Source organism: Embleya sp. NPDC005971 (assembly GCF_040629175.1).
Taxonomy (GTDB): domain Bacteria; phylum Actinomycetota; class Actinomycetes; order Streptomycetales; family Streptomycetaceae; genus Embleya.
On the sequence record NZ_JBEXUX010000054.1, the window covers coordinates 1 to 56,186 of the forward strand.

General features: G+C 71.4%; 52 protein-coding genes and 2 pseudogenes (1 of these 54 running past the window's edge). 24 read left to right on the plus strand and 30 right to left on the minus strand.

All coding sequences use genetic code 11. The features are described from left to right. The first annotated feature begins 810 nt into the window (after nt 1-810). On the plus strand, nt 811-2,010 hold the full coding sequence (locus ABZ374_RS35095; RefSeq protein WP_360319235.1) for a helix-turn-helix domain-containing protein: 1,200 nt from the start codon (nt 811-813) through the stop codon (nt 2,008-2,010). Nucleotides 2,011-2,258: 248 nt separating this feature from the next. After that, nucleotides 2,259-2,840, plus strand: a complete 582-nt coding sequence (locus tag ABZ374_RS35100) for a hypothetical protein (protein ID WP_360319111.1) — start codon at nt 2,259-2,261, stop codon at nt 2,838-2,840. A 38-nt stretch (nt 2,841-2,878) separates the two neighbouring features. On the opposite strand, the gene ABZ374_RS35105 is transcribed toward ABZ374_RS35100, so the two are convergent. From ABZ374_RS35105 to ABZ374_RS35140, 8 genes are all read right to left on the minus strand, one after another. Further along, nucleotides 2,879-3,577 carry a hypothetical protein gene (locus tag ABZ374_RS35105; RefSeq protein WP_360319113.1) on the minus strand — a complete coding sequence of 233 codons (699 nt, stop codon included), beginning with the start codon at nt 3,575-3,577 and terminating at the stop codon, nt 2,879-2,881. Nucleotides 3,578-3,651: 74 nt separating this feature from the next. Then, the gene (locus ABZ374_RS35110) at nt 3,652-5,211 is read right to left on the minus strand and encodes a class I adenylate-forming enzyme family protein (protein ID WP_360319115.1); all 1,560 of its coding nucleotides are present in this window, start codon (nt 5,209-5,211) and stop codon (nt 3,652-3,654) included. Between the two features lie 13 nt (nt 5,212-5,224). After that, entirely contained in the window at nt 5,225-5,581 is a 357-nt protein-coding gene (locus ABZ374_RS35115; RefSeq protein ID WP_360319117.1) for a hypothetical protein, read from the minus strand. A gap of 38 nt (nt 5,582-5,619) precedes the next feature. Then, on the minus strand, nt 5,620-6,729 hold the full coding sequence (locus ABZ374_RS35120) for a D-2-hydroxyacid dehydrogenase (protein ID WP_360319119.1): 1,110 nt from the start codon (nt 6,727-6,729) through the stop codon (nt 5,620-5,622). Then, complete coding sequence (locus ABZ374_RS35125; protein WP_360319121.1) at nt 6,726-7,577, minus strand: thiamine pyrophosphate-dependent enzyme; 852 nt, start codon at nt 7,575-7,577, stop codon at nt 6,726-6,728. Before ABZ374_RS35125 ends, ABZ374_RS35120 begins: the two co-directional genes overlap by 4 nt. Then, on the minus strand, nt 7,574-8,749 hold the full coding sequence (locus tag ABZ374_RS35130; protein ID WP_360319123.1) for a hypothetical protein: 1,176 nt from the start codon (nt 8,747-8,749) through the stop codon (nt 7,574-7,576). The genes ABZ374_RS35125 and ABZ374_RS35130 overlap by 4 nt, the downstream gene beginning before the upstream one ends. Next, nucleotides 8,746-9,033, minus strand: a complete 288-nt coding sequence (locus ABZ374_RS35135; RefSeq protein ID WP_360319125.1) for a 4Fe-4S dicluster domain-containing protein — start codon at nt 9,031-9,033, stop codon at nt 8,746-8,748. Before ABZ374_RS35135 ends, ABZ374_RS35130 begins: the two co-directional genes overlap by 4 nt. After that, the gene (locus ABZ374_RS35140; RefSeq protein ID WP_360319127.1) at nt 9,030-9,599 is read right to left on the minus strand and encodes a 2-oxoacid:acceptor oxidoreductase family protein; all 570 of its coding nucleotides are present in this window, start codon (nt 9,597-9,599) and stop codon (nt 9,030-9,032) included. Before ABZ374_RS35140 ends, ABZ374_RS35135 begins: the two co-directional genes overlap by 4 nt. A 131-nt stretch (nt 9,600-9,730) precedes the next feature. On the opposite strand from ABZ374_RS35140, the gene ABZ374_RS35145 reads away from it, so the two are divergent. The 4 genes from ABZ374_RS35145 to ABZ374_RS35160 all read left to right on the plus strand — a co-directional run bounded on the left by ABZ374_RS35145 (nt 9,731) and on the right by ABZ374_RS35160 (nt 15,138). Then, the gene (locus ABZ374_RS35145; protein ID WP_360319129.1) at nt 9,731-10,378 is read left to right on the plus strand and encodes a TetR/AcrR family transcriptional regulator; all 648 of its coding nucleotides are present in this window, start codon (nt 9,731-9,733) and stop codon (nt 10,376-10,378) included. A gap of 223 nt (nt 10,379-10,601) precedes the next feature. After that, nucleotides 10,602-12,089, plus strand: a complete 1,488-nt coding sequence (locus ABZ374_RS35150; protein WP_360319131.1) for a hypothetical protein — start codon at nt 10,602-10,604, stop codon at nt 12,087-12,089. A 166-nt stretch (nt 12,090-12,255) separates the two neighbouring features. Beyond that, on the plus strand, nt 12,256-12,717 hold the full coding sequence (locus tag ABZ374_RS35155; RefSeq protein ID WP_360319133.1) for a hypothetical protein: 462 nt from the start codon (nt 12,256-12,258) through the stop codon (nt 12,715-12,717). 330 nt (nt 12,718-13,047) lie between these two features. After that, nucleotides 13,048-15,138, plus strand: a complete 2,091-nt coding sequence (locus tag ABZ374_RS35160) for a phosphocholine-specific phospholipase C (protein ID WP_360319135.1) — start codon at nt 13,048-13,050, stop codon at nt 15,136-15,138. Between the two features lie 173 nt (nt 15,139-15,311). Here ABZ374_RS35160 and snpA read toward each other — a convergent pair whose 3' ends face one another. Both snpA and ABZ374_RS35170 read right to left on the minus strand, forming a co-directional pair. Further along, nucleotides 15,312-15,992, minus strand: a complete 681-nt coding sequence (gene snpA, locus ABZ374_RS35165; protein ID WP_360319137.1) for a snapalysin — start codon at nt 15,990-15,992, stop codon at nt 15,312-15,314. Between the two features lie 180 nt (nt 15,993-16,172). Further along, nucleotides 16,173-17,003: an SDR family NAD(P)-dependent oxidoreductase gene (locus ABZ374_RS35170; RefSeq protein WP_360319139.1), complete on the minus strand. Its 831-nt coding sequence runs from the start codon at nt 17,001-17,003 to the stop codon at nt 16,173-16,175. Nucleotides 17,004-17,226: 223 nt separating this feature from the next. On the opposite strand from ABZ374_RS35170, the gene ABZ374_RS35175 reads away from it, so the two are divergent. Next, a complete protein-coding gene (locus tag ABZ374_RS35175; protein WP_360319141.1) occupies nt 17,227-18,156 on the plus strand; it encodes a LysR family transcriptional regulator in 930 nt (309 codons plus the stop codon). Here ABZ374_RS35175 and ABZ374_RS35180 read toward each other — a convergent pair. After that, nucleotides 18,140-19,654 (minus strand): MFS transporter, encoded by a 1,515-nt coding sequence (locus ABZ374_RS35180; protein ID WP_360319143.1) that lies wholly within the window; start codon nt 19,652-19,654, stop codon nt 18,140-18,142. The genes ABZ374_RS35175 and ABZ374_RS35180 overlap by 17 nt on opposite strands. A 120-nt stretch (nt 19,655-19,774) precedes the next feature. Here ABZ374_RS35180 and ABZ374_RS35185 point away from each other — a divergent pair, with 120 nt between their 5' ends. Then, entirely contained in the window at nt 19,775-20,218 is a 444-nt protein-coding gene (locus ABZ374_RS35185) for a MerR family transcriptional regulator (protein ID WP_360319145.1), read from the plus strand. Nucleotides 20,219-20,319: 101 nt separating this feature from the next. Here ABZ374_RS35185 and ABZ374_RS35190 read toward each other — a convergent pair whose 3' ends face one another. Together ABZ374_RS35190 and ABZ374_RS35195 are read right to left on the minus strand one after the other, a co-directional pair. Continuing rightward, nucleotides 20,320-20,547, minus strand: coding sequence for a hypothetical protein (locus ABZ374_RS35190; protein WP_360319147.1), 228 nt, complete (start codon nt 20,545-20,547; stop codon nt 20,320-20,322). Nucleotides 20,548-20,649: 102 nt separating this feature from the next. Beyond that, nucleotides 20,650-20,940 (minus strand): chorismate mutase, encoded by a 291-nt coding sequence (locus ABZ374_RS35195; RefSeq protein ID WP_360319149.1) that lies wholly within the window; start codon nt 20,938-20,940, stop codon nt 20,650-20,652. A 222-nt stretch (nt 20,941-21,162) separates the two neighbouring features. Between ABZ374_RS35195 and ABZ374_RS35200 the strand changes: the two genes are divergently transcribed. Continuing rightward, nucleotides 21,163-21,915 carry a transcriptional regulator gene (locus ABZ374_RS35200; RefSeq protein WP_360319151.1) on the plus strand — a complete coding sequence of 251 codons (753 nt, stop codon included), beginning with the start codon at nt 21,163-21,165 and terminating at the stop codon, nt 21,913-21,915. Between the two features lie 125 nt (nt 21,916-22,040). Then, entirely contained in the window at nt 22,041-22,538 is a 498-nt protein-coding gene (locus ABZ374_RS35205) for a DUF3291 domain-containing protein (protein WP_360319153.1), read from the plus strand. Nucleotides 22,539-22,580: 42 nt separating this feature from the next. On the opposite strand, the gene ABZ374_RS35210 is transcribed toward ABZ374_RS35205, so the two are convergent. Continuing rightward, nucleotides 22,581-23,090: a nuclear transport factor 2 family protein gene (locus tag ABZ374_RS35210; protein ID WP_360319155.1), complete on the minus strand. Its 510-nt coding sequence runs from the start codon at nt 23,088-23,090 to the stop codon at nt 22,581-22,583. Between the two features lie 173 nt (nt 23,091-23,263). Between ABZ374_RS35210 and ABZ374_RS35215 the strand changes: the two genes are divergently transcribed. Genes ABZ374_RS35215 through ABZ374_RS35225 form a run of 3 tightly spaced genes read left to right on the plus strand, consistent with a single transcriptional unit; the run spans nt 23,264 to nt 24,965 of the window. Next, nucleotides 23,264-23,845, plus strand: coding sequence for a DUF3995 domain-containing protein (locus ABZ374_RS35215; protein ID WP_360319157.1), 582 nt, complete (start codon nt 23,264-23,266; stop codon nt 23,843-23,845). 8 nt (nt 23,846-23,853) lie between these two features. Next, nucleotides 23,854-24,432, plus strand: a complete 579-nt coding sequence (locus ABZ374_RS35220) for an RNA polymerase sigma factor (RefSeq protein WP_360319159.1) — start codon at nt 23,854-23,856, stop codon at nt 24,430-24,432. Further along, entirely contained in the window at nt 24,429-24,965 is a 537-nt protein-coding gene (locus tag ABZ374_RS35225) for a hypothetical protein (RefSeq protein WP_360319161.1), read from the plus strand. Before ABZ374_RS35220 ends, ABZ374_RS35225 begins: the two co-directional genes overlap by 4 nt. 54 nt (nt 24,966-25,019) lie before the next feature. On the opposite strand, the gene ABZ374_RS35230 is transcribed toward ABZ374_RS35225, so the two are convergent. Next, complete coding sequence (locus tag ABZ374_RS35230; protein ID WP_360319163.1) at nt 25,020-25,997, minus strand: Lrp/AsnC family transcriptional regulator; 978 nt, start codon at nt 25,995-25,997, stop codon at nt 25,020-25,022. Nucleotides 25,998-26,141: 144 nt separating this feature from the next. Between ABZ374_RS35230 and ABZ374_RS35235 the strand changes: the two genes are divergently transcribed. Beyond that, a complete protein-coding gene (locus tag ABZ374_RS35235; protein WP_360319165.1) occupies nt 26,142-27,647 on the plus strand; it encodes an MFS transporter in 1,506 nt (501 codons plus the stop codon). A 332-nt stretch (nt 27,648-27,979) separates the two neighbouring features. On the opposite strand, the gene ABZ374_RS35240 is transcribed toward ABZ374_RS35235, so the two are convergent. Continuing rightward, nucleotides 27,980-28,450 (minus strand): GNAT family N-acetyltransferase, encoded by a 471-nt coding sequence (locus ABZ374_RS35240; RefSeq protein ID WP_360319167.1) that lies wholly within the window; start codon nt 28,448-28,450, stop codon nt 27,980-27,982. Between the two features lie 401 nt (nt 28,451-28,851). On the opposite strand from ABZ374_RS35240, the pseudogene ABZ374_RS35245 reads away from it, so the two are divergent. Further along, nucleotides 28,852-29,267, plus strand: a pseudogene (locus ABZ374_RS35245) (RidA family protein). A gap of 83 nt (nt 29,268-29,350) precedes the next feature. Here ABZ374_RS35245 and ABZ374_RS35250 read toward each other — a convergent pair. Further along, entirely contained in the window at nt 29,351-30,418 is a 1,068-nt protein-coding gene (locus ABZ374_RS35250; protein ID WP_360319169.1) for an aldo/keto reductase, read from the minus strand. Between the two features lie 120 nt (nt 30,419-30,538). On the opposite strand from ABZ374_RS35250, the gene ABZ374_RS35255 reads away from it, so the two are divergent. Then, nucleotides 30,539-31,369 carry a helix-turn-helix transcriptional regulator gene (locus tag ABZ374_RS35255; RefSeq protein ID WP_360319171.1) on the plus strand — a complete coding sequence of 277 codons (831 nt, stop codon included), beginning with the start codon at nt 30,539-30,541 and terminating at the stop codon, nt 31,367-31,369. A gap of 618 nt (nt 31,370-31,987) precedes the next feature. Then, entirely contained in the window at nt 31,988-32,146 is a 159-nt protein-coding gene (locus tag ABZ374_RS35260) for a hypothetical protein (RefSeq protein WP_360319173.1), read from the plus strand. A 780-nt stretch (nt 32,147-32,926) separates the two neighbouring features. On the opposite strand, the gene ABZ374_RS35265 is transcribed toward ABZ374_RS35260, so the two are convergent. Then, nucleotides 32,927-34,408 (minus strand): amidase, encoded by a 1,482-nt coding sequence (locus ABZ374_RS35265; protein ID WP_360319175.1) that lies wholly within the window; start codon nt 34,406-34,408, stop codon nt 32,927-32,929. Nucleotides 34,409-34,988: 580 nt separating this feature from the next. Here ABZ374_RS35265 and ABZ374_RS35270 point away from each other — a divergent pair. Next, entirely contained in the window at nt 34,989-35,261 is a 273-nt protein-coding gene (locus ABZ374_RS35270) for a transposase (RefSeq protein ID WP_360319177.1), read from the plus strand. A 309-nt stretch (nt 35,262-35,570) separates the two neighbouring features. Here ABZ374_RS35270 and ABZ374_RS35275 read toward each other — a convergent pair whose 3' ends face one another. From ABZ374_RS35275 to ABZ374_RS35285, 3 genes and pseudogenes are all read right to left on the minus strand, one after another. Further along, the gene (locus ABZ374_RS35275; RefSeq protein WP_360319179.1) at nt 35,571-36,002 is read right to left on the minus strand and encodes a hypothetical protein; all 432 of its coding nucleotides are present in this window, start codon (nt 36,000-36,002) and stop codon (nt 35,571-35,573) included. 13 nt (nt 36,003-36,015) lie between these two features. Beyond that, nucleotides 36,016-36,420: pseudogene (locus tag ABZ374_RS35280) on the minus strand (transposase); the annotation flags it as partial. A 441-nt stretch (nt 36,421-36,861) separates the two neighbouring features. Next, nucleotides 36,862-37,299, minus strand: coding sequence for a VOC family protein (locus tag ABZ374_RS35285; protein ID WP_360319181.1), 438 nt, complete (start codon nt 37,297-37,299; stop codon nt 36,862-36,864). A gap of 4,172 nt (nt 37,300-41,471) precedes the next feature. Between ABZ374_RS35285 and ABZ374_RS35290 the strand changes: the two genes are divergently transcribed. After that, entirely contained in the window at nt 41,472-42,299 is an 828-nt protein-coding gene (locus ABZ374_RS35290; RefSeq protein ID WP_079026817.1) for a ParA family protein, read from the plus strand. Continuing rightward, complete coding sequence (locus ABZ374_RS35295; protein ID WP_360319183.1) at nt 42,299-43,549, plus strand: hypothetical protein; 1,251 nt, start codon at nt 42,299-42,301, stop codon at nt 43,547-43,549. The genes ABZ374_RS35290 and ABZ374_RS35295 overlap by 1 nt, the downstream gene beginning before the upstream one ends. 201 nt (nt 43,550-43,750) lie before the next feature. Here the strand turns inward: ABZ374_RS35295 and ABZ374_RS35300 are convergent, their stop codons facing one another. Then, a complete protein-coding gene (locus ABZ374_RS35300; protein ID WP_360319185.1) occupies nt 43,751-45,658 on the minus strand; it encodes a hypothetical protein in 1,908 nt (635 codons plus the stop codon). A gap of 387 nt (nt 45,659-46,045) precedes the next feature. Next, entirely contained in the window at nt 46,046-46,513 is a 468-nt protein-coding gene (locus tag ABZ374_RS35305) for a hypothetical protein (RefSeq protein WP_020554288.1), read from the minus strand. A gap of 1,003 nt (nt 46,514-47,516) precedes the next feature. On the opposite strand from ABZ374_RS35305, the gene ABZ374_RS35310 reads away from it, so the two are divergent. Continuing rightward, nucleotides 47,517-48,233 carry an HAD family hydrolase gene (locus tag ABZ374_RS35310; RefSeq protein WP_360319187.1) on the plus strand — a complete coding sequence of 239 codons (717 nt, stop codon included), beginning with the start codon at nt 47,517-47,519 and terminating at the stop codon, nt 48,231-48,233. Between the two features lie 76 nt (nt 48,234-48,309). On the opposite strand, the gene dnaN is transcribed toward ABZ374_RS35310, so the two are convergent. Then, nucleotides 48,310-49,479, minus strand: coding sequence for a DNA polymerase III subunit beta (gene dnaN / locus ABZ374_RS35315; RefSeq protein ID WP_360319189.1), 1,170 nt, complete (start codon nt 49,477-49,479; stop codon nt 48,310-48,312). Between the two features lie 259 nt (nt 49,480-49,738). On the opposite strand from dnaN, the gene ABZ374_RS35320 reads away from it, so the two are divergent. Continuing rightward, nucleotides 49,739-50,110 carry a hypothetical protein gene (locus ABZ374_RS35320; protein ID WP_360319191.1) on the plus strand — a complete coding sequence of 124 codons (372 nt, stop codon included), beginning with the start codon at nt 49,739-49,741 and terminating at the stop codon, nt 50,108-50,110. 25 nt (nt 50,111-50,135) lie between these two features. Here the strand turns inward: ABZ374_RS35320 and ABZ374_RS35325 are convergent, their stop codons facing one another. Continuing rightward, nucleotides 50,136-50,411: a hypothetical protein gene (locus ABZ374_RS35325; protein WP_360319193.1), complete on the minus strand. Its 276-nt coding sequence runs from the start codon at nt 50,409-50,411 to the stop codon at nt 50,136-50,138. A 193-nt stretch (nt 50,412-50,604) separates the two neighbouring features. Further along, a complete protein-coding gene (locus ABZ374_RS35330; RefSeq protein WP_360319195.1) occupies nt 50,605-51,954 on the minus strand; it encodes an amidohydrolase family protein in 1,350 nt (449 codons plus the stop codon). A gap of 48 nt (nt 51,955-52,002) precedes the next feature. Between ABZ374_RS35330 and ABZ374_RS35335 the strand changes: the two genes are divergently transcribed. Beyond that, nucleotides 52,003-52,539 (plus strand): MarR family transcriptional regulator, encoded by a 537-nt coding sequence (locus tag ABZ374_RS35335; protein ID WP_360319197.1) that lies wholly within the window; start codon nt 52,003-52,005, stop codon nt 52,537-52,539. Between the two features lie 73 nt (nt 52,540-52,612). On the opposite strand, the gene ABZ374_RS35340 is transcribed toward ABZ374_RS35335, so the two are convergent. The 4 genes from ABZ374_RS35340 to ABZ374_RS35355 all read right to left on the minus strand — a co-directional run bounded on the left by ABZ374_RS35340 (nt 52,613) and on the right by ABZ374_RS35355 (nt 56,000). After that, entirely contained in the window at nt 52,613-53,707 is a 1,095-nt protein-coding gene (locus tag ABZ374_RS35340; protein WP_360319199.1) for a DUF4328 domain-containing protein, read from the minus strand. Between the two features lie 220 nt (nt 53,708-53,927). Next, entirely contained in the window at nt 53,928-54,137 is a 210-nt protein-coding gene (locus ABZ374_RS35345) for a hypothetical protein (protein WP_360319201.1), read from the minus strand. Nucleotides 54,138-54,466: 329 nt separating this feature from the next. Further along, entirely contained in the window at nt 54,467-55,168 is a 702-nt protein-coding gene (locus ABZ374_RS35350; RefSeq protein WP_360319203.1) for an SUMF1/EgtB/PvdO family nonheme iron enzyme, read from the minus strand. 64 nt (nt 55,169-55,232) lie between these two features. Beyond that, nucleotides 55,233-56,000, minus strand: coding sequence for an MBL fold metallo-hydrolase (locus tag ABZ374_RS35355; RefSeq protein ID WP_360319205.1), 768 nt, complete (start codon nt 55,998-56,000; stop codon nt 55,233-55,235). A gap of 86 nt (nt 56,001-56,086) precedes the next feature. Here ABZ374_RS35355 and ABZ374_RS35360 point away from each other — a divergent pair, with 86 nt between their 5' ends. After that, nucleotides 56,087-56,186, plus strand: partial view of an ABATE domain-containing protein gene (locus ABZ374_RS35360; protein ID WP_360319207.1) — the beginning only. Its footprint extends 527 nt past the window's final position; the window shows 100 of its 627 coding nt (coding positions 1-100); the start codon lies at nt 56,087-56,089; its stop codon lies off the right edge, out of view.

Here is a 56,186-nt window from a genome sequence, read left to right on the forward strand (position 1 = left end):
TCGTGACTTCGTGTCCCTGCGCTTCGCTCCGGGCCACGAAGTCAACGTTTTGCGGCTCCGCCGCTCTCCGCGCTGCGCGCGTCGATCGCGCGGCTTGCCTGTCTCGGGGGCGCTGACGCGCCGGGGGTGGGTGTTCGGGGGCCTGTGTCGGGTGTTGGGGTGTGGGGGGCAGTCGGCTTCGGTCGGTTCAGGGGGGTGGGGAGCGGGTGGGGCACCGCTTCGGGGAGGTTTTGCGGGCCTCGGCGTTTGTCGCTTTGTGGGGAGTGCGTCGTGTAGGGCGCGGCACGGGTCGGTCGCGGCGCCCGGTTGGTGGGGCGGGGCCGCGACCTCGACGTTGTGCGAACCGGTGTCGCACGTTATGGCCGGCGGCGGTGTGATCGGGGATCTTTCTTTGTTCGTGGGGGAGTTGGCGTGTTGTTGGGGCAGGGGGGGTGGACGACGTGACGGGGTCGTCCGGGGCCGAAACGCCACGAGGGCCCGGATGACGTGTCGGCGCGTCGGCGGGCGAGGGCGGGCGCGGTCCGGAGGTGCTTCCGGTCGAGCATGTTCGAGGGCTCGAACTCGCTTTGGCAGCAGTCGTCCTGGGTTCGGCGGCGACGATTGACGCGAGCCGGGCGCGCCGACACCAACGCCGACTGATCCCGGTTCTGGTATGTCGGGCCCTCCTGACCATCACCCCCGCCCCGCACAGGCGGCTCGGGCGCCACAGTTCGCGCGGACGCCGGCTGATCGGTCGATATGAGGCGTACCGTGGCGGAAGAGACACACCACACCCCCGGGGGCGCCATGAACATGCCATCCGACCTGACCATGGGCGAGCGCATTCGTTGGCTTCGTGAACGTCGAGGGATGAGCCGACCGGTACTCGCCGGTCTCTGTGGACGCGGGCCCGATTGGCTCAAGAAGATCGAGAGCGGCGAACGCTCGTTGCGCGACCATCGTTTGCTGCTTCGGGTCGCGGCGAACCTTGGGCTGACCGATCTCGGTGTCCTCACCGGGACCGGCGACGTCCTGCAACCTGTTTCGGCCGCGCTGCATCACGAGTCGATCCCGAAGGTCTGGAGTGCCGTCAAGCGCCGTAATCACACGCCCACGGCCGAAGAGGCCCCGGACGTGCCGTCGCTCCGGGCTCGGGTGGAGGCGGCGTGGACACTGTGGCACGGCGTGCGATTCAACCGTACGCGGATCGGCGCACTCCTTCCGGACCTGATCACCGACGGCGAGACCGCCGTTCGTGTTCTGGACGGGCCCGCTCGTCGCGATGCGTATGCCGTGCTGGCCACCATCTACCACCTGGCCCAGCAGCACATCGCCTACATAGCGCCCGCCGAACTCGTGTGGGTGGTGGCCGATCGCGGTATGTCCGCCGCGCAATACGCGGACACGCCGGAAGCACTCGCAGGTGCGGCCTGGTGCTACGGCAATGCCCTGCGCGAGGCGGCCGATCCCGGCGAGGCACTGACCGTGGTGATCGAGGCCGCCGAGAGGTTGCGTCCGTATCTCGACGACGCCTCGGACGACGCCCGGGGACTGTACGGGGCGCTGCGTCTGCATGCGGCGGTCACCCATGCCCGACAGGGCAACGAGGGTGATGCCTGGGCGAGTTGGCGCCGGGCCGACGCCGTCGCGAAGAGCCTGCCAATGGGCTGTGTGCACCATTGGACGGTATTCGGACAGGCTAACGTCGACTTTCACGCGGTGAGTGTGTCGGCCGATCTGCGGGCTGCGGGTACCGCACTGGACTACGCGAACCGCGCGAACCCGGCCGCAATGCCCAGCGTGGAAAGGCAGTCGCGTCTGTGGACCGAGGCGGCCCGCGGCCACCTCCAGCGCGACGACCGGATCGCAGCGTTGCACCTGATGCGACGCTCCGTGGAGGTGGGCCCCGAGGCCGTGCGATACACACCCGCCTCGCGTGCCGTGATCGCCGAACTCTGGCGCACCACCCACGGTCCCCTGCACCGGGAGGTGGCGACCCTCGCCGAGGACGTGGGCGTCTTGGCCGTCTAACCGAGACACCCGACAGGGACGGTTCGTCCCCCATTGCGATGGGGGACGAACCGTCCCTGTCATTGCGTAATAGCTCCATTACGGTCTAGTTGCCTTCGTTCGGCAGGAGGGATCACGACGACTCGGTACCTGTGCACATACGCGCCGGCACCGGGACGACTGCCGACTCGCCCTCCCGACCGAGGCACGATTGCCGGCCCGTCCGGCAGCATGCGCCCGCCTTCTCCCCGCACATCCCTGGAGCCCCCATGACCGACATCGACGCCACCCCCGCCTCCGACACCGGCACCGGGCTTCCGGTCGTGGTTCTGCCCGCCTGGAGTGTTCGGCTCGGGCCGAGTGGGCTGGGGGTCTGGCGGGTCGACTTCTTCTCGCTCGGGGTGCATCCCGTCGGGGACGAGCCCGATCGGGCCACCGTTCACCTGACCGATGCCGAGGCCGGCGACTTTGCCGGGACGCTGATGGTGCCCGGACATCCCGACGAGCCCACGCCGGGGCGCGCCCGGCTGGTGCGGGACGGATTCGGGCTGCGGTTGCGGGTGTTGGTGGCGCCTGCCGACGGGGAGGCCGGCGTGATCGCGCATGTCCAGGAGCACCACCGGCTCGTGCTTCTGCACCACCTGGCCCGGCATCGACCCGACCTGATCCCCACCGTCACACCGCCCGATCCGCGCCTGTGCCTGGGCCCGATCCCGATCGCCGGCCTGACCATCGACCAGGCCGGCGAACTCCACACCCGCCTCGCCCGATGGCTCGCGAGCGAGGGCCTGCGTGCCGCCATCGCCGACCGCGACGTCATCCACCGCCTGACGCCCACCGGCACGGGTTGAACCACCGACCCACCTGCGCCCGACGGTTCGCCGGTGCTTCAGCCACCTGCCCGGTGCGTCGCCAATCTCGCCGCCGGGCGGCAGTAGCGGCCGTGCACGGCGGCGTGGTGTTCGAAGTGTGGTGGGAGCCAGGTGCCGGCGAGCAGTCGAGGGTGTGCCGGGAAGGAGTCGAGCGCGGCCAGGGCGAACATCAGCGAGGCCCACCCGGAGTGCAGCCGGATGCTCATGTAGCCGTTGCCGTAGGTGTCCTGGAACGACGCCTGGAAGACGCCGGGACCGGGCAGGTCCACCGCGTCCAGGCCGTTCCAGTACAACGACAGCGGCGCGATCGGATGTACCAGGCGCACGTGTTGCAGGGTCACCGTGGCCTCGCCGAAGCCGTCCGGCATCCAGCGCGGCTGCGCGTCCCGGGCGGCGTTGTTGCGCCGGACGTTGTTGCCGATCGCGTTGGCCGCCAGCGCGCCGACCACGAACGCCGGGCCACCCAACACGAACATGTTGCTGTGTCGGTAGCTGCCGTCGCCCGCCGCCCGCATGGTGAACCGCTCCGCCTGGCCCGTGGCCAGCGCCCGATCGCCCGGATCCAGCCGGATCGGGCTGGGCACCGGCGGCCGTTGCGCGACGCGGTCCTCGATCACGTCGGCGACCACATCGCAGGTGTAGAGCAAGAAGTCGTCCAGCGGAGTCCACGGCGGTACCTGCCCACCGGGCCCCTGCGGCTCGTTTCCGTTCGTCATCGCGCCCCCGAACCACCCGATGTGCGGCGGAGTTTCCCGTCGATCGACCGTTCCCCGCGAGCATAGCGAAACGCTCAGCGCGATCCGGGGGGATTGTCGGCGATCGACGCGACCGCAGCCGGCCCCGCCTCCACCGCCGCCGCCGTGATCCGCTCGGCCAGGCGCCGGCGCAGCACCTGGCCGGTCGCGGGCGTGCGCGGCAACTCGTCCACGTACACCACCCGGCGGGGGTGCTTGTGCGCGGCCAGACGCCCCACACAGCCGGCCCGCAACGCGGCGAGGTCGGGCGGATTCGCGGGATCGCTCGGCACCACCACCGCGCAGATCAGCTCGCCCCAGGTCGCGTCCGGCAGGCCGACCACGGCCGCCTCGCGAACACCGTCGGTCCGCGTCAGCACCGCCTCGACCTCCCCCGGTGCGACCGCCTCGCCGCCGGTGCGGATCAGTTCGCCGACCCGGCCGACGATGCTCAGATACCCCTCGGCGTCCATCGTCGCGAGATCGCCGGTGTGGTACCGGCCGTCCCGCAACACCGCACGCGTGGCCGCCTCGTCGTCGAAGTAGCCGTCGAAAAGCAGCGGTCCGCGCACCCACACCTCGCCGTCCGGGCCGAGTTCGATCTCCTGGAACGGGCCGGGCACACCGCAACTCCCGGGCTTGCGCGCTACGTCCACGCCGTCGAGCGCGGCCACGTTGCCCGCCTCGGTCGAGCCGTAGAAGACCCGCAGCACCGCGTTCGGCGCGGCCTCGGCGATGGCCGCGAGCAACTCCGGCGGCGTCCGGGACGTCCCGGTGTCGGCGAAGCGCAACGTCTCCAGCGTGCCGCCGGCGAGCCCCGGGCCGCCCTCGGCCGCGAGCGTGTCCAGCACTCGCTGCCACACCGCCGGCACGCAGTTGAGCCGAGTCGCGCGGTGTCGGCGCACGGCCGCGACGATCTCCGCGCCGTCCGCCCTGGCGACCAGGACCACCGTGTCGCGCGCCTGCCACTGTTGCAGCGCGATGGTCCAGGCGCCCATGTGGAACAGCGGATACGGACACACCATCGCGCCGCGCGGTTCGAGCTGCGAACCGGGATGCGTGCGCAGCACGTTGGTGCGGTGGGACAGGATCACGCCCTTGGGGCGGCCGGTGCTGCCTGAGGTGAAGAAGATTACGTGGGGGTCGGTCTCGCCCGGCCCCTCGGCGACATCGGGCGCAGTCGCGCCCTCGGGCGTCGGCGCGCCACCCGTCGGACCCGCCGACCCGCCGAGCCCGACCACCGCCACCCCGATCGCGGCCCCCACCGTCGCCCCCGGCACGGTGTCGTCGGCGATCAGCAACACGGGCCGGGCCACCCGGGCCGTCGCGGTCGCCTCGTCGGCGGACAGGGCCGGGCCGAGCGGGACATGGACCGCGCCGATCCGGGCCAGCGCCACGAACACCGGCAACACGTCGAGCGTGGTCCGGTTCCAACACACCACCCGGTCGCCCCGCCGGACGCCGACGCCGCGCAGCGCACCCACCATCCGGTCCGCCGCCGCGTCCAGTTCGCCGAAGGTGAGCACGTCCTCCCCCAGGACCGCCGCCGGCCGATCCGGGACGGCCCGGGCCGCGCCCGTGAACACGGCACCGATCACCAGACCGTCCCGCGCCATCGCCACGCCCCCTTCAGCGGTCCTTCAGCTCGACGATGATCTCGTGATAGCGCTGCTCGCCCACGTTGACCGCGGTCTCCACGCCACCGCGCCGCATCGGGACCACCACGCCGGGCACCACGTCCGCCGCGAAGTACTCGCGGTACTCCCCCAGACTGTCCGGCTCCGGCTCGACCGCGATCCGGTCGCCCGCGATCTGGACCAGGTAGTAGTCCAATTCGTGCCGATGCGCGTCGCTGCGCGCGCCCGGAGCCAGTTCCAGCTCCCAGATCCGGACCTTGTCGTCCTCGAACAACACGCGGGTACCGATCCCGCCGAGCGTGCGCTCGGCGGCCGGCTCGTCCCCGAGGGGTGCGATTTCGTCGCTCATGCGAACTGCCTCCGGTGAAGGTGAGTGAATGGGTGGGTTCAGCACCCCGCCTGCGCGTCCACCCGGTTGCGCAGTTCCTCGCCCGCGAGATACCGGGCCAGGTTGTCCCGAAAGAGCCGAAAGACCTCGGTGAAGTGTTCGAGGGCCGCGCTGGAGCAGTGCGCGGACAGGTACAGGTTCGGCGCATCCCACAGCGGGTCGTCGGCCGGCAGCGGTTCGGTCGCGACCACGTCCAGCGCCGCGCCGCCCGGTCGGCCGGCCCGCAGCGCCGCGATCAGGTCCGGCTCGACGACGAACGAGCCGCGCCCGACATTGCAGTAGAACGCGCCCTCGCGCATCGCGGCGAACGCGGCGGCGTCCATCGTGCCGACCGTGTCCGCGGTCTCCGGCGCCGCCGACACCACCGCGTCGCAACCGGCCAACATCTCGTGCAGGTCGTCCGGGTGGAAGAGCCGGTCGACGTGCTCGGCGGGCACCTGCACCCGCCGCCGGGTCGCATGCACCGTCATCCCGAACGCCTTGGCCCGGCGCGCCAGTTGCGAACCGATCCCGCCGACGCCGATCAGCCCCAACGTGCCGCCTTGGATCGACCCGCCGAAGGTCGGCTGCCAGCGCCGCGCGCGCTGGAGCGCGTCCAGGTCGCGATGCCGCTTGACGAAGGCGAGCAGCCGGGCGAAGACGAACTCGGCGATCGGCGCGCCGTTCACGCCCGCCGCCGTGGTCAGCCGGATGCGCTCGCTCGGCAGCCCGGCCGAGAGCAGTTGCCCGTTGCCCGCCGCACAACTCTGGACCCAGCGCAACCTCGGCGCCAAATCCGCCACGTCGAACGGCAGATCGGCCACCAGGACGATCTCGGCCCGGGCCAGCAGGTCGCGCTGCTCGGCGGTCAACACCGGTGCCAGGTCGCGCAGTTCCGGCCGGTCCGCCGCGCCCGGCCGGCCGCGTGCGGTGCGCAGCCCCTCGGGCTCGACGTAACGGCAGTCCACGATCTCCAGCCGGGGATCGAGGGCCCGCACCGCGTCCAGGTCGGCCGCGAGCACGTGCGCGGGACGGATGTCCCACCCGGCCGGGTACATGATGCCGACGACGATGGGCGCCGCCTCGGGGGCGTCGGGGGCCGGCCCGCGGCTTTCGGACGCGTCGATCACGCGGTGGTCCTCCGGTCCTTCAGTACGCCGAGGGTGTGGGTGGCGGCGTGGGTCTTCGCCAGATACTCCGGCGCGGCGGCGGTGTCGACGAACCAGCCGGTCGGGCACATGGTCAGGATCTCCACGAACGAGAAGCCGTCGCCGCGCAGTTGGGTGCGGAACGCGTTCTTGATCATCCGGGCGGTCCGGGTGATGTTGACGATGTCGTCGACCGCGCCGCGGGCGACGTACGCGGCGCCGTCGAGCCCGGCGATCAGGTCGGCGAGCCGGATCGGATAGCCGTGCTGGGCCGCATCGCGCCCGCCGAGGGTGTTCTTCGTGCGCTGTCCCAGCACGGTCGTGGCGGTCATGTGCCCACCGGTCTCGCCGAACACGCCGTTGTTGAGCATGAAGCAGGTGACGTTCTCGCCGCGTGCCGCCGTGTGCAGCACCTCCTGGAGGCCCTCGTCGACCATGTCTCCGTCGCCCTGCACGGTGAACACGAGGGTGTCCGGCCGGCAACGTTTGACGCCGGTCGCCAGGGACGGGGCTCGGCCGTGCAGGGCCTGGAGCACCTCGATGTCGAGGTTGTTGGAGTAGGCCGTGTAGCAGCCGATCCCGAACACCGCGATCGCCTTGGTGACCCGGTCGACCTCCTGCACCTGCTCGACCATCGAGCGCATCGCGATCGGTTCGCCGCAGCCCGGACACAGGTGGTGCGCGCCGACGTCGATCAGGTCGGGGGTGAAGTCGTGCACGAGCCGGGCACCGCAGGTGGGCGCGGCGGCCGTGGTGGTCAGGACGGGCAACTCGCGGCGCCCGGCGGGCTGCGGGCCGGACGGGCTCGCCGCCGGCGTTCCGGCGCTCATCGCGGATCCCGCCGGGTTTCGCCGACCGGACCGGCCCCGGCCGCCGGAGCGCCCGTCGACCCCTCGTCGACCGGACCGAACGCGGCCTCGATCCGGCGCCGCATCGCGCCGACGTCGAGATCGGGCGCGATGCCGAAGCCGGACGGATCCAGGCTGAGTCGGCCGATGAAGCGCACCGGCGCCGCGCCGAGCACGGCCAGGCGTACGTCGTCCACCATCTGTCCTCCGCTGTTCTCGTACACGGCCACCACCCGCGCGCCCGTCGCCGCGGCGCGCACGATCTCGCTCGGGAACGGCACCAGCGTGATCGGCCGTACGTAGCCGACCCGCAGGCCCAGCGCCCGCAGGTCGCGGACGGCCTGGCGCACGTACAGCGCCGGCGTTCCGTACGCGACCACCACCACCTCGGCATCGGCCAGGAAGCCGGTCTCCGCGCGGGGTTCGGTCTCGGCGACCATGCGCTCCATCGCGGCGCCGTGTCGGGTGTAGAACTCGGCCAGGTCGTAGCCGGCGTCGCGGCGATCGCCGGCGTGCCGCTGCTTGCGGTCGGACAGCGGCGAGACGAGCCTGGCCGCGCCGGTACCGCCGGTCGAGCCGTCCAGGGCCCAGTCCCGCGGGGGCAGCGGGCCGAAGTCGCGCGGCCGGACGTCGACCGAGACGTGCGTGTGGGCCAGGTAGTAGTCGCCCATCACCAATACCGGACTGCGCCGGAACTCGGCCAGGTGGAAGGCGTATTGGGTCAACTCGACCGCCTCGCGCACATCGCACGGCGCGAGCACCAGGTGCCGGTAGTCGCCGTGCCCGCCACCGCGCGTGGCCTGAAAGTAGTCGCCCTGCGCGCGGGCCATGTTCAGCACCACGAGCGGCAACCGCGCGTACACGATCTCGGCCAGCGACTCCTGCATCAGCGACAGGCCCTGCCCGGTCGACCCGGTCGCGGCCGGTGTGCCGGTGGCGGCGGCGCCCCACGCCATCCCGACCGCCTCCAACTCGCTCTCCGCGTTGACGCAGACCCCGCCGACCTCGGGCAGCCGGGCGGCCATGTGTTCGAGCACCTCGGTGAACGGCGTCATCGGATAGCCGGCGAAGAACCGGCAACCGGCCGCGATCATCGCCTCGCCGATGGCGGCCGAGCCGGGCAGTACGGGTGGCCGAGAACCGGTCGGATTCATCCGCGGGTGCCTCCGGTTTCGTCGCGGGGTTCGTCGTAGCGATAGACCTGGAAGACGAAGTCGGGGCAGATCGCCGAACACGCCTTGCAGGCGATGCACCCCGGCAGCAGTTGCGGATAGCGGTAGCCGCGGTCGTTGACGTCCTCGACGGTCATCCGCAACACGCCCGCGGGGCACGCGTCGATGCACAGGTCGCAGCCCTTGCAGGCGTCGACGTCGATGACGAGGGTGCCCTTGCTGAGCACCGGCTCCTCGGGCCCCGGGTTCGACCCGCGCGCGGTCATGCGTGCACCGGCCAGGCCCGCAGCGCCGGTCCGGCGTGCGCGTGGCCCGTGCGCAGCGCGCCGCGGATGCCTTCGACGTGCTGCCTCCGGTACGGCGGCAACACCCGGTCGGCCTCGGCCAGCAGCGTGTCCAGGCCGGCCACCGCGGTGGCCGCGGCGTACGCGCCGAGCGCGATCATCGTCACCGCCGAGGTGTTGCCGCTGCTCGCGGCCAACTCCGAGGCGGAGACCGGGACCAGCCGGCCGACGGTGGGCGTGTCGACCGGATCGCACAGGCTCGTGTTGAGCACGAGCAGGCCGTCGTCGTGCAGCCGCGAGTAGACGCCGCTCGCGTGTGCGGGGTGCAGGACCAGGGCGGACCAGGCCGAGCCGATCGTCGGCGGGCTCTCGATCGGGTCGTCGCCCAGGACCAGCGTGGTGTCCGAGTTGCCGCCGCGCATCATGCCGCCGTACGACCCGAAGTACATCGCGTGCCGGCCCTCGGCCACCGCGGCGGCGGCCAACAGCGCGGTGGCGAGTTGGATGCCCTGGCCGCCGATCCCGGTCAGTAGAACCTCACGCTGCATGGAGACCCCTTCGCGACCGGCCGGGCGGCTCGGCACAGTGCAGGTACGGATGGCCCAGAACGTTGTTCCGGATAGTAGGATGCGGCGTTCCGACAAACAAGAGCGGCGCGGATCGAAGGTGGGGATCGCCGGTGGACGGGATCGAAGCGGCGGCGAACTCCGCCGGTCTGATGGGCAATGCGGTCCGCCGGCCGCTGGCGGCGCGCTGGGCGGTGTACGAGGAGGAGGTCCGGCGGCTGGTCGACGCGACCTACCGGGTGGTCGAGCGCACCGGCAGCTTGGATCCGACGATGCGCGACATCATGCGCGAGTCCGGGTTGTCGAATCAGGCGTTCTACCGGCACTTCCGATCCAAGGACGAATTGCTCGTCGCGTTGCTCGACGACGGCCGGCGGCGGATGGCCGACTACCTGGACCGCCGGATGTCGGCCGCCCCCGACGCCTCGGGCAAGGTCGCGGCCTGGATCGAGGGGGTCCTCGCGCAGGCCGGCGATCCGGTCGCCGCCGCGCGTACCCGCCCGTTCGTCGCGCACCAGGACCGGCTGGCCGACCTGTTTCCCGCCGAACAACGCGACTCGGTGGAGGCGATGGTCCGCCCGCTGCGCGAGGTTCTGGCCGCGGCGCCGACCCGCGAACCGGCGGCGGACGCGCTCGCGGTCTACCGGCTGACCCTGGCCACGCTGCACGACCACCTGCGCGCCGGCACGGCGGTGACGCCGGACGACGCGGCGCACACGGTGCGGTTCGCGTTGGCGGGGGTGGGTCTGGCGGGCGGGTGAATCGGTGCGTGCGTCGGGTCGGTGGCGGACGTACCGGAACTCGGCGAGGCGCCGGAACACCGGGGCGCGGCACGGGGTTTCGGCGGGGATTCGCCACAACAACCCCCGGAACGAACGTAATCGATCCGATTTCCGGATCGTTAACGTCGTGTTCGTTAGTCCTTTCGGGTGTTGGGGCCGAATGGGGCTTCGGGGCCGGGCCCGGTGCGGTAGACAGGGGGACATGCCTCTGAAGACGCGTGCCGCCCGGGTCGGCTCGATGGATGTGAACCGCATGGCCCCGGTGGAGTTGCGGGTGTTCGCACTGTTCGCCGCGGCGGCCGCGGCGGGGCAGAGCATCACCATCCGCGAGGTCGCCGGGCTGGCCGGCCCCAACGGCCGCACGATCGGCTCGCGCAGCGCGATGAGCATCGCCGGCGACCTGGTCGACAGCGGCCTGTTGGCCCTGTCCCCGCCCCTGGCCGTGGTCGGCCTGGACGGGCCCATCCAGGTGTCCGTGGCCGGCCGGGACACCGCGGAGCCCGCACCCGCGCTGCCGCGCCCCGCCTCGCCGCTGTTGCCCGAGCTGCGCGAGCCGACCGCACCGGTCGCCGCGCCGGCCGCCGCCTCGCCGACCCGCGGCGCGCGCACCGCGCCCGAGCCGGGGTCGTCGAAGGAGGCCCGCCGGCCGCGCGAGCCCAAGCTGCCCAAGGGCGGCGAGCAGGCCGGCCTCAAGCGCTTCGGCGTGCTCACCGTGCCACCCGGCCTGCCGGAGCCGCTGCTCACCGAACTCACCGCGATCGTCGAGGGGTTCCGCGCGCACCAGGCGGGCGGGGTCGCCGACCTGACCGTCGTCGCGGAGTTGACCAAACGCAAGGCGGCCGCACTCACCCTGTGGGCCGACGCGCCCTATCCGCTGGGCACCGGCCTGGTCCGGGCCGAGGCCGACCGGGCCCACCGGGCGTACGAGACCACCCTCCAGCAGTTGGCCCAGCAGCGCGGCATCCCGTGGGAAAGCGCCCGTCCGGGCGCGGAGCCCGGTGGGCACTGGGCGGTGAGCGGCCTCGGCGAGCCGGTGCGCGGCGCGCTCACCTACATCGGCCGGACCGCCCCCGGCACCGCGCCGGTCGCCCGACTGCTCGCGCTGGTCTGCCTGTTGCGCGGGGTGGGTTCCGGCGTGGCCAACCTGACCGGGCCGGACCTGCGCGGCGTGTGCGGCAAGGAGGCCGAACTCGCGGTCGGCGAGCTGACCGCGTCCGGCTGGCTCACCGTCGATGTCGAGGACCTGCTGGCGACCGAGGAGGACCCGGTCGGGTGCGGTGTCCCCGGCGCCGAGGGCTTCGCCCTGGGCAAGCTGCCCAGGACCCGGTCCTCGGGTTGGGTGGCCCGGCTGATCTCGCACAAGAAGCTGCGCAAGCAACCCGCGCACGTACGGCTGGCCGCACTCGGCATCACCTCCCACTCGGACGCGAACGGCGAGGCCCGGGTGGAGGTCGCCTTCCTCACCGACCTCACCGCGACCGCGGCCGACCGGGTGACGACCGCCGCCGAGACCCTCGTCACGGACGGCTGGCTGACCGAGGCCCGGATCGAGGAAGGCGAGTTGCGCGCCCGAATCGCCCCGGACGCACTGATCTACGTCGAAGCCCTGCGCACGAACACCCCCGTACAGACCCTCCAGGCAGCGGCCAAGGCCGCAGCCGCCGCCACTCCGGATGCGGCGCCGGCCTAGCCCCACCCCCCGCTCCTCGACCGACGAGGTCCCGGCCCACCGGCTGTGGCCTCGTCGTTCGCTGTGACCGACGCGGGCCGCACCGGCATCCGCCGAATTCCGGACATCCGGCCGTGGCCGCGAGGTACCGTCTGTGCCCTATCGGGTTCCGGCGCCGGGGGCAGCGATGGAACGACACGTGTGTCGGGCGGCGGGCACGCAGACGTTTTCGGAGCTGATCCGAAATCCGAAGCGAATGCTCGAACTGCTCACCGGAGACACCTCGGCCCGCGCCGAGGCGGACCTCGCCGCCTGGAACGCCGGAGAGGCACGCGCCGTCGCCGCGTTCAGTCGCGACGACGGCCGCTTTCGGCAAGGCATGCCGATTCTCGATCCCGCCGCGCCCGCACCGGCGGTGTGGCTGCGGTTTCGAGCCCTCCGCCGACCCGGCGAAGGCGTCGTCCTGGCCGCTCCGTTCCACGTGCACGGGGTGCGACCGGTCGACGGCCCGGGAAGTCACACGATCGACAGGCTCCGGTTTCGCCTGGTGGCCGTGCAGGGCGCCGATCGCCACTGGGAACTCGCCGTCCCCACGGTCGATGTCCCCCCGGTGCGGGCCGCGCTGCACGCGATCGGCTCCGGACCGTAGACACGTTCCCGCCCGCGGTGCCCATCGAGGCAGGCAGACCGGGCCCGGCCGCGTCGCACCCGGACGACCCGGGTACGCAGCGCGACCGTGCCCCGCGCGGTGGCGGAAGTTTGCCTGCCCGTCACCCGTGATCCGCTCCCCGGTCGACGGCGGAGCGATGAACTGCGTTCGTCCGAACCTTCCGCACTTTGGAACACCGCCGCACGCCCGACCCACCGCGGCGCGTGCGAGCGGCTCGGCACACCCGTAGCACCACCTCCGTGCGAACCCCTCGCACGGACACATCCGAAAGGGCACTTCGTGTCGGCCTCCCCCCAGCCTCCCTCCGGCGTGTCCCGCCGCCGCCTGTTCCAGCTCGGCGCGGGCGGCGCGGGACTCGCCGTCGCCGGCTCGCTCCTGCCGCCGTCCGTGCAGCAGGCCCTCGCCTCCCCGCCCCGACGCGGCGGGTTGAAGGCGATCAAGCACGTGGTCGTGCTCGTCCAGGAAAACCGGTCGTTCGACCACTACTACGGCATGCTGCGCGGCGTCCGGGGCTTCGGCGACCACAACGCGATCCGGCTGCGGGACGGGCACACCGTGTTCGAGCAGCCGGGCGGCCCCGCCGGTCGCGTGTTGCCGTTCTCGGTGCGCAAGGCGGCCCAGGAGGCGTCCAAGGACCTCCAGTACATCGGCGACCTCGACCATGGCTGGGACGGCGGCCACAAGGCGTGGAACGACGGCTGGAACGACGGCTGGATCGGCGCCAAGACGCCCGCCACGATGGCCTACTACGACCGCACCGACCTGCCGTTCCACTACGAGCTGGCGGACACGTTCACGATCTGCGACGCGTACCACTGCGCGCTGCCGTCCTCGACGTCGCCCAACCGCAACTACCTGGTCAGCGGCTACACCGGCTACGAGCCCGGCAGCAGCACCCGGCGCGCGATCGACAACGCCGCCTACTCCGAGGACACCCACGCGGGCTACGCCTGGACCACCTACGCCGAGCAGCTCCAGCGTGCGGGTCGGTCCTGGAAGGTCTACCAGGAGTGGGACAACTACCAGGACAACAACCTGGAGTTCTACGTCTCCTTCAAGCAGGTCGCCCGCAAGGCGCTGGCCGCCGCCGGCGACTTCAAGAGCCTGGACAAGTTCTACGGCAAGCTCCGCAAGCTGCCGGCCGCCGAGCAGGAACCGCTGCTGGCCAAGCTGGAGCAGGGCGTCGCCGCGCTGCCGGCCGCCGACCGGGAGCTGTACGAGCGGGGTCTGCGTCGCGGCCGGCCGCACTCGCTGGCGGACTCGCTGCGCGCCGACATCGCGGCGGGCACCCTGCCCGAGGTGTCCTACCTGGTGCCCTCGGCGGCCGACTCCGAGCACCCGGGCGCGTCCTCGCCCGCCGCCAGCGCGACACTCACCTACCAGGTGCTCGACGCGATCGCCTCGAACCGGGAGATCTGGGACTCGACCGTCGTCCTGCTGACGTTCGACGAGAACGACGGCTTCTTCGACCACGTGCCGGCGCCGTGCCCGCCGGAAGGGGTCCAGGACGAGTACTACAACGGCCTGCCGATCGGGTTCGGCGCCCGCGTGCCGATGATGGTGGTGTCGCCGTGGACCGTGGGCGGCTACGTCTCCTCGGAGATCTTCGACCACACCTCGGTCACCCGGTTCCTGGAGACCTGGACGGGGGTGCGCGCGCCGGACATCAGCGAGTGGCGACGGACCGTCTCCGGTGACCTGACCGGCGTCTTCGACTTCGATCGGGCCCGCCGCTCGCACGTACCGCCGCGCCCGGCCCCGGCCCCGGCGTTCACCTCGCGCTGGCGGCCCACGCCGCCCGCCGACCAGAAGTTGCCCGAGCCCGAGCGCGGTCGCCGCCCGGCTCGCCCGCTGCCGTACCAGCCGGACGCGTCCGCCCGGCTGGACGCGGGGAAGCGCACGCTGACGCTCGACCTCGCCAACGGCGGGCAGTCCAGCGTGCACCTCCAGTTGTTCCCGTACACGGGCGACCTGCCCAAGCCCAAGCACTACGACGTGCGCGGGCGGCGCTCGGAGACGATCGCGCTCAAGGGCGACCGCTACGACCTGACGCTGGTGGGCCCGAACGGCTTCCGCCGCGAGTTCGCCGGCGCCACCGCGACGGCGGGCGTCGAGGTCACCTCGCGGATCCGGGGCACGGGCCGGGTGCTGGATCTGGAACTGGCCAACCACGGCCGCCAGTCGGTGACCTTCAAGCTCACCCCGAACGCCTACGGTCAGGGCTGCTCCGACCGTGAGCGTACGATCACCCTGAAGCCGGGTCGGGACCGTACGGTGCACTGGTCGACGGGTTCGGCCGACGGCTGGTACGACGTCACGGTGACGATCGAGGGCTCCGACGGCTTCAGCCGACGCCTGGTCGGCCACATCGAAAACGGCCGGGAGAGCGTCAGCGGCTGACCGACGGGTCGCGGCGGGGCCCCGCACCAGCGCGCACGTCCCGGCGACTTCCCCACGCCGGGACGTGCGTTCCCGCACGCCGCCGGCGGGCGAAGGCGGCGACCCCGCCGGCCACGAGCGGTTCGTGGTCGGCGGGGCCGGGGGCTGCCGTGCCTTCGGATCGGTGTTTCGGGTCAGCGGATCGTCCTGAAGATCGGTGCCCGGTCGGTGACGCCGGCCAGGCCGTTCTGCCACAGGTACTCGACGGTGCTGCGTTCCTGGGCGTCCGGATTCGGGTTGGTACAGGACGGGCCCGGGCCGCCGCCGGACATCAACTCGCTGCACGGACCGGAGTAGTCGTCCGGCAGGCCGAGCACGTGGCCGGTCTCGTGCGCGGTGACGCGGACCGAGTAGTACTCCTGGTTCTGGGCGTAGTCCAGGAAGATGTATCCCTGGCCGTGTCCGTCCGTGTCGGCGTACGAGCCCTGCGGGTCGTCGCCCTCGTAGTAGGCGAAGTCGGCGTTCCCGCTGCTCTCGCTCAATTGCACGTTGCCCACCGAGTCGTTCCAGATCTGGGCGCTCTGCGCTATCTCGGACGCGAAGGACGGCGCCTGACTGGCGTCGTAGGTGATGGTGACGGTCTGCAGGCCGGGGTGGGTGGCCTGCTTGGCCTGCACGGACTTCATCACCGCGGCGAAGAACGCCTTGTTCGCGGCCTCTTGGGCGGGCGAGCCCGCGTAGGTCGAGGTCGCATGGTGCCGGGGGGCGGCATGGGGGGCGGCCTGGGACGGAGCAGCGGCGGCGGGCACCGCCATCAGGGCGGCGACCAGGCCGAGGGCCGGCACCGCCGAGAACACCGTCTTGCGACGATTCATGGGGAGACTCCATTCGTGCCGGTGGATCCCCGGTCGCCGGTGGGACACCGGGCACACTCCGGGGGGACTCCGGTCAGGCCGAGTGTGTCCCCGCCGGCAAGCGGCGCGGATGATGCCAGCCGGTGATAGCACGATCCGATCCGGGGCCCTGCCCCCTCGTGCCGACCCCCGGGGGCGCGCTCACGCCCGGAGCGGCAACACCGCGCGGGCGCGGACGAGTTGCCCGTACGGCTCGGCGGTGCCAGCGGGCAGTGTGGCCAGCCACAGCACGTCGTCGGCGGCGCGCTCGACCGCCGCGTCCCGCTCGGCGGGCTCCATCGGTTCGGCCGGATCCGCGCGGCACACGCTCGCGGCGTTGACGAGGATGTCGCGCCGGGAGGCGTCCTCGGTCAGCTCTCGGGCCAGGATCCGCATCGCGGCGACCCGGCCGATCATCGACGGGACGCCGATCCACGCCGGCCAGCCTTCGGCCGCCGCCCGCCCCTCCTCGACGGCGCGCACGTAGTCGTCCATCACCTCGGCCAGGTCGGCCAGGCTCGCCCGCTCCACGTCGAAACGCGCGCGCAGCCGGTACGGCAGATGCCGCAGTTCGCCGAAGTCGCCCGCCAGGAGTACGAATCGGGCCCCGTCGCGCAGCAGCGGCCGGAACGCCTCGATCAGCCGGTGGGTGTCGTGGTTGTCGGTCCGTACGTAGGACCCGACCTGGTCCTGGTTGCGTACCCCGAAGGCGATCCGGGCGGCGGCGCCGGCGATCACCACGTCCACGCCACCGTGTCGGGCGCCGAGGGTGTCGGCGAGCGTGCCGACGCCGGCCGGATCGTCGGGTGCCAGGGTCGCCGACCTGGGCGCGAACCCCTCGGCGCGCAGCCGGGCGACGGCGGCCCGCCCGCGTTCCGGGTCCGGGGACGTCAGGTAGACCACGCCGTCGTCGCCGAGGCGGCGGCACAGCCCGCGCACCAGCGCGAGGCCCAGCGCGCCGGTCGCGCCGGTGACGAGCGCGGTCTTGGCCATGGTGATCCCCGATTCCCTGTTCGAGCGTTCCGCTCGGCGTATCTCTACGATCGTGCCGGGGCGGCGCCCGAGCAACGACGATGCTCGCAACCCCGGTTAACCCAGGGGTTACCGATGACGAGAGGGAACCGGGAATCGAGACCGGCTGCGATCGGCCGATCCCACCGGGCACCGCAGGGCGCCGCACGGCGTGACCGGGCACAGCGACGAACGGCGGGGGCGTATGGAGCTGCGGGACATCGAGATCTTCCTGGTGCTGGCGGAGGAGTTGCACTTCGGCCGCACCGCCGAGCGGTTGCTGGTCTCCTCCGCCCGGGTCAGTCAGGCGATCAAACAGCAGGAACGCCGCATCGGCGCCCCCCTGTTCGAGCGGACCAGCCGACGCGTGGCGCTGACCCCGATCGGCCGGCAACTGCGCGACGACCTCGCGGTGGGCTACCAGCGCATCCAGGACGGGATCGAGCGGGCCGCGGCGGCGGCGCGCGGCCTGTCCGGGACGCTGCGGCTGGGCACCATGGACGCGACACTGGCCGAGATCCCCGACGTCCTGGACACCTTCCGGACCCGGCATCCCGATTGCGAGCTGCGCATCCGCGAGGCGCACCTCGGTGACCCGTTCGGGCTGCTGCGCAGCGGTGAGGTCGATCTGCAACTGGTCTGGCTGCCGGTCGAGGAGCCCGATCTGACGGTGGGTCCGATCGTGCTGACCGAGCCGCTGGTGCTCGCGGTGTCGGCCCGGCACGAGTTCGCCGGGCGTACCTCCGTCTCGCTCGAAGACCTGGCGATCGGGCCGGTGTTCCGGATCGACGACTCGGTCCCGGCGTACTGGGCCGAGGCGATCAATCCGAGCCAGACGCCCAGTGGCAGGCCGATCCCGCGCGGCCCCGCCAGCACGACGGCCCAGGAGACGCTGACCGCGATCGCGGCCGGCCTGGCCATCTCGCCGGTGCCCCTGCACGCGGTCAAGTACTTCCCGCGCGGCGACATCGCCTACATCCCCATCGACGACGCGCCCACCCTGGCGTGGGGCCTGGTCTGGCGCACGGCCGCCTACTCGCCCCTCGCCCAAGCCTTCACCCGCGCCGCCACCGACACGCTCGCGGCCTCGGCCGAGCCGGGCAAGGGCCGGGCGAGCGCTACCCCCCGGCCCTGACCCTCCCTCTGCCCTCCTGCTCCGGGCTCGCCGAGCCCCTTCGGCTCGCCGAGCCCGCCACCGCTCGCGGCATCGCGACCAGCGCCGACACCGCCGCGCCGGCCACGCACCCCGCGGCCACGGCGAACGCCGCGGCGTACCCGTCGGCGAGCGCGGCCGGTGTCGGTGCACGATCGCCGGCGCGCGCGGCCGTCGTCGAGGCCGCCACCGTGCTCAGCACCGCCAGGCCCACGGCGCCGCCGACCTGCCGAACGGTGTTGAGCAGCCCGGCCGCCACGCCGCCTCGGGCGGGCGGGACCCCGGCCGTTGCGGCCAGCGTGATCGGCGTGAAGGCCGCCGCCGTCCCGATCCCGAACAGCGCTCCGGGAATCGCGATGGTCGACCAATACGGGCCGTCCGGGCCGGTGGTCGCGCCCGCCGCCAACCCGGCCAACCCCAAGGCGCCCAGCGCGCAATACAGCGCGACGGCCCCTCGCGGGCCGAGCCGAAGGCTGAGCGGCCCGGCGGTACGCGCCCCGATCATCATGCCGAGGCCGATCGGCAGGAAGCCGGCCCCGGCCCGCAGCGGCGCGTAGCCGTGTACGTACTGCAGATCGAACGACAGGAGGATCAGCGTCGCGACGAACCCCAGGGTCAGCAGGAACATCACCGCGTTCGCGCTGCGCACCGACCGGAGCCGGAACAGTCCCGGCGGCAGCAGCGCGTCCGCGGCCCAACGCCCCTGATGCACCACGAACAGGCCGAGCACGAGCAGCCCGCCGGTCAGCACCGGCCACACCGACGGGCTCGCCCACGCCGCGCTTTCGGAGCGCATCACCGCGAACACCACCGCCGCCGACCCGGCGGTGACCAGCGCCGCGCCGACCACGTCGAGCCGTCGGCGCCCGCCGGTACCGCCCGCACTCGGTGCGAGCACGCCCGGCGTGACGAGCACGGCGGCGATGCCCAACGGCACGTTCACCAGGAACACCCACCGCCAGCCCAGCCACTGGGTCAACACCCCGCCGAGCACCGGCCCGGCTGTGGCGGCGATCCCGCCGACCGCACTCCAGGTGCCCAGCACCCGGGCACGACGCGGCCCTTCGGGAAAGGTGGCGGTCAAAGCGGCCAGCGTGGCGGGCATCAGGAACGCCGCCCCCAGCCCCTGCGCCGCCCGGGCCGCCGACAACATCGCGGGCGATACGGCCAGGCCGCAGAACAGGCCGGCGGCGGTGAAGAACGCCATGCCGAGGCACAGGATCCGGCGCAGCCCGTACACATCACAACACCGCCCGCCCAGGAGCAGGAACCCGGCGAAGGCGAGCGTGTAGGCGTTGACCACCCACGGCAGCGCGGCGGCGGAGTAGCCGAGGTCGACCCGGATGTCGGGCAGCGCCACCGACACGATGGTCGCGTCCAGGACCACCACGAACGTGCCCGCACAGGCCAGGACCAGCACCAGGCGCTCGCGCCGTCGCTCGGTCCGCTGCTCGATCGAGGGTGTGACGTCGGCTTTCATCGATCCTCCCCAGGCGTGCGTGATCGACCGGCGCGCCGCCGATGCGGACCTTCGCGCTCGGGGCCGGATCACGTGGGATCGACCTTGCCTTCTCAACCCGGGTTGAGGTCAACTGAACCGATGAGCGACACCTTGGTACCGGTGGGCAACGTCGCCGACCGCTTCGACCTGCCGATCTCGACGCTGCACTACTGGGAGCGCCGCGGGCTGGTCACGCCGCACCGGCTCGCGGGCCGGCGGTACTACGACGCCGAACAGCTCTACCGGATCGCGCTGATCCGGCTGTGGCGCGACACCGGGTTGATGTCGTTGGACGAGATCGCCGCCGTCCTGGCCGGCCGCACCGCGACCCACACCTGGCGGGACACCGTCACCTCCAGGATCGCCGCCCTCGACGCGCAGATGCAGCGACTCGACACCGCCCGCGGCTACCTGCACTACATGCTCGAATGCACCCGCGACAATCCGGCCGCCGACTGCCTCCAGTTCCGCAAGGAGGTCGTGGTGCCCGCCCCGAAGGACTCGACGGCAGGACCCACGACCGGCGCACCGCCGAGCTCGTGAACCCGGGCGCACCCGGGTGCGCGGGCGGCGCCCTCCGCGCGCGACGGCGCGCGGGAGCCCGACCCGCGAACGCCTTCCCGCGCAGTGGGAGGGACCGCGGACTACCGCCCGGGCAGCACCCATTCCCTCGGGTCGCCGTCGGGGCGGCGGACGGTGCCGGCGGCGAGGTCCTGGAAGCCGGCGAGGCGGTTGCGGACGGAGTCGGCCACGTAGTCCTCGATGGACGCGGCGAGCCCGAGCCCGATCAGCGCGCGCACACGTTCCACCGCTTCGGGAGACAGGTTGACGCGGACCTCGGCCCCACCGGCACGGGTTGATTCGATACTCATCCGCCGGACGCTACCGCGCCCCACCGACACCACCGCCTCGTCGCCGGCCGGTTCCCGGGCGGCGGCCCCACTCGTCGCGAGGCCACCGCGCGTTCACCGGGATCAGCGGGGCGAGTCCCGGTGTCGGGCCAGTTCGAACTCGATGAAGGCCGCGATCATCGCGCGCCAGACGGCCTCGGCCACCTCCGGGGCCAGGCCCTCGACCGTCGCCCGTTCCCGGGCGGCGGCCACCACCTGTTCCACCCGGTCGGGGGCTCGTACCGCCGCCTCGTCGGCCTTGAAGTCGGCTGCCGCGCGCACCAGTTCCTGGCGTCGCGCGAGCAGCCGGGTCAGCTCCAGGTCGAGCGCGTCGATGCGGGCCCGAACGTCGGCGAGATTCTCGGGATCGGACATGCCCGCATCATCGCAGCAGGCCCGACGCACTCCCGGCACGGCCCCGGACCCGCGCGGCCGAGACGACGGCCGCTCCGGCTCGCCCGGCGCCACGACGCGGGTTCCCGTGGGAAGTGCGCCACCGGACGCCCGCCCCGAAGCATCTGCCCGATCCCGCCCGTGCCGTCGCGGCGCGCCCGACCGTCCCGGGGCCGGTGGCGCCGACTCGCCTACACTCCGGTTGTGTCCGACCTGACCTCCCCGCCCCCGCCTCCCCCGCCCGGCGACGACGCACTCGACGCGGTCGCGGTGCTCGCCGACCCGGTACGCCGGGCGCTGTACCGCCACGTCGCCGCGGCCCAGGGGCCCGTCGGACGAGCGGCGGCGGCCGACGCGGTCGGGATCCAGCGCACGCTCGCCGCGTTTCACTTGGACAAACTGGTCGAGGCACGGCTGCTGAGTACCGAATTCGCGCGGCCGGCGGGTCGCAGCGGCCCGGGTGCCGGTCGACCGGCGAAGTTGTACCGGCGCAGCGCCGTCGAGACCAGCGTGAGCCTGCCGCCGCGGGCCTACGACACGGCCGGGCAGATCCTCGCGGACGCGGTCGAGCGGGCGGGTGCGGATCGGGCGGTGCGCGGGGCCGCCTACGACACCGGACTGGTCGCCGGGCGCACGCTCGGCGGGCCGCCGGCGGAGGGCGCCGACGAGCACGATCGGGTGGTCGCCGCGCTGACGGCACGCGGATACGAACCGGTCCCGGCGGCGGCCGACGAGCCGCACGGCGCCTCCCGGATCCTGCTCCGGAACTGTCCCTTCCACCAACTGGCCGAGGATTTCCCGCCGCTGGTGTGCGGCATGAATCTGGCGCTCCTCGAAGGGCTCCTGGACGGTCTGGGCGCGTCCGGATACCGGGCCGGGCTGGACTCGGTGCCGGGTCGCTGCTGCGTGGTCGTCGAACGGGCGACGGGGGCGAACCAGGAGGGCTCGACCGGATGATCCGCACGCACCGGGTGTCGCGGACGGTTCCGCGACGGATCCCCCGGCAAATCCCGGGAGCGGCCCGCGAATCTCTAAAAACAATTCTCATTGACATAGAGCTCGGCGCCTGGTGAGGTGATCCCATGCCTTCGACCCACCACATCGCCCAGTTCAACGTCGCCCGCATGCTCGCCCCGCTGGACACCCCGACGATGGCCGAGTTCGTCGCCGGCCTCGATCCGATGAACGAACTCGCGGACCACGCGCCCGGCTTCGTCTGGCGGCTGAAGGGCGAGGACGAGGGTGCCCGCGACGCGACGGACATCCGTCCGTACGACGCCGACACGATCGTCACCATGTCGGTCTGGGAAACCCCGGACCAGCTCTGGGAGTTCGTCTACCGCAGCGGCCACCTGGAATACCTGCGCCGCCGCCAGGACTGGTTCGCGCACATTGCCGAGATGTCCCAGGTCCTGTGGTGGCTCCCGGCCGGCATCATCCCGACCTCCGCCGACGGCCGGACCCGGCTGGACCATCTGCGCGAACACGGCCCGACCCCGTACGCCTTCACCTTCCGCAACCGCTTCCCGGAGCCGGCCCCGTCGTCGACACCGGCCCTGCAGCCGGCCGACATCGCCTGACCGAGCGATCCGCGCCCGAGCCCAGGCCCGGGCGCCGCGACATCAGGGCGTCAGGGCCGCGTCCACCGCCTTGGTGTCCCAGTAGAACGGGCGAATCTCGGTGATCAGGCCGTCCCGAACGGTGATCATCTGCATCACCCAGGTGTCCAGGACCCGCCCGGTGGCCCGTGCGGTCAGCAGGCCCCGGTTCAGGATCGCCACCGACTCCCCGTCGACCGCGAAGCGCTGTTCGAGGAACTCCATCTCCCGCCACGCCTCGCTCATCGCGGCCATGAAGTCCTCGATCCCGCTCGGACCGTACCGGGGCCCGCCGTAGGGCAGGCCCGGGGCCTGGTACATGACCACGTCCGGCGCGAGACACGCGGCGAGTTCGGCGAAGCTCGCCCTGCCTCGACCACCGGCGCCGATATAGGCGGCCTCGGCGGCGAAGAACGCCTCCAGGACGGCACGCGCATCGTGTTCGGGTCGGGGTGCGGGTTCGGATCCGGGCTCGGGTCGGGGCATGGACGCGGACTCGGTCGTCCTCGTCGGGGCCGTCCTGTCGAAACTCATGAACCCATCGTGACGACTCGAACCACCCATCCGCCGGCGGCAATCGGTCGTCACGCTTCGCCGCCGCCACCCTCCGTGCGGTGTGCCCGGCGTCACACGGAACCTTTTCGGGCCGGGCGTCCTCTTCCCGACGACCGGCTGACAACTCGTCAGCCCGGAGAGGGGACCGCGTCGTGGACATCACCACCGGAGCCGCCGGAGGCACCGAGCCTGCCGAAGGCACCGAACCGGCCGAACCCACCCGACCCGACGGAACCGCCGCGCCGACCGCCTCCACTGCCACCGCCGGCGTTGCGAGACGCGCCGGCACGGCGGTGGCCGCGCTGCTCGCCGCCGATGCCCTCCTGCACGCGTTCTGGGCGACCGGCTCGACCTGGCCCGCCGACGGCACCGAGGCACTCTCCCGCGGGCTGCTCAACGCCGACGTCCCGTTCACCCCGCGCACCCTGCTGCCGCTCTGCGCGCTGCTCGGCACCGGCGCCGTCGGCGTGTTCGCGCACAGCCGGGGTCGAGGCGGCCGGGTCGGCGCGCTGATCACCGCGGCGGTCGCCGCCGGACTCGCGATCCGGGGCACCGTGGGCCTGGTCTGGGCGGCGGGCATCGGGACCGACCCGGACAGTACGTTCCACCGCCTCAACCTCGCCGTCTACACGCCGGTATGCCTGACCTTCGGCTACGCGGCGGCGCGCCTGGCCCGGACCGGCTTCCGCCCGACGTCGAGCCGAGCGCCCCGGCCCCGGGCCACCGGGAGATGATCACCACCGTGCCGGATCGCCGAACCGAAGACCCGAGCCGGGACCCGACCCGGGGTCGGGCCGAGGACCGCGTCGCCCGCGCCGCCGACCGGCGCACCCGCGGCGTCGCCCTCGCCCGCGCCGCCCGTCGCGGCGACACCCTCGCGATGAGCGACCTGCTCGACCACCTGATCCCCTACGTCTCCGCCATCTGCGGTCCGATCGCCCCGGACGCCCGTCAGGACGCGGTCCAGGAGACGCTGGTGGTGGTCTTCCGCGCGCTGCGCAACCTCGACGAACCGGAGGCGCTGTACGGCTGGGTCCGGGCGATCGCCGTGCGCGAGGCGATCCGGATCGCCCGCCGCGCCGGGCGCGACACCCCCGTCGAGGCCACCGAACCGCCCGCGCCCGGCGACCCGCAGTTGGCCACCGACATAGACGACGTACTGGGCAGGCTGTCGCCCGAGCACCGCGCCGTCCTGGTCCTGCGCGACGTCGAGGGTTTGGACGAACAGACCGCCGCCGACCTGCTCGGCGTCCCCGAAGGCACCGTCAAGTCCCGGTTGCATCGCGCCCGGGCGGGATTCCGAAGGATGTGGACGGCGTGACCGAGCCACTCGACCCCGACAACACCGAATCGCCCGACGGACAACCCGCCGAAACGACACCGGCGGCAGGCGAGGCCACCGGCATCCGGCCGGTCCACGTCGACGCGGTGGCCCGGCTGCGGGCGCTGACCGCTGGCATCGCGGGTGCCCGGGTGGTCGAGGGTGTGCTGCCCGCGCCGTTCGCCGAGGTCTGGGCGGTGATGGGCGACCTGGAGCACGGTTTCGGCCGGTTCCAGCCGGACATGCGCCGGGTCCGGGTGTCCCGGCGCGACGGCGATCGGGTCGAGGCCCACGCGCGCAGCCGCTACGGCATGCGGGCCCGCTTCGACGGGATCCTGCGCCCGGGGTGGTGCTGGCTGCAGAGCCGATTCGTGATCATCGGCATGGCCGCGGTCGCCGAGCACGACACGACCCGGGTCGCGCTCACCGGTGGGGTCCGGGTACCGGGTCGAGCCGCCATCGTGCCGATCGGCGCGGAGCGCGAACTACGCCTGGCCCTGGCCCGATTGCACACGACGGTGAAGGCCGGCTGAGCGAACCGCCCACGATTTCGCCGCGTTCCGCGTTCCCGCGCCGGCGGCGCCACGTCAGCCGCGCAGCGTGGCGGCGGCCTTGAAGGTGCGCAGCACCGGCGCGGTCTCGATGCGGGTGATGGCGTCCAGGGCGACCCGGCGAATCAGGTAGTGGTGCAGGGCCTCCGCGTCGCTGCACAGGGCGTGTGCGACCAGGTTGGTGGGGCCGGTCGTGGCGGCGACGACGGCGAGTTCCACGTGACCGGCCAGCTCGGTGGCGACCTGGTCGAGGCGGCTGGGCGCGACCTGCATCCACAGCAGCGCGGACACGCCGGCGCCGAGGAAGGCCGGTTCGATGTCGATGTCGAAGAACAACGCGTCGCGCGAACGCAGTCGGCTCAGCCGGCGGGCCACGGTGGCGGGCGTGGAACCGGTCGCGGCGGCCAGGTCCGCGTAGCCGGCCCGGGCGTCCTCGCGCAGCGCGGCCAGCAGGCACAGGTCGGCATCGGTGAGCGGGTACGGGTCGCCGTCTGCGGCGTCGGCGGCCGGGGCGTCGTGGGCGCGCAGCCGGGCCTGCTGTTCGGGGGTGAGGGTGCCGACCCGGCCGCGCCACGCGGTGGGCCCGCCCAGGTAGGTGTGCAGCAGGTAGTGCGCGGAGACCGCGGTGATGCCGGCGGTGCGTGGGATGTCGCGCAGCAGGAGGGAGTGCGCGTCCGGGCCGCCGGGCGCGGTGTGGATGATCGCGACGATCTCGGTGCCGCCGGAGGTCAGCCGGACCCATGCGGTGTCGGGGCGGCGAGCCAACGCGACGGCGATGTCGTGCGCCGTGCGGGTGGCCGCGGTCAGGCGGACGAACCACTGGTGGGCGCGGGTGCTGCGCGGGGTCGGCAGGGCGACCACCCGCAGGCCGGCTTCGGCGTGCAGGCGGCGGTAGCGACGCACCACGGTTTGGGTCGAGGAGTCGAGGACGTCGGCGATGAGGGTGAACGGAGCGCGGGCATCGACGTGCAGGGCGTGGATCAGGCCCCGGTCGAGATCGTCCAGTTCGAGCATGCTCCTCAAAATATCCGACTCGGATGGATGAAATCATCGATCCGAGCACCAAAAGTGGAACAGGATCCGGACGCCGGACCAGGGTGATGTCAAGCAGGACGCCGGGACGTCGACCGGCGCGGCACACCACTCACGGGGGATCCCATGACCGAGCACGCCAGCACGCCCGCCGGCGGCACCGCCACCCACGACACCCCGGCCGCGCCACCGGGCCCGCCGGCCCCCGTCGCCTACCGCCGGCGGTGGACGGCCCTGATCGCGCTGCTCACCGCCGAGGCGATGAACCTCCTCGACGCCACCATCGTCCAGGTCGCCGGCCCCGTCATCCACGCCGATCTCGGCGGCCCCGCCGCCGCGATCCCCTGGTACAGCGCCGCCTACACCCTCACCTTCGCCCTCGGCCTGCTCATCGCCGCCCGCCTCGGCGACATCGCGGGCCGCCGCCGGGTGTTCCGCATCGGCGTCACCGCGTTCGCCCTCACCTCGCTGGCGTGCGCGCTCGCCCCCACCGCCGGTGTCCTGATCGGCGTACGCGCGGCGCAGGGTGCCGCCGCCGCCCTGATCATCCCCCAGACGTTCGGCCTGATCCGCGCCATGTTCGACGGCCCCGAACTGCCCAAGGCACTGGGCACCATCGGCCCGGTCATGGGGCTGTCCGCGGTCCTGGGCCCGGTCCTCGGCGGTGTGCTCACCCACGCCGACCTGTTCGGCACCTCGTGGCGCGCGGTGTTCCTGGTCAACCTGCCGCTCGCGGCCGCCGCGCTGGCCATCGCCCCGCAGCTGCGCGAGGACCGCGCACCGGTACGTCCCCGCCTCGACCCGACCGGCACCGCGTCGGCCATGGTCGGCATCGCCCTGCTGGTGTGCCCGCTCACCGCCGGCACCGGCGCACCGGGTCCCGGCGCCTGGGCCGCCGCGGCGCTCGGCGCCCTCGTACTGATCGTATTCACCGCCCACCAGCGCCGCGCCGCCGCGGCCGGCCGCACCCCGCTGGTCGAGCCGTCCCTGCTGCGCGGCCGTGTCTTTCCCGCCGCGCTGGCCACCTCCACGCTGTTCTTCGCCGTCATGAACGGCGTCATGATCACCGTGGTACTGCATCTCGAACTGGGCCTGGGCAACGGCCCGCTCGCCGCCGGCCTCACCCTGCTGCCCTGGTCCGCCGGCCTGGCCGTCGCCTCCTGGGCCGCCGGCAGCCGACTGCTCCCCCGCTACGGCACCCGCGTCCTGCACGCCGGCATCGGCTGCCTCGCCGCCGGCATCGCCGCCGCAGCCCTGGCCTACCGGGTCGCGCCCGCCGGCCACTACCCACTCGGCCTGCCCTTCGCCCTCGCCCTGGCCGGCCTCGGCGTGGGCCTGTTCACCGCGCCGTTCTTCACCACCGCGCTGCGCCACGTCTCGCCGCAGGAGACCGGCTCCGCGGCCGGACTGCTCAACGCCGCCCAACAACTCGGCGGCACCCTCGGCGTCGCCGTCGTCGGCGGCATCTACCTGACCGGCCACGGCTCCGGACAGGCCGCGGGACCCAGCGCACAACACGCCCTGGCGGCAGCCGCCGCACTCCTCGCCGCAACCGTCCCGACCGCCTACGCGATGACCACCCACCGCCACGGCCGAACCGCTCCAACCCCAACGACCAACGAAACCCCCTGACCCGACTCGGCCGGGGCGTGTTGCGCGCTCGGCCGGGCCGAGCGCGCCGCCGCCGTCGGCCCACCCCGGCCGCCGGTCCCGCCGCGCCGTCCGACGCGCAACTTCCGTTGGCCACAAGGGACTCGCCAAGCGACGGTCCGTCGACGCACCGGGTCTCACCCGTCGGCGCCCACCCACCCGACCTACCGCCCCACGATCGTGCCGGGCGGACTGCCTTGGGACGCCGCCGAACGCACGCTCGCCTACGACGCGTTGGGTTGACTGAACCGAGCGAGGAGCCCGAAGGGCGGATGCCGGGGTCGTGGTACCCGACGGGAGACCCAAGACATGCTCTAGGCCAACCCCAACTCCCCGACCATCTCGTCCCCGCGCAGCTCGCCCGTCAGGCGGAAGCCGAGCCCCAGGTAGAAGCCCTCGGGACCGCCTTCCCCCGGATGCCAGGTGGCGGTCAGGCGCGTACCGCCGCGACGGCGGATCTCGGCGGCCACGGACTCGACGGCGAAACGCCCATAGCCCCGGCCCTGTTCGCCGGCCGCGATGTTGAGCCGCCACAACCCCGAGCGAACATCGGGGCCCGCGCCGTCCTCCGCGAAATCGATGTCGAAGAAGGCCATCACAAACCCGACAGCTCGATCACCGTCGAAGATGAGGCGAGGCCAAGCGTTGTCCGGATACACATACGCCTGAGCCAGGGATTTCACAACCGGCGCAACCAAGTGCTCCTGATCGGGCCGAACCTTCAACCCCATCGCAACATCGACGTTGTCCGCCGTAACCGCACCCAACCGAAGCGCGCTCGTCATCCACCCACCGTAAACCGACCGTCAACCACTTCCCCACCCCACCCACAGAGCAATCGGCCACGGGATCCACGCTTCACAACCTCCACCGCACCCTCGCCCCCGCGCACCCACCGGACCGCAACAAGGTCGCCCGCCGGCCGGCCGAGGCAGCAAGCCCAAGCCATGGCCCCACCAGCTCGCTCCCGCGTCGCGGTCCCGAACCTCCCCCGCCCACAAGGGAATCCGCACGCGGCACCCGACCTTGATCCACTTCCGGTCCGAGTTGCTGCCCGTGGGCCTCCGGACGCCCGTCGGCGACACGTTCGGCGTTTCGGAAGGCGCGGGCGGGCTGATGGTCACCGCGCCCGGGATCGTTGCGGCGTTCGCTGCGCCGGTGATCGCCGTGTCGGCCGGCGGGGTGGATCGCCGGGTGTTGCATCACCAACCCGGCCGACCTGCACAACCCGGTGGCCTTCGGCTACAGCCACATCGTCGAAGCCCCCAACTCCGACCTGGTCATCATTGCCGGCCAGTACGGCTCCGACCCGACCGGCGCCGTCGAATCGGCCGGCTTCGCGGCCCAGGTCGAACGCTCCTTCGCCAACCTGGGCACCGCCCTCGCCGCGGCCGGCCTGGGCTTCCGGGACGTGCCCGCCTCGGCACCTACATCGTGGATCACGACCACGCGAAGCTCGAAGCCCTCCTCGCGGTGATCACCCGCTTCTGGGACGACCGGCCGCCGGCCCAAACCCTGCTCGGCGTCGCCGCCTTGGCCCTCCCCGACATGCTCTTCGAGGTCGACGCAACAGCGGTCCGCCCACAGCCGCCCGCCCAATGAGTCCAATTGGACTCACCACCCACGACCCACGCGTTGGACCCACCGCCCACGACCCACGCGCCGACCGCCCCACCGCGCGCACCTCAGCGGCGGGGTTCGACCCTCAGGTCACCGCGGGTCAACGCGAAGGTCGTGTCCCGGGCGAGCATGGCGTGCGGGAAGCCCGGGTCGATCGCGCTCGCCGCGTCCAGCCGGGCCGCCTGGGCGGCGGTGAAGTCGACCCCCAGCGCGCCCAGATTGTCCTCCAGTTGCGCGGAAGTGCGCGCGCCGATGATCGCTGCCGTCACATCCGGGTTCCGCAAAGTCCAGGCCAGCCCGACCTGGGCGGGTGTGTGGCCGGACTCTGCGGCAACCTCCTTCACGACGTCCACGATCGCGAGGTTGCGTTCGGTGAGCGCGCCATTGGCGATGGTGACGCTCCTGCGGGTGCCGTCGCCGGTTGCGGTGGTGGCAGCGGCGTTCAGGTCGTCGCGGCCGTACTTGCCGGTGAGCACCCCGCCGGCCAGCGGCGACCACGGAATCACCCCCAACCCCATCTCGCGGGCCATCGGGATCAGGTCGCGTTCCCCGGTGCGCTCGATCAGGTTGTACTCGATCTGCAACGCGACCAGCGGCGACCAGCCGCGCAGGTCGGCGATCGCCTGCATGCGCGACACCTGCCAGGCCGGGATGTTGGAGATCGCCACGTACAAAACCTTGCCCTGCCGAACCAGATCGTCCATCCCGCGCAGGATCTCCTCGACCGGCGTCGTGAAATCCCACAGGTGCAGGTAGAGCAGGTCGATGTAGTCCGTATTCAACCGCCCCAGACTGGATTCCACCGACGAGAACAGAGCCTTGCGGTGGTTGCCCCCGGAATTGGGATCGCCGGGCCGCCGCAGCGTCGAGTACTTCGTCGCCAGCACCAGGCTTTCCCGGTTGTCGCGGGTGAACTCGCCCAGCAGGCGCTCGGAACTGCCACCGGTGTAGGTGTCGGCGGTGTCGATGAAGTTGCCGCCGTGCTCGATGTAGCGCTCGAACAACCTGCGCGACTCGTCCCGCTCGGCGCCCCAGCCCCACTCGGTGCCGAAGGTCGCCGCACCCAGGGCCAGCGGTGAGACCCGCAGCCCGGAACGGCCCAGCAGCCGGTAGCTGTCGAGGGTGAGTGACATCGTGTCCTCCTGTGCTCGTGATCCGTCGTCGAGAATCAGTCTGTGGACGCCGCGAGCCGGGGATAAGGGAAGGAACTTCCTGGGAAGGCCGGTCCCACCCTGGATGTACGCTCGACGGTGATGACCCGCACCATGGATGCGACACACGAACTGGCCGCGTTCCTGCGAACGAGGCGCGAACGCCTGGACCCGGACGATTTCGCGCTGCCGTCACGTCGGCAGTCCCGGCGAACCCCGGGATTGCGCCGCGAAGAGGTCGCCGAACTGGCCGGGGTCAGCATCGACTACATCGTGCGACTCGAACAGGGCCGCGGCCTGCGGCCCTCGGTGGACGTACTGGAAGCGCTGTCCCGAGCGCTGCGCCTGGCCCCCGATGAACGCGCCTACCTCTTCGACCTGGCCCGGCACCGCCCCCGCAAGGCCGAGAAGCTCGCCACCGCCGCAGCACCGCCGCTGGCCCGCCTGGTCGCCGACCTGGCGCCGCTGCCGGCCATGCTGCTGAACCACCGCTACGACATCCTGGCCTGGAACAACGAAATGGCCAGGCTGCTGGTCGACTTCGCCGCCCTGCCGCCGTCGCAGCGCAACACGATGTGGCTGTGCCTGATGCATCCGGAGATCCGCGAGTTCTACGTCGACCGCGAACGCGTAGTGCGGGAGGGGATCGCCCACCTGCGCGCCGCCTGGGCCGCACATCCCGAGGATCGGGCACTGACCGACCTCATCGCCGAATTCACCGCACACGACGAGGAATTCGCGCGACTGTGGGACGAACAGGACGTCCGGGTCAACGGCCGAGGACACAAACTGATGCGACACCCCGACGTCGGCGCGATCGCACTGCACTTCGAAGTACTCACCCCGCTCCAGGACCAGGACCAACGTCTGGTGATCTATCGCGCCGCAGACGACGAAAGCCAGTCCGCACTGAACCGCCTGTCCGCACGGTAACCGCGACCCCTCCCACCCCCACCCACGCCCCAACCGAGCCGGCCCCGGCGAAGGTCCAGCGGCTGGTGGGCCGGGCGGTCACGGACTCCGAGGCCCGGTTCTGCCGCACCAGAGTGAGCGAATCTCGCATACACCCGCTCCCGGCCGCAGGGCCCTCGCAGTGCGCCGAGTTGAAGACCGGTCCCCGGGCGCCGAGGCTGGAGAGCCTGCTCGCTGAGGTGAACAAGCTGGAGCAGGTGCGGTGGCTGGAGCTGCCCACGGACCAATTCGCGGACGTGCAGGAGAAGCTGCTGGAGTCGTGGCGGGCGCCGGGCGTTGAAGGAGTACCCGGCGAATCCGGAGCGAATGAAGCCCGCCCGCAGCCTCACGCTCCCGGCCGCGCTGTGCCATGTGCGGCAGACGGAGATCGCCGACTCGCGGGTGGACCCGCTCATGCAGCTCGTGCCGAAGATCAACACGCGGGCAGAGCGGAAGGTCGACAGGGAGCCGAATGCCGAGCTGAGGAAGGATCCGGGGCAAGGAGGGCATGCTTGCTGCGGGTTGCCGGGCCGGCATTGTCCGAGCCGTCCGGCACGGTGCGGCGGGTGATCTACCCGGTGGTCGGCGGGGAGACAACGCTTGAGCCCTGGCTGCGGAGGTTGCGACGAACGAGGCCCGTACAAGGCGCGGGTTCGCACGGTGCTGTGGTCGTCGTACTCGGCACACTGGCGGCGAATGCTCTCGCCGCTGCCGGGTGCGCTGGAGCTGGAGTGCAACAACCCGCGTACCGGCCGGTGATGGATGCGATCGACCTGCTCAAGCTGTATCCGAAGCAGCCGTTGAAGGAGGGGCGTTCATCGATCCGGCACAAACGGTGCCGCTTGCGGGGGTAATGCCCGGGCTGTAGCGGTCGGTCGTGGTGAACGACAAGGGTCGGGTCGAGCGCATCCCGTACGAGCTGTACATCCTGATCGCGCTGCGGGACGCGGTGCGCCGGCGCACAACTGCCCACCAGGCGCCGCGGCCCCGGAGCTGCCGGTCGTTCTCGACATGCCAGGCGAGCTCGCGGACTGCCTCCGCACCAGCGACCCGGAGCCCGCCGAGCGGGCCGCACGACCAAGGCGTGACCGTACGGCGGCGCGGCCGGGACAGCACCCCGCGCGTCACCGCTGTGCCCTCGACCCACCACCAACTCCTCGGCCACTGCCAACCGCTCGACAGCCCCTCGGCCAAGCCGCCGCTGTCGCCTTGCACCCCGAAAGCACCCGGAAGCGGCCGAGCCGGCCGGCCACCGGCTGCCATCACGCGGCGTACTCAGGTATCGCCACTACCGCTCGCCGGACCACTGGAAGTCGAGGCCACCCCCTTCAGCCCGTCCACGGTTGACTCGGCGACACTCGCGCCAGGCATCTCCGCGCCAAGGGCCTCCCCGCTCGTGGACCGGGTCGACCACGACCGAGCCGGCCGAGGGTGCCTGCCCGTAGGCACCCTCGGCCGGCGAAGTGCTCCGCACTCGACCATCACGCGGCGATCGGGTCGCCCGCCGCTACACCGCAGGCGGGCAGCCCGGTGGCGGCATCAGAATCCCGGCGGACGGCGGAACCCGCCGATCACCTCCGCAAGGCGCTGCACGAACCGGACCGCGGTGCGGTCGTGCAGGTACGGCGCGATCACCTGAATGCCGACCGGCAGCCCGTCCCGGGTCGTCCCGACAGGCGCCACCGCCGCGGGCAGATGGTTGACCGACGACGGCGCCATCCACGTGAGCATCTCGCGATACGGCCGCTCGGCGCCGTCGACCCGCAGTGTTCGGACCGACCAGCTCGGATCGGGTCGATGGTCGTGGGGGAAGGCAGCCGTAGGACTCACCGGGCACAGGAGCACGTCGACGTCGCGGAAGAACTCGGCCCAGCGGCGGCGGGAGTGCTGCCGCCGTTCGTCGAGCGCGTGCCAGTCACGGAAGCTGACCGTCAGGTCCGACGCGAACCCGCCCGCGGCCCCTTCGGCCGCGGCAAGGTCCACAAGCCCGGCGTACGACTCGTCCGGCTCGACCAGCCCGCTCTGCGCCATCAGCAACGGCTGATAGAGAGCCATCGTCTCGTCGAGCCCGACCGGCCCCTTGCCCTCGACCACGGCGGCGCCCTCGGCCCGAACGGCCTCCAGCACCGCCTGCATGATCTCGACCAGCTCGCTGTCGACGGGGCAGAACGGGTCGTCGAGCCATGCCGCAACCCGGAACTCCCGCAGCGAGTTCGCCCTGGCGGCGGGCAGCTCCAGTCGCCATGCCGGGGCGCGGTCGTGGTCAGCTCCTGCGAGCACGTCGAGACCCAGGTCGAGGTCATCGGCGTGCCTGCCGAGCGGGCCGAGTACCGCCATGTCGAAATCGGCGAGCGTCCCGGGAGCATGTCCAGAGACACTCCCGTACCTCGGCACGATCCCGAACGACGGCCGCAGCCCGTAGACGCCGCAGAAGTGGGCAGGCACCCGAATCGAGCCTGCCGTGTCGCCGCCGAGTTCCAGTCCGGTCAGTCCCGCGGCGAGTGCCGCGGCGGATCCACCGGACGAACCGCCCGGTCCGCGGGTCGGGTCCCACGGATTGTTCGTGGTCCCGTAAATCTCGTTGTAGGTCTGCCAGTCCCGGGCGTCGGGCGGCATGTTGGACTTGCCGAACACGATCGCTCCGGCGTTCCGGATCCGCGCGACCGACTCGGCGTCGTGCGTCGAGACGTGATGTCCCCAGCGGGTCGAACCTCCGGTGGTCCGCATGCCCGCAACCTCAAGACTGTCCTTGATCGTCACGGGGACACCGTGCAGGCGGCCCAGCGGCTCACCGCGGGAGAGCGCGTGGTCGGCCGCCAGCGCCGCAGCCCTCGCACCCTCCTCGTCCTGGGCGACAACGGCGTTCACCTGCGGACCGAGCTTCTCCACCCGGGCGAGGTAGTGGTCGAGCAATTCGACGCTCGACACCTCCTTCGCCGCGACGGCGGCAGCGAGCTGACCTGCGGAGCTGAATGTTAGATCGGTCATGCAAACCTCCAGGTAAAGCCTGATCCACGGCAATCACTCACCGTAAGAACAGTCTATGGAATCGTTTCATCATGGTGGGCCAAAAGTGTGAGGGACATCACAGTCAAGTGCGAGGGCGGCAGAGCCCTTGCATTTTTCGGATGACCCTGCACCCAATGACCTGCGCATTCGTGGAATCCGGGGTCGTCCGCATCACCGGCCGGGTCGGCTGTTCACCGACCCCGCCTACGACTTCGACCCCAGCAACGACTACAGTGAGTGACCTCGGCGGCTCCGAGCCCGCAGCGCAATGCTCGGCTTGGCCCCGGACAATCGGAGGTCTGAGCTTCTGCCGTTCACGCCAGGGAGCACGTGGCCGGCCTGGGTGGCGGGACGCTCGGGCGGTGCGGGCGAAGTACACGGCGGCGGCCTCCACGAAGGCGTCGCAGGCGCTTTTGGCGTCCTCGCAGGCCCTCGTCGCCTCGGCAAGGTTGGTGTCTGCCTCCAGCCGGTCGCGCCGCAACCACTCGCCGCGCACGGGCGGCCTCGGTGCGGCCGAGCAAAGCCCAGACGGTTCGCACCGGTCTGGGCCGTGTGCCGAAAGTGGATCTTGAACGTTGGATGATCACGGTTCATGGGGCGCGGAGATCTGACGGATGACCAGTGGGCGGTGCCGGAGCCGTTATTGCGGAAGGCGACGCGGACAGGACGACCGCCCGTCCGGCCTCGGCGGCGGCCGATCGACGGCATACGATTCCGGCTGCGCACCGGTGTTCCGTGCGGGACGTGCCCGTCGAGTACGGACCATGGGGCCGGGTCCATGACCTGTTCCGCCAATGGCAGAGGGACGGCACCCGGCACGGGATCTTCACGCGGCTACGGTCTCCGGCCGACGCGAAGGGTGTGATCACGTGGACCCTGAGCGTCGACTCCACGGTGCGCCGCGCTCATCAGCACGCGGCCGGGCCCCGCAAGCAGGGTGAACTGCGGAAGGAGAACCACCATGCGGGGTCGTCGCCGAGCCCGATGATCACGCCCTCGGACGCTCGCGCGGCGGCTTCACCACCAAGCCACACCCGGCCATCAAGCAGGGACAGAAGCCCATGCCCCTCGTGCTCACGGCAGGACGGCCCGGCAACCAGCAAGCTCGCAATCCGCCACGAGGCCACCGTCCTCGTAGCGGCCATCAACGAGTGGCTGTGACCGGCAGGTGTCCCTAGAGCTCGTAGTCCTGGGCCAGCTCGTCCCAGCGAATGTTGCGAAGACCGGGATCGGCATCCTCGCCCGACAAGACATCCGTCGTGGCCTGGAACCAGGCCACGACGAGAGCGGAGCGGTGCAGCACCGCGTCGAGTTCGGGGTCGACCACTGTAGAGCCGAAAACACCGATACACGCCACGGACGGCAGCACCTCAACGGGGCCGAAGGCACCGGCGGTCCGGTCCGGGTACTCGCGGGAGGGTGGAACGAGATGAACCGGCGCAAAGGAGAACGCATGCTCGGCCTGTCGCAGGAGGCCGCTGACCTTCATGTCGTTGATGCGCTGGCACGGATAGCCCTCAAGCATCCCTCCATAGGTCGTAGACATCCGCAGCTCGGTGAGCTCGATGGAGCGACCGGACGAGAGGGCTATGTGGCTCAGCGACATGCCGACACTCTATGTCGGTGCGTATCCCGACCCCACGCCACTGTTTCAACCGGTTGATGCAGCGTTCGACCGCGTTGCGCAGACAGTGGGCAGCGCGGCCGGTCACCCCGGCGGCCGCGTCGTGTGCGATCGGCTCGTTGGTCGGCGGGTTCCGGGATCACCGCGCGGATCCCGCGTCCGTGCAGGTGGGAGCGGATCGCCCGGGACGAGTACACGCGGTCGGCGAGCACGACGTCCGGGCGTACTCGTCCCGGGCGACCGACCGCGCACGGGACCCGGATCACGGCCATGACGTTCTCGAACCGCGGTGCGTCGCCCGCCTGTCCGGCGATCACGACGAACGCGAGCGAACGACACCGGCCGTCGGCCGCGTCGTGGGCTTTGATCGTCGGTCCACCGCGAGATCGCCGAGGGCATGCGCACGATGATCCGTCCACCGCCCGCCCGCCGAGGCGTGCGATCCGGCAACAACGGCTCGATCAGCTTCCACCGGCCATTGATCGAGCCCCCACGAACACCCACATCACATCAAATGACCATCCCATCCCGGACCCCGCTCTTGGCGGGAGCGGTTCGGCGCTTGGAGTGGGAGCACAGACGTGTTCTGCAGGACGCAGGCTGCGGTGGCGCCGCCGAAGTCCAAAGTCGGCTTGGACGCCGCAATCCGCCTGATGCCCGGGGTGTACCGGGCCTTGATACGGGAGCACGGAGTCGGATTCCGGGCGGTGAAGGCCGCGTTGGAGTCGGTCTGGCCGGAGCTGCGGAAAGCTGCGGACCAGCGCCGAGTCCTACCGGCTCGCCGGCACCGGGGCGGCGCGAGAACAGGCCGCCACCGCAGGCCCACCCCCGCCGACATCCGTCAGACCAGGCAGAACTCGTTTCCTTCCGGATCGCTCATCACCACGTGATCCGGCCTGCCCTGCAAATCGTCCTCCCGGACCACGGTCGCACCCGCAGCAGTCAACCGCTCCACCGCTTCCACCACACGTGGCCATCGCACCTCCCACGGTGTTTCACGACCGCCGCCGACCTGCACGTCCAAGTGCAGCCGGTTCTTCACAACCTTCGGCTCGGGCACCTGCAGGAAGGAGAGGTTGGGACCCACCCCGTCCGGATCCGAGAGGTACGCACCCTCATCCCACTCGTCCTCCGGGATCCCATGGTGAGCGAACCATTCCTCCCAACTCCCGAACCCTGTGGGCGCGGGCTTCTCCGCATAGCCCAAGGCAAGCGCCCAAAACCTGGCGAGCTTCGCTGGTTGCGCGCAGTCGATCGTCAGGCTCCACCTGATCGTCATGCGGCCCTCCCTGTCAGATACGGCGACGTTACCGCGCACCTCTGACACCTCCGGACGACTACGTCACCGGTGAGCCGTCATTGCTTGGCGGCCGGCCGGGTCTCTCACACTGGCTGAAAGGCATGAGAAAGTGTTTTCGACGACGCTCTGACCTGCGACGATGCCGTGTGTGCCGTTCTAAGAGGCCGAAACTGAGGGGCGCAGGGGATCATACCGACCACGGGCGGCTGCGGGCATACACAGGAATTCCCGCATATACGCAGGTCAGAGGGGGTCCGTCGGGCCCCGAGGGCAGGTCTCGGACCGATCCTGCCGAATCGTCACTCTCACGTGTGCCGGGCGGAGGCCGAAGGGTGCTTCGAGGTGGGTGGGGGCGCGAGGCGGTCGGGTGCGTTGGTGAGGTGCAGGCGCCAGGTGCGTTGGGGCGAGTGACGTCTCGCGGCTGATCGGTCCGGGACAACCTGCGAGTCGACACCGGGTCGGTTCGGCAGCGTGGGGGATTGCTTGCTTGAGGGCGGGACCCAAGAAATGTCGTCGTTCGGGAAAGCTCCCAAGCCAAGGCCGTTCGGATCGTGCGGAGCGGGCGGTGGGCGCGTGGGCCTTGCACGCATAGATCATCTGCGTGTGGAGTGACCCGTCTGCTACTTGTGGTCGCGTGCGCGCGCTCATGTGAGATGGCATCTGCTTCGCGGTCGAGCCTCCGTACGGTTGAGTCCGCGCGCGTCCACCTGCTTGCTCGGCAACTTTGCAGTCGTCAGGCGGCGCTCTTCCCGGAGGGGTCGGCAGGGGAGTGCGCCGAGAAGGCACGACGGCGAGGGGGTGGTGGTCGGCGTGCTGATGTGCGGCAGACCCGGGTATTGACGGGTGATGGTCATCCTTGGGTCCGTCGAGCTGGCCGTGATGATGGCCCATCAACATCCGAGCGAGGAACCCCGAGTGTGGGCTCGCCGGATGGATCCTTTGGCGCGACGGCGATCCCTGCCAGGGTGGTGGCCGCCAAGCCGCGTGGCGTCGAGCCGCTCGACCGTCACTGGACGGGCCCTCAATTCTCTTCTGTACGCGTCCCTACAGGCTGGGGAACCTGTCCACAGCGCGCCGATGGGGCGCAGAGCTCGCGATACTCTGCGGGACACGTGGGATGAGGGACATCGCTGATCCCCATCAGATCACCTCTGGGTGGCACGCGTGCGGGCTGTATCTCTTGCGAATCGCGCCTGTGTGGATCGAGTGGGATCCGCCGTCATGAGGCGTGCGTTCAATGTGGGTGCGAGCACGGTTGCGGCGCGCGAGCTGCTATCGAGGTGCTGTTGAAGACAGTAATCGGAAGGGTCATTCGGGGCTGGGAAGGTCTGAAGCGCGGAAGAACCACGGCTTCAGCAAGGAGGAGAGACGGCTTTTGGAGCGGATCCTTGATGTCAATCTCGGTGGAATAGTGGCCAGGTATCACGGCTTGGCACGCCCGAGACCAACCGACTGGAGTCCAGATGATCATGGCTCTGAGCTGCATATTTCACAAGTTCACAACTCATACAACGCAACATGCAACGGGGGCTGAAGCGTGAACTGCATGGCAACATGTTCGGATGAATGTCCATGACACTGGGTCGGAAGATAGATCGTAGATCGCATGGGAAGATGTGCGTGATGATAGAGCGAGAAGTATTCTGCAAACTGCTACGGGATATGTTCTTTAACTTGCAACGTTAAAACGGCGGGTGTACGGGCGTGTGTGCGGGCGGGTGTTGCTGCGGCCGTATGGATGGGTGTGCGGATCCATGGACGGGCGGATGGCTCTACGGGCTGATGTGCAGATGGGCGGGTGACCGTACGGATGGACGTGCGGACGTGTGGATGGAGCGAACGACGGATGGTGATGCGGGCATTGCGATGGCTGTGACTGTGTGCGGACGGGTGGACGGGTATTCGGGAGGACGGGCGGGCGGGCCGAACGATGGGTGGTCGGATGGATCTACGGATCTGCGGCCGGCCGGGTGGACGGCCGGATGGGCGCACAGATGTATGTGCGGCTGGATGGAGGGGTGTCGGGGCGGGCGGACGTGCCTTCGGATGGGCGGGTGTTTCTGTGGATGGATCGAGCGATCGCCGGATGGGCGGGTAGATCTTCGGGTGGGCGTACCTGTGGGTCTGCGGGTGGGTGAGCGGTTGTTCGGGCGGGTGCGTGGCTGGGCGTGCGGAGGTGCGGGCGTACGGGTGCACGAATGGATGGGCGGTGGGACGGCTCTGCGGGCGTGCGGATGGACCGACGGACGGAGCGAGCGGTGGCTCGGTCGGCCTTCGGGCGCACGGGACGACGGATGAGCGTTCGGACGGTCGGCGCGGTGGAGCAGCGGCCGGGTGGACGACACGCTCTGCGTTGGTGTCGGCGGGTGTGCGGCCGGAACGGCGGGCGGTCGGGCCGAACGACGAGCGGACGGCCGGCCGTGTCTGCGGATCGATCGATCCGCCGCCCGCACGGTGGGCCGCGCGCTGGGTGGCCGAACCTGTGGCCGGACCTGTGGCCGGACCTACGTTCGGCCCGATCCGACAGTCTTGCGAACAACCGAGCCACGGCTCACGAGACGGTCGGCGCGATCTGCGACCGGCACGATGGCTCGCTCGAACCGTGCCGCACACGACCGACCGACGGCCCGAACGAACCACAGGCGGGTCGGCCTTCGTATCGGCGTGCGGCCGACACACACAAGCTCGCGCTGTACGGAGCTACGGCCGGCAGGGCCTCTCTGCGGCCCTGTGGCGGCCCGGACGGGCGAAGCACACAGCCGAACGTCGGAACGACCGCTGGACGCCTCTCACGGACGACAGAACGATCCGTCGCACACCCGCTGGTCACGTGGCACCGACACTCGACGGACAGACGGACGGGCGAACACACGCGCCGACGAGCGCCTGTTGCGACGAGTGCCTGGATGCCCGGACAGACACCTGGACGGGCGGACGGACAGGCGGACGGACGGACAGACGGACGGACGGACGGACAAACCGACGGACGAGCGTGTGTGGTTGCTCCCGGCCGGGCACAGATGGGGGCGGTCTCGCAACGTCGCCATTTCGTCCGGGGGTTGGTCTCGCGTTCGGACCCACGGCTCGGCGCACCGGCTTGCTCCGCCCGGATGCGGGGGAGCCCCACCTGCCTGGGTCGTCCACTCTCGGCCCAACTCGGCGGCGCAGTCCTGCCGGCCCGACCCAACCCGGTGTGGCGGGCACGGCCAGGCCCGACCAGGCCCCAACCCATCACGGGCCAGACTCGGCACGTCACAACCCCGCGCGACACACTCCGGACCGGCATGACCCGGCCCAACCGGCTCGACTTGGCCCCAACCCAGCCACGGCACACCGAGACCGACCCCGGCGCGCCCCAAGCCGGGCCAACCCGGCCCCGCCCAGCCCACCTGGGCCCAACCCGCCTGGGCCCCCACCACACGACGCAGCCCAACCCAGGCGACGCGACCCAGCGCATCTCACGCCGACCAAGCCAACCCCACCCGGGCCGCCCCACCCGGAACCGGACCGGCCACCCACCCCCTCACAACCCAACCCAACCCAAGCCCCCGCACCGCACAGCAGGCACAGCCCGGATCAGCCCGGATCAGCCCAAGCAACCCGCCCAACTCCGCAGCCCGGTGTGCGCAACCCGTCCGCCCGCCCAGGGGCCGTCTCCCGACCGATTCGCCCCCCGGAGCGACAGACCACGCGCGAAGGGGTGATGTGGCCGGCCCGTCCGGGTGTCCTTGGGGTCGGCCGGCGGAGGTGAGGATTCGGCCTGTGTCTCGATATGTCGAACAGATGGCCCATAAATCGAGAGTTCCATCGCCAATTCGTGCGCCAAAAGAGTCTGTTGGGGGCGTTGATTCGGCCGACCAAACGGGTTAACCGGGACATACGGGTGGGTTTTCCGAGTGTCACAGTGAATTTTGGGATTCCGCTGCTAACCTGACAGACAAAACTTAGGCCGGACCCCTCAAGGACGTCTTGAAGGTTCTGCCCGCTAGATCCTGGTTCGTTGCGCTTTCGGGCTTCCGACGGAAGTATCGAGCAGCTACCCCGGAGGTGCGTCGTCTTCCCTGTCAGGTGCAGCGGACGGCTCTGACAGGCCACCGGCAGAAACCCGGCTCCCGCAGGCGTTCGGTCGCTCTACTTCGAGAGGACGCACGATGGGTGCAGTTGTGGCGGTGGCCAGCCAGAAGGGGGGTCCCGGGAAGACGACGACGACGGTGAACCTCGCGAGCGCTCTGGCGATCAACGGCTTTCACGCTCTCGTGGTCGACCTGGAGCCCCAGGCCCAGGCCGGCGTCGCCCTCGGCGTGGTCCCGCAGCCCCAGCGCTCGGTCGGCTTCGCGCTGTACGCGCAGCTCAACGGCATGACGCCCGACGTGCCGGAGATGATCTTCGACCGCAGCGAGCTGCTCAAGTCCTTCGAGACCACCGGCAGCCTCAGCCTCTTCGGCTCGGTGCAGAGCACGATGGTCGACGCCGAGCGAAAGATCGCCGGGATGGACTTCTCCACCACCGGGATCCTGCGTCGCATCCTCGAACCGATCCGGCGCACTCCGACGATCATTCTGATCGACACCCCGCCCAGCGTCAGCGCCCTGTCCGCGGTCGCCCTCGCCGCCGCCGACTTCGTGGTCGCGGTGTGCGAACCGCTGTACGCGACCGTTCAGGGCGCCGCGGTGATCAAGGGCCTGACCGCGGCCACTTCCGAGCGCACCCTCGGCGAGTGCGAGCCGCGCTTCATCGGCACGGTCATCAACAAGGCCAACGCCCCGTCCCGCCGCACCAGCGAGGACGACCAGGTCGAGCAGCGGCTGGCCGACTACGGCCTCGACCCGTTCCAGACGCAGATCCGCCGGGACAGCCGGATCTCGCAGGCGTACGAGATCGGGCGCCCCGTCTGCATAGAGCAACCGAACATCGCCGCGAGCGTTGCCTACACCGAGCTGGCCATCGAACTGTTCGACCGTGTGAAGCAGGCAGCCTGATGACAGACGAGAAGCCCGCGCCCAAGTCCAGGGCCAAAGCGCGAAAGGCCCCTGCCGTCCAGTCGTCCGTCCTGGCCGCGGCGCTCCAGGACGCCATGAACGGCAGCTTCCTCAACTCGGGCACCGACTCGACGGCGGCGCTTCTGGCACAGATGGGCGGCGGCAACGGGTCCGCCGGTACCACCTCGGGGCCACCGTTCAAGAACGCGGCACCGGCCGTACCGGCACCCGCGCCCGAGCCGACCCCGGAACCCGTACCGGAACCCGAGCCGGTCCACGCGGCGGCCGCACCCACCGCCGAGGAGACCCCGCTCCCGGCGGCCCCACGCGTCGAAGCGCCACAGGCCCCCGAGGCGGCATCGCAGCCTGCCCGGGAACCGGCCCCCGCCCCACAGCAGATCGCGGAACCGACCCCGGAACCCGTACCGGAACCGACGCCGGCCGCCACCGCGCCGGCAACCCCGGAACCGGCGGCCCCGGCCCAGGCCCGAACCCACGAGCCGGCCCACACCCCGCGCCCCGAGCCGGCAGCCCACACCACCCCCGCCCCGGAGCCGACACCCGAGCCCACCCCGGCCCCCACCCCCCAGCCCACCCGGGCCCAAAGCGAGCCCCAGCCCCCGGTCGCCGAGCCGCCGCCCCGTGCACCGGAGCCGGTCCAGGCCCCGGCGACCCAGCCCGCCAAGGCGTCGACGTCCGCGAAGCCCCCGGCCGCCCGCTCCTCCCGTCGCAGCACCCCCGCTCCGGCGCCCGCCACACCGGCCCCGGTCGCCACCGGCTCCGCCGAAGGGCAGTCGGCACACGCGTCGTTGCTGGATAGCTTTCTCGACGCGCGGATAAACTCCAAGGGCTGGGAGACCTGGGGATTCCGGCTCCTGCCCGACGTCAAGGCGCGCCTGGGCAAGCGGCTCACCGCCGACAAACGTTCGTCGCAGAACCGCCGGTTGGCCCTCGGCCACTACCTCAACGCGGCATTGCTCGAACTCCCGGACGACAACGACGAGCAGATCGAAATGATCCGCTCGTTCCTGCGTGCCAGGGGCGGGATCACCGACCCGAGCCAGTCCTCCAGCTACCGGGTCAGCCCGGCCGTGTACGAACTCGCGCGCGACCTGGACACCGAACTCACCGCGACCGAAAAGCGCGGCCTGGTCGTGTACCTGTTCTCGGCCGCCGTCGAACTGTTCCTCGAACGCCTCGACGCCGAGGGCGCCCTCGGCCGACCCGAGATCTTCTCGCCCCAGCAGTAATCCGCCGTCGGCGGGTGCGGAGGACACCCAGTCCCCCGTGCCTGCCGACGGCACTTTCATGCCGGGCGCCGGGAACTCCCCGATGGACCGACTCCCGCAGCGGGCCGCCGCCGGGATCGCCGAGCGAGCCGCCGAGTGGCCTCCTGAGGGCACATCGACCCGCCGGCCACCCAACGAGACCCACCCACGCCGCCCAGGCGCTCAGAAGGCCGTCTGGAGCGTTCGAGGCGCCTCTTCCGCAGCATCGGCGGCCAGTTCCCGGTCCTCGCGGCAGTCGGCGCAGACGCCGTCCGCCCGCAGCCCGCGAACCGCCCGATCGCAGTCCTCGCAGGTCCCGATCGGCACCGGCGCCCCCGTCGACCGGACCTCCGCCACCGGCGTCACCGCCGCGAGCGCCGCCGCCGTCTGCCGAGCCCGGTGCGCGGCCCGCCGTTCGGCCCCGAAACGCTCGTCCGCCTCGGCCCGCCGATCCTGGTCCCGCCGAGCGCAGTTGCGGCACGCGAACGGGTCCCCGGCCACACCCGCGTCGGAAGCGGCCACAGGCAGCCACAGGCGGCCGTCCTCGCAGTTCGGGTCCTCGCACCCCCGCCGGGCCAGTCCGCGGCCGCTCAGCCAGCCCACAGGGCTCCGGACGGCCCCGTCCCGGGTCCGCCAGCGGTCCGCCAGCCGGGCGAAGACCCGCTCCGCGTCGCCGACTTCCGCCACGGCCCGATCGACCAACCCGGCGGCCACGATCCGCTGCCCGGTGCTCATCCCGGCCACCAGCGGCCCGATCCCGGCGAATGCCCTGGCCGCCGTCGCCGAGATGGTGGTCCGGTGATCCGGCATCGGGACCGGGCGCACTCGACGGGGTTCCGCCGCAGGCGTTCCGAGCGCGGGTGCCGGCGCCGAAGTCGGTTGCGGGCTCATCGCGGGCTCGTGCCCGTCTACCACGTAAGACGCCCTGCGGGCGGAACCCCCTCGGGAATCCGCGTTCGTCCGTAGGTCAATCGGAGTGTCTTCCTTATACGTGACGGAGGTCCCAACCCCCTGCGGACCCGACGTCCATTGACCCTCCGCACCCAGGCTCCGACCTGCCGAAATGCCGTTCCGGACCGACTCGGACGAGTCCTCGACGGCAGCCTCCGAACCCGTCTTCGAGCCGGCCTCCGCAGGTGTCGCGGAAGTCACTCGAGACTTCCCCACCGGCACCGGGCGAGTCGCGGCCACGTCCGTGGCGTCCGCGCCGTCGGCGACGCGCGCCGAGACACGAGCACCCACGACGACCCGCGCCCCATCGGTCGTCCAGTCGGTCGTGCGCTCGGGAGTCTCCGCACGTGTCACCGGCCGTGCCTCGACCAGCGCGATCTCCGTGATCTCCGTGATCTCGGCGACATTCCGAGCCTCCTCCTCGGGCGCCGCGGCGAAAATGTCGACGGGCTCGGTCGCCTCGGTGTCCACACCGGCGGCGGCGTCCGGCTCGTGGTCGTTCGGGTGCTCGAACGGTCGGAGCGGGATGAGCATGTTGCGGCCCTGCCACCCTTCCCGGCGGCCCACCTCGACCCAGCCCCAACGCTCCAGGTCGGAGACCACGCCGCGGGCGGCGCGCACGCTCACCGGCTCGCCGATCCGCCGGCCGGACTGGTGCCGGAGCATGTCGGCCAGCTCGGCATAGGTCAGGTGGTGGCCGCGGGCTCGGGCGTAACAGATGACCGCGTACGCCCGGGCATGCCGGTGCGGGACCGCGCCCAGGAGGGCGACGGGCACCATCACCCACGGCTCGCCCTTTTCCGGCGTGCGCAACCGGCGGACCGCCGAAGTCCCGGTCCCGGAAGGCTTGGTGCGGCGTACGACGGTGAGTTCCTCACCTGCGGTGAGCTGCTTCTGCGCGGCGTACAGCGAGGACGGGGCCTTGAGTGCGACGCGGCCGTCGGGCTGGGTCACCGAGCGGACGGTCAGGCCCAGGTAGCGGGCGATGGTGGTCAGGTCGGCGATGCAGCCGGGCTGGTTGGGGCCGGCCGCCAGGTGGCCGACCTTGGCGGCGAAGACGAAGGCCAGGTCGCTGTACGCCTCGCCGGTCACCACCCGCAGCGGGACCTTGACCGAGGCCCGACGGACCGAGTCCGGCATGGTCGGATCGACGCCTCGGGCGCCGCCGACGCGAACTCGCGCCGCGCGCAAGGCGGCACGCACCCGAGCCTGCATCGTGAATCCAGAGGATTCGGGCACACTTGAAGAGGGCAAGGACCTGGCTGAAGACAGCACTGGGCCTGCCTCGGGGATCGCAGGTATGATCTGCTCCTGAAGCTGGTGAAGAGAAAGAGGTAAGGGCGACCCGACCGTTCGGCGCGTGGAAGTACCGGAACGGCTGGGTCTTACTGTTCGGTTGTGTAAGCGGCCGGCGGGCCTCCTTTCTCCGACGGCGCCCCTAGGGGCGCTGAGCTGCGAGCGAGTGGACTAGGGCTGGACTCCTAGGCCACTCGCTCTGCTTTTGCGGCCGTACTTTCCGAGCGGCGGTCAGGCGGCACCGTGGCGTCGTCCGACCTGCTCCTGTTCGGCGGCGAGGGCCCGCAGAGCCTGCTGGGCCCACGCGCCGAGCGTGAGGTACTGGTAAGGCGTGTTTTCCTCGACGAACCGCAGCGCGAGCGCGGCGTGTTCGCTGGGTCGAACGGCCAGGTCGGCTCCCGAGGGATGCACGTAGAGGCCGGTCATCGGGTCGACATCGGCGAGATCGCCCACTCGTGAGTGCTCGATGGCCAGGTGTTCCCACAGGCGCAGGCGTTGTGGCGTGTTGCGCGCATAGTTCTCCCCCGGCCAGCTGATCCTTCGCAATGCCTCGAAGGTGAGCAGGGGCAGTACGTCGCTGGGCGAGAGCACCGTCGGGTGCAGCACGTTTCGGTCCCGTGCCTCGTAGCCCACCTTGCTGGGCAGACCCGCGATGGCCGCGAGCCTCGCCACGGTCCAACGCTCCCGGGAAGTGGCCATGACCGTCCTTTCGTGTCAACGACTGAACCCTATCGCTATCTCTGGCAAATAACTTCCTGTCAGGAGAGTCGGCGTGTCGCCCGTCGTTATGGGGTCATCACAAGAACAGCGCAAAAGCCCAGAAAGTAAGGCATTAGCGCCGTGTTCGATCTGCATGTTGGAAGATCCACCCGCACATCCATCCCCTGTCACGCATGAATACCCAGGCGCCGAGTGTGCGCTCCGTTGTTCGAGCCAGTGCTTGAGCGAGCGTCGGATCCACCGTTCGGACCAGCGTTCGCCCCGCCGTTCCAGCGCGCCGACGCGCCGTCGTGCCACCCGCCGCGAGACCTACCGGCGGCTCCACCGCACGGGCCGCCGTTTCGCCCGTTGCTCCGACCGGCCACCCACGTCTCCGTGCATCCGTCGTCCGCGCCACACAGCCGCCCACACACCCGCACATACAGCCATGCGCTTTGACGAACGGGTTGGGACCCAGTTCGCCATGCAGAGTCCCGGACAGCACCACGCACAGATCACCAAACAATCTCCCGTGCGGATCTCCGCACAGCTCGCCATGCAAGTTGCAGGTCAACCGGCATTTGAAGGGCATCCGCAGTCGATTCCGCAGGCGATCGAAAGACCGCTCCGGTCGAGCCGATTCACCGGGCACCGTCGGATCTTGCGTGGGATGAACGGCGCCGAATTGTCGGCATCGACGCGCCCCGGCCCGTGCTCCGGGCCGCATCGACCGGTGCGGTAAATAAGGTGAAAGTGTCGGAAAAGCTTATGTATTGCGCTTTTCGCGAGATATGCCAGTGCGGCCGAAGGGCCGACGCTGGGCTCCGGGGGGTGCGAGGGCTGGGGTCGCGGAGGGGTCGCGTGGCCAACCGAAGCGGAACGGTGATCGCACCCCGTGATCCATCCGACACGCTAAGTGGACCCCGGCGTCGGGAGGGAACACGCCGAATGCGATGCTCTGGGCAACCGCCCCGCTGGGTGGTTGTCGATGATCGGAGTGTTCATGACGACTGATGGAGCCGATTCCAGGCTGGTGTTGTGGGACATCGACCACACGCTGATCGACGGCGGGACGGTGGCCCGACGCGCGTATGCGGCGGCTTTTCGACAGGTGTCCGGGCGTTCGCTGGACAGTCCCTGGCAGTTCGACGGGCGTACCGAGTTGGCCATGGCGAGTGACGTGCTGCGCGCGCACGGACTACCGCCGGAAGGGGGCATGCTGGAGGCGTTCCTGGACCTGATCGTTGCCGAACTCCAGGACCGCGAGGCCGAGTTGGCCGCAGAGGGTCGGGTCCTTGCCGGTGCTGCCGAGGCGCTCGTCGCGCTCGGTGCGACACCCGGGGTGTGCCAATCGGTGCTGACCGGCAATCTGTACACGCTCGCGATGTTGAAGATGCGGGTCTTCGGCCTCGCCGAGCACGTGGACTTCCGGATCGGGGCCTACGGCGAGGACGCCTACGAGCGGGTCGACCTGCCGGCCAGGGCCTTCGCGCGTACCGAGGAGCACCTCGGCCGGCGGCACGTCGGCGCGGACACCGTGATCGTCGGCGACACCCTGCGCGACGTCGCCACCGCCCAAGCCGTCGGCGCGTGGTCCGTCGCGGTGGCGACCGGGACGACGAGTGCGGCGGCGCTGACGGCGGCGGGCGCCGATGTGGTCCTGGCGGATCTGGCCGATACCGACGCGGTGCTCGGCGCGCTGCTGGGTGCGCCCCGGTGAGTGGGGGAGCGGGCGGGATCCACCGACGCGGGCCGACCGGCCGTTCGGTGCGGGTCGGTTCGCCCCGGCCGGTCGATCAGGCGCCGCGCATCGGCATCAGGAGGTAGCGATAGTCCGGGTCGTCGGGTTCGCCCGGCCCGGATGTGCGGTGGGGGAGGGTGGCGTCGGCTTCGGTGGGTGCGCCGTCGGTCAGGATGGTCGGCTTCGTCGGAGTGCTGAACAGCAGGCGTGCGGTCGGTGTGCGGAGCGCGGCCAGGCCGTCCAGGAGATGGGCCGGATTGAAGGCGACCCTGGTCGGCTCGCCGGTCAGGGCGACCGGCAGCGTCGCGCCCGCCTCGGCCTCGTGGGAGCTGCCGGCCTCGACCCGCAGCGACTCCCGCCCGAAGGACAACCGGACCGGGGCGTTGCGGGTGACCACCGGCGCCACCCGCTGAAGGGCCTCGATCAGCGCGGCGGTCTCGATCGTTGCGACGGCGGTGGTCTCGTTGTCGAACAGCCAGTCGTAGCGCGGGAATTCGTGATCGAGCAGCCGCGTCGTCGCCTGTCGCCCGCTGCCCGCCAGGCCGAGCAGGCCGCGGCGGCCCGGCTCCGGGCCGAGTGCCAGGTGCAGGTCCGTGTCGATCCCGGAGTGTTTCGTCAGCTCGGCCAACATCCGGGCCGGCACCAGGGCCGTCCGGGCCGGGTCCTCGGTAGCCGGCCGCCAGGGCAACCTACGGACCGCCAGCCGATATCGATCGGTGGCGGCCAGGACCAGTGCGTCGTGCGCCAGATGCAACCGGATCGCGGTGAGCACGGGCAGGCTTTCGTCCCGCGCCGCGGCGATCGCGACCTGCGCGACGGCCCGGGCGAACGCCGCCGCGTCCACGGTGCCGGTGCTCTCCGGGAGCAACGGCGTGGCCGGGTAGTCGGCGAGGGCCGGCAGCGGCAGCGCGAAGTAGGCCCCGGCGCAGGTCACCCGGGCCCGGGCCGGGTCCACGGTGAGGTCGACCGGTTGGTCGCGGGGGAGTGCCCGGGCGATGTCCGCGAGCAGTCGACCCGGGACCAGGATCTCGCCGACCCGGGTGACCTCGGCGGCGACCTCGATGCCGGCCGATATCTCGTAGTTGTACGCGGAGATGGCCAGGGTGCCAGCGGCCGCCTTGAGCCGGAACGCGGCGAGAGCGGGGACGATCGGCCGCGCGGGCAGTGCGCGCACGGCCCAGCCGATGCCCTCGACGAGGCGGTCGCGGGTTATCCGTACCTTCACAGGGGCCCTTTCCGAGCACTCGACGAGGGAGGGGGAGTGGAGGGGAGTGCGTGCGGGTCGCCAGGTATTCGAATCCTTGTTCGATTGCTGGTGAACGAGACTAGCCGGGCGCTCGGACAGTGCCCGGTGAACGAATCCCGGGCGGATGTCATCGCAGGCCGGCCGCCGGGACCGGCGGCCGAGCGAGGATCCGGATCCCGGGCGAAACGACATTCCGAGCCGGACGACGCGCGAGTCGGCGCGGTGGCATCATGCCGACGTGGCCACCGACATGGCCTTCTTCCTCGTCCCCGGCGACAACGCTGCGGCGGCGACGAGGGCGGGGCGGCGTCTTTGCTCTTCCGCGCAGATTGATCGCGCGCTCGCCAACGCCGACCTCGGCGCGCTGCGTGAGCTCGCCGCTCGCTGGACCGAGCGGCTCAGGAACGTGGGCGGAGACGACCTGAGCGACGACGCGCTGACGATCCTTCGGGGGTTGCCCGACTTGCCGCCCTTGCCGTCGACAACAACGGCGCCCTGTACTGCCGGCACTACTGATACGCGCCGGGGCGGACTTCTCCCTATTCAACGTACTTTCGTCGCGCCGCACCAAGGCTGCTCACGTTTCGACGACACATGCTCGGCGTCCTGAGCCCGACGTCCGGGCTCGGTGGCGGCTACCTGGTCGTGTGGTAGACGTACGCCGCTAGGCCGCCGAAGACAATGAGGGAGATCAGCCGGGACTTCACGCGTTGGGCGCGGGTGAGTGGGGCGCTCGGGGGTGCGTAGATCGGGCCGCCGCCATCGCCCTGCTCGCCGGATCCGCCGCAGCTCGGGCACGGCTGCATCGTCTGCATTCGGCCGGATCCGCCGCATCCGGAGCAGGACCAGTTGCTGTCCGAGCCCATGCCGTTCTGGCCGGATCCGCCGCATCCGTTGCAGATCTGGTCCATCGGGATCCAGCGTTGCCCGGAACAACCCCCGCAGTACCCCACCCTGTGCCTCCCGTGACGATCCCCCGCACCCTGGATCCAGAGCCTGTACGACGACCGCTTGCGGGTCAACGAACGGAACGTTGGAGTTTGGTGTGAATTTCGCGGCCACACGAGGTGCCCGGGTCGCCCCCGTGTCGTTTTCCGGCGCGGGTCAGGCCGTACCGGCCAGGTGCGCTGCGGATCTCCGGACCTCGGCGATGGTGTCGGCCAGGTGCGGGTGGGTGAGGCGGCCCGCCCGCTTGAGGGTCCGGCCGGCCACCAGGACGGTGTCGACGTTGCCCGGGTGGGCCGAGGCCACCACGGCACCGGCGATGTCGTGTGCCGCGCCGACCAGGTTGATCGCGTTTGCGCGCAGCAGGATCAGGTCGGCCTGTTTGCCCACGGCCAGTGACCCGATGCGATCGGCCAGGCCCAGTGCGGTGGCGCCCCCGATGGTCGCCATGCGCAACACGTCGGCCGCGAACAGCCGTGGGCCGTTCGCGAGTTGGCTGGTCAGCAGGGCCGCGCGCAGCAGCGAGAACATGTCGCCCGGACCGCTGGTGACCACGTCGACGCCGAGCCCGGTGACCAGCCCCGCGGCGCGGGCGCGGTTGATCATGGGTGCGCCGTGCCCCATCTGCGCCTCGATGTGCGGTGCGATCGAGAGCGTGCCGCCGGAGTCGGCGATCATCGCGAGTTCGTCGTCGGGGAGCGAGTTGCCGTGGATGTAGAGCGTGCGCGCGTTCAACAGGCCGCGATCGCGCAGGGCTTCGATGGGGCGCTGCGCGACCGGGCCGCTGCCGACGTGTACGGCCAGTGGGATGTCGAGGTCGGCGGCCAGGCGCCAGTCCTGTTCGACCAGTTCGATCGGGGTGTACGAGGGGCCGCCGGGGGCGAGTGCCAGGGTGACCGGGTCGTCGTCGCCGGGGAACAGGCGGTCGCGCAGGTCGCGGACGAGGCGAGGGTCGCGGGCGGCGGGGTCGAACGGCGGGTGGCCGTAGCCGAACACGGCCCGGATGCCGGCCGCGCGCAGTCCGTGTACCGCCGCGTCGCCGTGTTCGGCGCGGTGCTGGACGTGGGAGAAGTCGTGCACCGTGGTGATGCCGGCGTCCAGGCATTCGAGCGCGCCGGCGAGGTTGCCGGTGTACACGTCCTCGGGGCGCATCGCGGGGGAGAGCCGGCCGAGTACCCGGCCGAGGTAGTCGCCGAGGTCGCTGTCGACGGCCACCGCGCGCAGTACCGACTGCCAGACGTGGCGATGGGTGTCGACGAATCCGGGCAGCACGATCCGGTCCCGGGCGTCGACGACTTCGGCTCCCTCGGCGGACAGGGACGGGCCGACGGCGACGATCGTGCCGCGCTTGATCAGGACGTCGGTGTCGGGCCGGGCGGTGACGTGCGGGTCGGTGTCGACGACCGTGCCGCCGCGCAGGAGCAGCCGGGTGGGGGAGGGCGAGGTGGCAAGAGGCGCGGCGGGCGTGGGTCGAGTGGGCATCGGGGCCTCCGGCAGAGTGATGTTCACGTGAAAGCTTTTTAGAAAGCTATCAGGTGTGTGTAATACGCTGTCAAGATGACCGCTCCACAGGACCGCGCGAGCACACTCGTCAACGCGTGGCAGACCGAACTGCCCGACGTGCTGGACGCGACGACGGAACTGAGCAAGCGGATCATGTTGCTCGCCGCCGACCTGGACGAGGCCACGCGCCGTGAGTTGCCGGAATTCGGCCTCACCCCGGCCCAGTTCGGCGTACTGGTCGCGCTGCGTCGGGCCGGCGCGCCCTATCGGCTCAAGCCCACCGAACTCAGCCGCGCGTTGTTGTTGTCCTCGGGCGGTACCAGCAACATCACCAATCACCTGGTCGCCGAGGGCCTCGCCGAGCGCCTCCCGGACCAGGGCGACGGTCGGGGCACGTTGATCAGCCTGACCGCGCGCGGGGTGCAGGTCGCGGAGAACGCGGTCCGCGCCAACGCCGCCGCGCACGCCGAGGTCTGGCGGGGCGCGCCTGCGGCGGCGATCGAGGCGGCGACCCTCGCCCTGCGCGAGATCGCCGCCGCGACCGAGAACCCCCGACCCCGGCGCTCGGCGCGCGGGGGCGGGGGCGGGTGAGGAACGGGTCGGTCGGGCCGGTGCCCGCGCGGGACGCGCGGGCTGCCCGAGGCGATGGACTTCGCCGGATCGATCAGAACGGTGCCGGTGGGTGCTGCGGCTTGGCCGGCGGTTGGCGCGGGACGGGCGGCGCCGGGTGGTCCTCGGCCGGCCGCCCGTGGTCGGGAGGCGCCGGGTGGGACTGCCACGTCGGGTAGGCGGTGGGCGCGGGCTGTACCGGGGGCGCTGTATATGGGGGGTACGGGCGGTACATCGGCTGCATCGTGTACATCGGGTGCGCCATCGGCTGCATGGGCGCCATCGGGCGCAGGCCGGCCGCCGCGTGGAAGGCGCGCTCGTACTCGGACTGGAACGTGGTGATCCGGGCCACCACTGCGATGGCCAGACCGGCGGCGGCGATCAGGAGCAGGAAGGCCCAGCCCGCGGCGGTGTCGGCGGTGCGATACGACTCGTGGTACGTGGTCCAACCGTCGCTGCCGATCGAGTCGTTGCCGCCGTCCGACTCGCGACCGGTCACGCCGAGGACGATCACGATGTTCGCGGCGACGTAGGTCGACCACCAGGTCCACAGCAGCGGATGCCGGCCCGGGGTGAGGCCGCCGCGCAGGGGTGCCCGGGGGTCGCTGGCCTTCCAGATGTCGTGCGCGATCAGCAGTGGGAAGCACAGGTTGACCACGGGGCAGAACCAACCGCCGATCGCCCAGCCGCTGGAGAAGTGTTGCGGGGACGGCGGCAACACCTCGACATTGCACCGGGCGCGGTGGAACCAGATCACGAACACGACCATGGTCGCGACGATGGCCAGACTCGCCAGGCCCCACCACACGGCGATGGATCGGTTCGCCGCGTCGGGGTCGGCGGTCAACCACCCGCCGTGCAGGGTCTGGTCGACCAGATTTGCCCGGTGGAACAGGGCGATCGCCGCGAGCAGGGACAGTACGGCGGTGGCACCGAGCAGGATGTACAACGCGGTGGCCAGTCCGCGCAGGGACCGAAAGACCGGTGCGTACCAGCCCATCGGCGGCGCCGGGGCGGGGCCGAAGCGGGCGAAGCGCGCGTCCGTGGACGTCGTCGACGTCGCGTCGGCGGGCGGGGCGTATTCCTGGTGACCGCAGTTGGTACAGCGATCCGGCAGCGTCGATCGGGCGCCGCAGCTTGGGCACAACACGAGTTCGGATCATCCCCCGTCGATGGTCGGCATCGGCCATGCGGGTGGATGGGGCGGCGAGGCCACGGTGGGCGGCCGGCCTCGCGTACCCCACATGGCGTAACCGGCATCATGCCGTGCGCACCGCCACACGTCACGCGCGAGACGCCGACGAACACGTGCCGTCACCGGGCGGGCCGCCGCACCCCGAGCCCGCCCCGGCCCGCGCTGTGCCCGGTCCTCAGCCCCCGAGTCCGGCCGACTCCCGTGCCTCGACGGCCTCGAAGCCATGGGGTGGGCGGCCGAGGAGGCGCTGCACGGTATCCGTGGTGCGGTCCTCGGCGCCTTCGGCGATGGCCTGGTCCAGGTCGACGAGCGTGGCGGCGAACTCGGCGGGGACCTCGGTGGTCAGGCGTCGGTACATCTGCTCGCGGGTCGATCGGCGATGCACGACGCCGCTACGACCGCCGGCACCACACCCTGCGCACCGCGCTGGACGGGATCCCCGGGCTCGCCAACCCCGACTTCACCGCCCACGCCCTGCTCGCCGCGACCCGCGCCGACCTGGTCGAATACCTGGTCACCCGCCGCCACGCGACCCGCGAACAACTTCGCGCCGACCTGACGAGCCACTGCGCCCGAATCCTCGACTCCCCGACACCGCAACCCTGACCCCGGATCACCGGAGCGGCTCGCTCGGGCCGGGGCAGGGCACGCGGTACGGGGGTGTCGGCGGACCAGGGCACGGCCGCCGAAGGGGTTGCCGGGTACGGCTGTGGGTCAGGCCGTGCCGGACCGGGCGAGGCGGAATCCGACGTCGTCGACCCGGTAGGTCGGGTGGCTGCGGCGGCGGGCGGAGGCCCGGCAACTCCAGTGTTCGTCGAACCAGCCGCCGCCGCGCAGCACCCGGTAGCTCCCGTAGACTTCGGCGTCGTAGACGTCCCAGCACCAGTCCCACACATTGCCGAGCATGTCGTACAGGCCCCATGCGTTGGGCTGCTTGCCACCCACCGGGTGGATCCGCTCGTCCGAGTTCGCGCGATACCACGCGATGTCGTCCAGCGGCCCGTAGTGCGCTCCCGCCGTACCGGCTCGGCAGGCATGCTCCCACTCGGCCTCGGTCGGCAGCCGATATCCGTCGGCCGACGCATCCCATTCGACCTGCCGGCCGTCGCCGCGGTCGGCACCGGCGTCGTCGCCGGCTTCGAAGCGGTAGGCCGGTGTGCATCCGTCCCGTCGGGACAGGGCGTTGCAGAACCGCGCCGCGTCCCACCAGGACACCCCCTCGACCGGGAGCCGATCGCCGTGCGGGCCGCTCGGGCGCAGTCCGGTGACCTCCGCGTACAGCGCCTGGGTGACCGGGACCGACGCGAGCCGGTAGGGGGCGAGTTCGACCGACCAACTGCGCCGAGTCCGTCGGTCGGCCAGGGTCACCTGTCCGGCCGGGACGGCGACCATCGCAAAACCCGCGTCCGTGCCCATGATCAGGCGATCCTACGACACCGGGTCCGCGGGAACGGCCGCCCGACGAGCACCCGTTGCCGAATCAGCCCAGGTCCAGCCGGTCGATCAGGCCGGCCGCGGTGAAGGCGGCGACCAGGGCGGTGCGGCCCTCGGTGAAGTGGCCCCAGCTGTCGAAGTGCACCGGGACCACGCGGCGTGCGCCGAGGATGGCGGCGGCCTCGGCGGCCTGGGCGCTGTCGAGGGTGAGCAGCGCGCCGTCGAAGAGTGGGGTGCGGGCCGCGCCGGCGAACAGGACCGCGGTGTCGACCGGGCCGACCTGCGCGGCGATCTTCTCGACCACGGCCAGCGAGGCGTTGTCGCCGCTGACGTAGACCGTGGGCAGGTCGGACGCGGTCAGTACGAAGCCGACGACCTCGCCCGTGACCGGTTCGCAGCCCTCCGGGCCGTGCTGGGCCGGAGTGGCCGTCACGGTGACGGTGCCGCCGTCGGGGCGGGGCAGGTCCACCGACTCCCAGGGGGCCAACCCCTGGGCGGTGCCGCCGAGTCGGCCGGCGCCGCTGAGGGTGGTGAGGACCAGCGGGATGCCGGCGAGGAGGGCCCGACCGGAGTGGTCGAGGTTGTCCGGGTGTTCGTCGTGCGAGAGCAGGACCGCGTCGATGGGGCCGAGTTCGGCCGGGTCGATGGCCGCAGGAGCGGTCTTGACCAGGGCGCGGGCGCCGATCGGGTATTCGCCCGGCGCGTCGAAGGTGGGATCGGTGAGGAACCGGAGGCCGCCGAACTCGATCAGGGCGGAGGGGCCACCGAAGACGCGGATGTCGATCTGCTCAGGGGTCGTGCTGCTGCCGGTCACTGCACACCTCACGGGTAAAGGTCGTGTTTGCCGTGAGAAAAGCTAGCGGATTCTCACGGAGAACGGCAAGCCTTAACATGAGAGTCATGAAGGAGAACGTGTCGGGCGCACTCGCTCACCCCGCGCCTGTCGTCCCTCCGCCCGCACCCGGGGCGGACCGCTACCTCGCCCTGGACCTGGCCAATA

What these genes read in the sequence shown, in the direction of transcription:
- ABZ374_RS35095 (WP_360319235.1), top strand. Translation starts at nt 811, where the DNA reads ATGGGCGAGCGCATTCGTTGGCTTCGTGAACGTCGAGGGATGAGCCGA.
- ABZ374_RS35100 (WP_360319111.1), top strand. Translation starts at nt 2,259, where the DNA reads ATGACCGACATCGACGCCACCCCCGCCTCCGACACCGGCACCGGGCTT.
- ABZ374_RS35105 (WP_360319113.1), bottom strand. Translation starts at nt 3,577, where the DNA reads ATGACGAACGGAAACGAGCCGCAGGGGCCCGGTGGGCAGGTACCGCCG.
- ABZ374_RS35110 (WP_360319115.1), bottom strand. Translation starts at nt 5,211, where the DNA reads ATGGCGCGGGACGGTCTGGTGATCGGTGCCGTGTTCACGGGCGCGGCC.
- ABZ374_RS35115 (WP_360319117.1), bottom strand. Translation starts at nt 5,581, where the DNA reads ATGAGCGACGAAATCGCACCCCTCGGGGACGAGCCGGCCGCCGAGCGC.
- ABZ374_RS35125 (WP_360319121.1), bottom strand. Translation starts at nt 7,577, where the DNA reads ATGAGCGCCGGAACGCCGGCGGCGAGCCCGTCCGGCCCGCAGCCCGCC.
- ABZ374_RS35130 (WP_360319123.1), bottom strand. Translation starts at nt 8,749, where the DNA reads ATGAATCCGACCGGTTCTCGGCCACCCGTACTGCCCGGCTCGGCCGCC.
- ABZ374_RS35135 (WP_360319125.1), bottom strand. Translation starts at nt 9,033, where the DNA reads ATGACCGCGCGCGGGTCGAACCCGGGGCCCGAGGAGCCGGTGCTCAGC.
- ABZ374_RS35140 (WP_360319127.1), bottom strand. Translation starts at nt 9,599, where the DNA reads ATGCAGCGTGAGGTTCTACTGACCGGGATCGGCGGCCAGGGCATCCAA.
- ABZ374_RS35150 (WP_360319131.1), top strand. Translation starts at nt 10,602, where the DNA reads ATGCCTCTGAAGACGCGTGCCGCCCGGGTCGGCTCGATGGATGTGAAC.
- ABZ374_RS35155 (WP_360319133.1), top strand. Translation starts at nt 12,256, where the DNA reads ATGGAACGACACGTGTGTCGGGCGGCGGGCACGCAGACGTTTTCGGAG.
- snpA (WP_360319137.1), bottom strand. Translation starts at nt 15,992, where the DNA reads ATGAATCGTCGCAAGACGGTGTTCTCGGCGGTGCCGGCCCTCGGCCTG.
- ABZ374_RS35170 (WP_360319139.1), bottom strand. Translation starts at nt 17,003, where the DNA reads ATGGCCAAGACCGCGCTCGTCACCGGCGCGACCGGCGCGCTGGGCCTC.
- ABZ374_RS35175 (WP_360319141.1), top strand. Translation starts at nt 17,227, where the DNA reads ATGGAGCTGCGGGACATCGAGATCTTCCTGGTGCTGGCGGAGGAGTTG.
- ABZ374_RS35180 (WP_360319143.1), bottom strand. Translation starts at nt 19,654, where the DNA reads ATGAAAGCCGACGTCACACCCTCGATCGAGCAGCGGACCGAGCGACGG.
- ABZ374_RS35185 (WP_360319145.1), top strand. Translation starts at nt 19,775, where the DNA reads ATGAGCGACACCTTGGTACCGGTGGGCAACGTCGCCGACCGCTTCGAC.
- ABZ374_RS35190 (WP_360319147.1), bottom strand. Translation starts at nt 20,547, where the DNA reads ATGAGTATCGAATCAACCCGTGCCGGTGGGGCCGAGGTCCGCGTCAAC.
- ABZ374_RS35195 (WP_360319149.1), bottom strand. Translation starts at nt 20,940, where the DNA reads ATGTCCGATCCCGAGAATCTCGCCGACGTTCGGGCCCGCATCGACGCG.
- ABZ374_RS35205 (WP_360319153.1), top strand. Translation starts at nt 22,041, where the DNA reads ATGCCTTCGACCCACCACATCGCCCAGTTCAACGTCGCCCGCATGCTC.
- ABZ374_RS35210 (WP_360319155.1), bottom strand. Translation starts at nt 23,090, where the DNA reads ATGAGTTTCGACAGGACGGCCCCGACGAGGACGACCGAGTCCGCGTCC.
- ABZ374_RS35230 (WP_360319163.1), bottom strand. Translation starts at nt 25,997, where the DNA reads ATGCTCGAACTGGACGATCTCGACCGGGGCCTGATCCACGCCCTGCAC.
- ABZ374_RS35235 (WP_360319165.1), top strand. Translation starts at nt 26,142, where the DNA reads ATGACCGAGCACGCCAGCACGCCCGCCGGCGGCACCGCCACCCACGAC.
- ABZ374_RS35240 (WP_360319167.1), bottom strand. Translation starts at nt 28,450, where the DNA reads ATGACGAGCGCGCTTCGGTTGGGTGCGGTTACGGCGGACAACGTCGAT.
- ABZ374_RS35250 (WP_360319169.1), bottom strand. Translation starts at nt 30,418, where the DNA reads ATGTCACTCACCCTCGACAGCTACCGGCTGCTGGGCCGTTCCGGGCTG.
- ABZ374_RS35255 (WP_360319171.1), top strand. Translation starts at nt 30,539, where the DNA reads ATGACCCGCACCATGGATGCGACACACGAACTGGCCGCGTTCCTGCGA.
- ABZ374_RS35270 (WP_360319177.1), top strand. Translation starts at nt 34,989, where the DNA reads ATGGGGCGCGGAGATCTGACGGATGACCAGTGGGCGGTGCCGGAGCCG.
- ABZ374_RS35275 (WP_360319179.1), bottom strand. Translation starts at nt 36,002, where the DNA reads ATGTCGCTGAGCCACATAGCCCTCTCGTCCGGTCGCTCCATCGAGCTC.
- ABZ374_RS35285 (WP_360319181.1), bottom strand. Translation starts at nt 37,299, where the DNA reads ATGACGATCAGGTGGAGCCTGACGATCGACTGCGCGCAACCAGCGAAG.
- ABZ374_RS35290 (WP_079026817.1), top strand. Translation starts at nt 41,472, where the DNA reads ATGGGTGCAGTTGTGGCGGTGGCCAGCCAGAAGGGGGGTCCCGGGAAG.
- ABZ374_RS35295 (WP_360319183.1), top strand. Translation starts at nt 42,299, where the DNA reads ATGACAGACGAGAAGCCCGCGCCCAAGTCCAGGGCCAAAGCGCGAAAG.
- ABZ374_RS35300 (WP_360319185.1), bottom strand. Translation starts at nt 45,658, where the DNA reads ATGCCGGACTCGGTCCGTCGGGCCTCGGTCAAGGTCCCGCTGCGGGTG.
- ABZ374_RS35305 (WP_020554288.1), bottom strand. Translation starts at nt 46,513, where the DNA reads ATGGCCACTTCCCGGGAGCGTTGGACCGTGGCGAGGCTCGCGGCCATC.
- ABZ374_RS35310 (WP_360319187.1), top strand. Translation starts at nt 47,517, where the DNA reads ATGACGACTGATGGAGCCGATTCCAGGCTGGTGTTGTGGGACATCGAC.
- ABZ374_RS35325 (WP_360319193.1), bottom strand. Translation starts at nt 50,411, where the DNA reads ATGGACCAGATCTGCAACGGATGCGGCGGATCCGGCCAGAACGGCATG.
- ABZ374_RS35335 (WP_360319197.1), top strand. Translation starts at nt 52,003, where the DNA reads ATGACCGCTCCACAGGACCGCGCGAGCACACTCGTCAACGCGTGGCAG.
- ABZ374_RS35350 (WP_360319203.1), bottom strand. Translation starts at nt 55,168, where the DNA reads ATGGGCACGGACGCGGGTTTTGCGATGGTCGCCGTCCCGGCCGGACAG.